The following is a 56,433-nucleotide window of genomic DNA, read 5'->3' as shown; positions in this document are numbered from 1 at the left end:
ACGCCATCAACGCGCTGGGTCCGGTCAACATGGCCGCGCTCGACGAGCTGGCCGCGGCGCGCGAGCGCAAGACCTTCCTCGATGCGCAGTCGGCCGACCTGAACGACGCCATCAATACGCTGGAAGACGCGATCGCCAAGATCGACCAGGAAACCCGCGCGCTGCTGCAGGGCACCTTCGATCAGGTCAACCATCATTTCGGCGAGCTGTTCCCGTCGCTGTTCGGCGGCGGCCAGGCGCGCCTGATCATGACCGGCGAGGAGATCCTCGACGCCGGCGTGCAGGTGATGGCGCAACCCCCGGGCAAGAAGAACTCGACCATCCACCTGCTGTCGGGCGGCGAGAAGGCGCTGACCGCGATCGCGCTGGTGTTTGCCATGTTCCAGCTCAACCCGGCACCGTTCTGCCTGCTGGACGAGGTGGACGCGCCGCTGGACGACGCCAACACCGAACGCTACGCCAATATGGTGGCGCGCATGTCGGACAAGACTCAATTCGTTTTCATCTCACATAACAAGATTGCCATGGAAATGGCTCATCAACTCATTGGCGTGACCATGCAGGAGCAGGGCGTTTCGCGTATCGTGGCCGTGGATATGGACGCGGCGGTTTCGATGGCGGAGGCAGCATGAAACTGAACATGGACCTGCAGACCGCGCTGATCGTCGCGGGCCTGGTTTTCGTGGTACTGGTGTTCGGCTACAACCAGTGGCAGATCCGCAAGGCGCGCCGCCCGCGCGAGCTCAGCCCTGAAGACGACCTGCCGCCGATGCGCGAGCCGGTGGTCGGCCAGAGCACCGCGCCGGAAACCGCCGCGCACCTGCACGAAGCCGCTGCCGAGCAGGCACCGCGGCGTGAGCCGACGCTATCCCCGGCGCCGGCCATGGCCGGTGCCGCGGTGGCGACGGACAACAACCACGCGGCTGCGGCCGCCGCGGCCGCCGCAAGCACCGCGGACGCCGACGAAGTCGTCGCCGAGGAAGTGTCCGTCGCGGCCGCCGCGAGGCATGCCGAGGCCGCCGAGGACGAGGCCGAAGCCGAGGCTACTCCGGCCCCGGTTCCCGCGCCGGCTCCGGCCCCGGTGGCCGCCGTGCCCGATGGCCAGCCCACGCCGGCCTTGATCGATCCGCTGATCGACTGCATCGTGCCCCTGCACCTGGAGCGCAAGGCCTCCGGTGACCGCATCCTGCCGCTGACCGGCCGGCTGCGCCGCGCCGGCACCAAGCAGGTCCATATCGAAGGCCTGCGCACCGAAGCCAATGCATGGGAGCCGGTCACCGCCGGCCACCAGTACGAAGACCTGCAGGTCGGCGTGCAGCTGGCCAACCGCGGCGGTCCGCTCAACGCGCTGGAGTTCTCGGAATTCATCACCGCGGTGGAGTCGCTGGCCGAGTCGCTCGATGCCTCGGCCGACCTGCCTGACATGAGCGAGACCGTCGCCAATGCGCGCGAGCTGGATGGCTTTGCCGCCGGCTGCGATGTGCAGCTCGGCGTCAACGTGATCTCGGATGGCGCGCCGTGGTCGGCGGCGTACGTGCAGAACGTGGCCACGCAGGACGGGCTGGTGCTGTCGCGCGATGGCACCCGCTTTATCCGCTACCAGGCCAACGCCGAGGGCGTGCAGCGTCCGCTGTTCACGCTGCAGTTCGGCGACACCAACTTCTTGCGCGACGACCTGACCGTCAAGGCCGGCCGCCAGATCACGCTGCTGCTCGACGTGCCGGTGGCCGACCAGGCCGCCAGGCCGTTCAAGACCGTGTGCGAGTACGGCCACACGCTGGCCCAGCGCATGGGCGCGCAACTGGTCGACGACAATATGCGGCCGCTGACCGAGGCCTCGTTCGTCGCGATCTTCAGCCAGCTTGACACGCTGTACAACAAGCTGGAGGCGCGCGGCATGCCGGCCGGGTCGTTGGTGGCGCTGCGCCTGTTCAGCATCTAGCCGGAGCCTGTCATGACCGCAACACACCGCGGCGCGCAGGCAGATGCCTCCGCGCCCGTCGGCGCCTTGCCGCCCGAAGCTGCCGCCAGGCGCGTGGCCTGGCTGCGCGACGAGCTGGACCGCCACAACTACCAGTACTACGTGCTGGACGCGCCTACCATTCCCGACGCCGAGTACGACTCGCTGTTCAGCGAACTGCAGGCGCTGGAGCTTGAGCATCCCGAACTGCAGACGCCGGACTCGCCCACCCAGCGCGTGGGCGGCGAGCCGTTGTCGGCCTTCGACTCGGTGCGCCACCGCGTGCCGATGCTGTCGCTCAACAACGGCTTCGCCGACGACGACGTGCTGAACTTCGACCGCCGCTGCGCGCAGGGCCTGGGCCGCAGCGCGCCCGCCGCCGGCGAGCAGGACCTGTTCAGTGCCGCCGACGCGGTCGAGTACGCCTGCGAGCTGAAGTTCGACGGCCTGGCCATGTCGCTGCGCTATGAGGATGGCCGCCTGGTGCAGGCCGCCACCCGCGGCGACGGCGAGACCGGCGAGGACGTCACCATCAACGTGCGCACCATCAAGGCAATCCCGCTGAAGCTGCGCGGCCAGGCGCCCGCGGTGCTGGAAGTGCGCGGCGAGGTCTTCATGTTCCGCCGCGACTTCGACAAGCTCAACCAGCGCCAGGCCGAGGCCGGCGAGAAGACCTTCGTCAACCCGCGCAACGCCGCCGCGGGTAGCCTGCGCCAGCTCGATCCGCGCATCACCGCCAAGCGGCCGCTGTCATTCTTCGCCTATGGCCTGGGCGAGCTGCAGGGCGTGGACCGTCCGCCCACCCACAGCGCCATGCTCGACGGCTTTGCCGCGTTGGGCCTGCCAGTGTGCAAGGACCGCGCGGTGGTGAAGGGCGCGCAGGGCCTGCTGGATTTCTACCGCGATATCGGCCAGCGCCGCGACGCGCTGCCGTATGACATCGACGGTGTGGTCTACAAGGTCAACGCACTGGCCGAGCAGGAGCGCCTGGGCTTTGTCTCGCGTGCGCCGCGCTTTGCGCTGGCGCACAAGTTCCCGGCGCAGGAAATGACCACCATCGTCGAAGACATCGAAGTGCAGGTCGGCCGCACCGGCGCGATCACGCCGGTGGCGCGGCTCAAGCCCGTCTTCGTCGGCGGCGTGACCGTGACCAATGCCACGCTGCACAACGAGGACGAGATCCGCCGCAAGGACGTGCATATCGGCGACACCGTGATCGTGCGCCGCGCCGGCGACGTGATCCCGGAAGTGGTCGGCGTGGTGACCGAGCGCCGCCCCGCCGACGCGCGCGCCTTCGTGATGCCGACCGCCTGCCCGGTGTGCGGCTCGCATATCGAGAAGCTCGAGGACGAAGCCATCGCGCGCTGCACCGGCGGCCTGATCTGCGCCGCGCAGCGCAAGCAGTCGCTGCTGCATTTCGCACAGCGGCGCGCCATGGATATTGAAGGCCTGGGCGACAAGCTGGTCGAGCAACTGGTCGACCAGGGCATCGTGCGCACGCCGGCGGACCTGTTCAAGCTGGGCGTGGCCAAGCTGGCCGCGCTGGAACGCATGGCCGACAAGTCGGCGGCCAACCTGGTGGCGGCGATCGAGACATCGCGCGAGACCACCATGAACCGCTTTATCTTCGCGCTGGGCATCCGCCATGTGGGCGAAGCCACCGCCAAGGACCTGGCCAGGCATTTCGGCAAGCTGGATGCGCTGATGGCAGCCGACGAAGCCGCGCTGCTGGAAGTGAACGACGTCGGCCCGGTGGTGGCGCAGTCGATCGCGCACTTCTTTGCCGAGCCGCACAACGTCGAGGTCATCGAACAACTGCGCGCCGCAGGCGTACACTGGACAGAAAGCGAGCCGGCGGCGAAGGCCCCGGCGCCGCTGTCGGGCAAGACTTTCGTGCTGACCGGCACGCTGCCCACCATGTCGCGCGAGGACGCCAAGGACCTGCTGGAAGCCGCTGGCGCCAAGGTAGCGGGTTCGGTATCGAAGAAGACCGACTATGTGGTTGCAGGCGCCGAGGCAGGCAGCAAGCTCGACAAGGCCGAGGCGCTGGGTGTGCCGGTGCTGGACGAGGCCGGCATGCTGGCGTTGCTGGCAGAGGCCGGCGCCGCGCCGGCACAGCAATAACCGGGGAAACAACTATGATCCGCGAGATTCTCAAGATGGGCGATCCGCGCCTGCTGCAGGTGGCGCGGCCGGTCGAACGCTTCAATACGCCGGAGCTGCGCACGCTGATCGAAGACATGTTCGACACCATGGACCACGCCAACGGCGCCGGCCTGGCCGCGCCGCAGATCGGCGTGGACCTGCAGGTGGTGATCTTTGGCTTCGACCGCAACCCGCGCTATCCGGACGCGCCTACCGTGCCCAAGACGGTGCTGATCAACCCGGGGCTGGAATTGCAGTCCGACGAGATGGAGGACGGCTGGGAAGGCTGCCTGTCAGTGCCCGGCCTGCGCGGCGTGGTGCCGCGCCACCTGCGGCTGAAGTACAGCGGCTACGACCTGATGGGCAACCGCATCGAACGCGTGGCCGAAGGCTTCCATGCGCGGGTGGTGCAGCATGAGTGCGACCACTTGCAGGGGATCCTGTATCCGATGCGGATCAAGGATTTCAGGCAGTTTGGGTTTACGGAGGTGTTATTTCCGGATTTGCCGCCGAATAGTGACGATTGACGAGCTGTGCGGCGCGGTATCGATACCGCGCAAGGCGCAAAAAAACCGGTCCTGGGGACCGGTTTTTTGTGTCGGCAAATTCCGGAATCAGAACTTCTCAAACTGCCCCAGGAACCGCCACTTGCCCGGCGGCAAATCCCCCAGCACCACGCGTCCCATGCGCACGCGCTTGAGGCCGACCACCTGCAGCCCGACCTGTTCGCACATGCGGCGGATCTGGCGCTTGCGGCCCTCGCGCAGCACGAAGCGCAACTGCTCCTCGTTCTGCCAGCTGACCTTGGCCGGCTTGAGCGGCACGCCATCCAGCGACAGCCCGTGGCGCAGCAGCTCGAGATCATCGGCCGGGAATTCCGCGCTGATATTGCGCTCGACCACGCCCTGCGGCGAGTGCCAGACCACACGCACCAGGTATTCCTTCTCGACGGTCGAATCCTCGCCGATCAGCGCGCGCGCGACGCGGCCGTCCTGCGTCAGCACCAGCAGGCCCGTTGAGTCGATATCAAGTCGGCCGGCGGGTGCCAGGCTCTTGCGTTGCCACGGGGCAAAGCGCTTGCGCGTGGGGTCGCCTTCCCACTGGTTCTCGGGGGCGAACAGCACCGCGGCCGGCTCGTAGCCGTCCTCGGCCTGGCCGGAGACGTAGCCTACCGGCTTGTTCAGCAGCACCGTGACACGCTCGCCTTGTTCGGAGCGCGCTTCCTGCATGATCTCGATCTCGGCGTCGGGGCGGATGCGGCTGCCCAGTTCGGTCACGGGCTTGCCGTCGACCAGCACCCAGCCGTGCGGGATCCATTCGTCGGCTTCGCGGCGCGAGCACAGGCCCAGTTCGGACATGCGCTTGGACAGGCGCACCAGGCCGTCGTCGTGGCTGGACTCGGCGCGGGCGGGCGCGGGCTTTTCCTGGCGCGCGGCCGGTGCCTGCTGGCGTGCCGGGCCGGCGGTGCGGATGCGGTCGGCGGCGTCGCTGAAGCGGCGCGCCGGCGCGGTGCCTTCGCGGCGGCGCTCGCCCGAGGGCGCGGGACGCGGGCGCTTGTCGTCGTCGCCATAGCGGCGCGGACGCGAGTCGGCGCCTTCGAAGCGGCGGGGGCGGTTCTCGTCATCGCCATAACGGCGCGGACGCGAGTCGGTGGCTTCGAAACGGCGGGGACGGTTCTCGTTATCGCCAACGCGGCGCGGACGCGAGTCGGTGCCTTCGAACCGGCGCGGACGGTTGTTGTCCTCGCCAGCACGGCGCGGCGGACGCGCTTCGCCGCCTTCGAAACGGCGCGGACGTGCCTCGCCGCGATCATCGCCTGTGCGGCGGGGGCGGTTGTCGTCGTCGCCGAAGCGGCGCGGCGGGCGCGCTTCGCCGCCTTCAAAACGGCGCGGACGTGCCTCGCCGCGATCGTCGCCCATGCGGCGGGGGCGGTTGTCGTCGTCGCCAAAACGGCGCGGCGGGCGCGCTTCGGCGCCTTCAAAGCTGCGCGGGCGTGCCTCGCCACGGTCATCGCCCGTGCGGCGCGGGCGATTGTCGTCGTCGCCAAAACGGCGCGGCGGGCGCGCTTCGCCGCCTTCGAAACGGCGCGGACGTGCCTCGCCCCGGTCGTCGCCATAACGGCGGGGACGGCTTTCGTCATCGCCGAAGCGGCGCGGACGCGCCTCGCCACCTTCCGGGCGGCGCGGGCGTGCCTGGCGTTCGCCGTCAGCGGGACGCGGCGCGCGGGGCTTGCGCGGTTGGGCTGCGCCGGCCTGCGGTTCGCCCTGGGCCGGACGGCCGCCGGTCTTGCCGCCGGCGCGCTCCTGGGCGCGCTTGATGCCTTCGGAGACGGCTTGCACGCGCTTGCGGTTCAGGTCGGACACGCGCACGGGGCGGGTGCCGGTCTTGCGCGCGGCCGTGCCGGTGTCGCTGGCGGCCTTGATACCTAGCGTCTTGCGCTTCGGCGAATTGCTGTCGGTCATATGTTGATGCTGCCCGCCCGCCTCAGATGGCGAGGGCGGCGAGCAAGTCCTGTTCAAGCTGAATCTGCAATCGGTTGTCGGCGGCCAGGCGGCTGCCGTCGACCAGGAACACGTCTTCGACGCGTTCGCCCAGGGTGTTGATGCGTGCCGTGTGGACGGATACGCGATGCCGTGCCAGTACGCGGGCGATGGCGTACAGCAGGCCGGTGCGGTCGTTGGCGGACAGCGACAGCAGGTAATACTGGCCGCGCTCGTCCGGGCGCAGGTCGACGCGCGGCTTGATCGGGAAGCTGCGCGACTGGCGCGACAGCCGTCCCTGCGCGGGTTCGGGCAGTGCGCCTTGCAGGCGCAGCCGCTCGCACAGTTCGTGCTCGACCAGCGCGATGATGTCGCGGTAGCTGCCGCCGTCGCCGGCCATGCCGGGGTCGGTGACCTGGAACGTGTCCAGCGCGTAGCCGTGGCGCGTGGTGTGGATCTTGGCGTCCTGGATCGAGAACGCCTTGCGCTCGAAGTAGCCGCAGATGCGCGCGAACAGGTCGGGCTGGTCCTTGACGTAGACCGCCACCTGCAGGCCTTCGCCGGCGGGGGAGACGCGTGCCTTGACCACCGGCGTGGGGCTGTCCACCTTGTTGTACAGGTGGCGCGTGAGCCAGGCGATATCGTGCGAATCGTGGCGCAGGAAGAAGGCCACGTCGAGCTGCGCCCACAGGGACTTGCCCAGCGCCGGGTCGAAGGCCTTCAGGCGCAGCTCGGAGATGGTGTCCTCCTTGCGCTGCGACCACAGCGAATGTGAGTCCACGCGCGCGCCGCCCAGCACGCGCAGCGTGATGTGGTACAGGTCTTCCAGCAGCTTGCCCTTCCACGCGTTCCATACCTTGGGGCTGGTGCCGCGGATGTCGGCCACGGTCAGCAGGTAGAGCGCGGTCAGGTAGCGTTCGCTGCCGACCACGCGGGCAAAGGCGTGGATCACGTCGGGATCGGTCAGGTCCTGCTTCTGCGCCACGTGGCTCATGGTCAGGTGGTGCTCGACCAGCCAGCAGATCAGGTCGGCGTCTTCGCGCGCAATGCCGTGCTGCTTGCAGAAGCGGCGCGCATCTACGGTGCCTAGCGTTGAGTGGTCGCCGCCGCGGCCCTTGGCGATGTCGTGGAACAGCGCTGCCACCCACAGCACCCACGGCTTGTCGAAGCTGGCCATCAGCTGGCTGCAGAACGGGAACTCGTGGGTGTGCTCGACGATGGCGAAGCGGCGCATGTTGCGCACCACCATCAGGATGTGCTGGTCCACGGTGTAGACGTGGAACAGGTCGTGCTGCATCTGGCCGACGATGCGCCGGAAGTTGATCAGGTAGCGGCCCAGCACGCTGGTCTGGTTCATCAGGCGCAGCGCGTGGGTGATGCCCTGCGGCTCCTGCATGATGGCCAGGAACAGGCGGCGGTTTTCCGGATCGTTGCGCCAGCCCGCGTTCATCACGGTGCGTGCGTTGTACAGCCCGCGCAGCGTGCGCGGCGACAGGCCTTTCACGCCGGGCGTGCGCTGGTATAGCAGGAAAGTTTCCAGGATCGCGTGCGGGTCGCGTTCATAGACGTCGTCGCTGGTGATCTCCAGCATGCCCTGGCGCTCGACAAAGCGCTCGTTGAGCACGCGCGTCACCTGAGACTCGCTCGGGAACAGCATCGCCTCGATGTTCAGCAGCAGCACGCTGTTGAGCTGCGTGACCGCCTTGGCCGCCCAGTAGTAGCGGCGCATCAGTTGTTCGCTGGCGCGCTTGTTGGTGGTCTGGCGATAGCCGAAGGACTCCGCCAGCGCGGTCTGCAGGTCGAATACCAGCACGTCCTGGCGCCGGCCAGCCACCAGGTGCAGGCGCGCGCGGATCGTCTTGAGCAGGCGCTCGTTGCGCGCCAGCTCCTGCGCTTCGCGCTGTGTCAGCAGGCCGCGCTCGAACAGTTCTTTCCAGCTGTCGCCCAGGCCCGCCGCCTTGGTCATCCACAGGATCACCTGCAGGTCGCGCAGGCCGCCCGGGCTTTCCTTGCAGTTGGGCTCGAGCGCGTAGGGCGTGTCCTGGTATTTGGCGTGGCGCTGGCGCATTTCCAGCAGCTTGGCCTGGAAGAACGCGGCCGGGTCCAGGTCGGCGAGGTAGCGCGTACGCATCGACTCGAACAGCTTGCGGCTGCCGGTCAACAGCCGCGCTTCCAGTAGCGAGGTCTGGATAGTGACGTCCTGGCGCGACTCGCGGATGCAATCGCCCACCGTGCGCACCGAAGAGCCGATCTCCAGCCCAAGGTCCCAGCACAGGCCGATAAAACGCTCCAGGCGCCCGGTGGTGTCCTGGTCGGGCTCGGCGGGCAGCAACAGCAGCACGTCGACGTCGGAGTATGGCAGCAGCTCGCCGCGGCCATAGCCGCCCACCGCCACCAGCGCTGCGCCGGCGGGCATTCCGAGGCCGCGCCAGGCTTCCACCAGCGCGGCGTCGACGGCGCGGCGCAGCCGCGTGATCAGCGTGCCGACATTGGCGCTGGCGTTGAAGTCGGCAAACAGCGCCTGCTTGTCGGCTTTGAGCTTGTCGCGCACGCGCGCGGCAAGCAGCAGTTCCGGCGTGGTGTCCATGGAGATGGCAGGCTCGAGGAGCGGGTTGGTGGGCACGGCTGGAAAAAGAAAGGCGCCCGGTCAGGCGCCCCTGGCTACAGTGCGGCCTCAGGCCGCGACGGAATCGGTGATAAAGGCCGGCGGGGCCGGGGTCCCGGCGGATACCGTCAGGACCTCGTAGCCGGTTTCCGTGACCAGCACGGTGTGCTCCCACTGCGCCGACAGGCTGCGGTCGCGGGTCTTGACCGTCCACTGGTCGGGCATGGTGCGGATATCGCGCTTGCCGGCGTTGATCATCGGCTCCACGGTGAAGATCATGCCGGCCTTGATCTCGGCGCCGGTGCCCGGGCGGCCGTAGTGCAGGATCTGCGGGTCTTCGTGGAAGTTCTTGCCGATGCCATGGCCGCAGTACTCGCGCACCACGCTGTAGCCGGCGGCTTCGGCGTGCACCTGGATGGCGTGGCCGATGTCGCCTAGGCGGGCGCCGTGGCGAACCTGCGCGATACCCTTCCACATGCATTCATAGGTCACTTGCGCCAGGCGCTTGGCCAGGATCGAGCCCTCGCCGGCGATGAACATGCGGCTGGTGTCGCCGTAGTAGCCTTCCTTGGTGATGACGGTGATGTCCAGGTTGATGGCATCGCCGCCCTTGAGCACCCGGTCGCCCGGGATGCCGTGGCAGATCACGTCGTTGACCGAGGTGCAGATCGCGCCGGGGAAGGGCGGGTAGCCGGGCGGGGCGTAGTTCAGTGGCGCCGGCACGGTGCCTTGCACGTCACGCATATAGGCGTGGCACAGGCGATCCAGCTCGCCGGTGGTAACGCCCGGCTGGACAAAGGGCGTGATGTAGTCGAGGACTTCGGAGGCAAGGCGGCAAGCCACGCGCATCTGGGCGATGTCTTCGGCGGTGTTCAGGTAAATGCTCATGCTGCGTCGCCAGAAAGTGATGGCGAGGCCACTGGCCGCGCCGGAATCGAAAGATCAATGTGGGATTATCGCACCATCGGGACCAGATCGCAGCCTGTGTGCGGCCGTCCTGGGCTGAGTCCACAGGCCGTCAGGGCACCGGGCGGCTTGAGCGGGCCGCACTTTTATTGCTACAATAGCGGGCTGACTTGGTTGCGGCGCAGCATTGCGCGCGCCAGGCTCGGAATTTTGCAGGATATTCCTGCCGTTGTTTGAAATCGCTGGCCCGCCTATCCGGGGTGTTCCTTTTCAGGAATGTCGGGGCGGGCTTCAGACCTAACCCTTTGGAGATTTACATGTCCGTTACCATGCGCGAAATGCTGGAAGCCGGTTGCCACTTCGGCCACCAGACCCGCTTCTGGAACCCGAAGATGGCCCCCTTCATCTTCGGCCATCGCAACAAGATCCACATCATCAACCTCGAAAAGACGTTGCCGATGTTCCAGGACGCAATGAAGTACGTGCGTCAGCTGGCAGCCAATCGCGGCACCGTCCTTTTCGTGGGCACCAAGCGCCAGTCGCGCGAAATCCTGGCTGAAGAAGCTGGCCGTGCCGGCATGCCCTACGTCGACGCCCGCTGGCTCGGCGGCATGCTGACCAACTTCAAGACGGTCAAGATCTCGATCAAGCGCCTGAAGGACATGGAAGCCGCCAAGGAAGCCGGCGCGCTGGAAACCATGAGCAAGAAGGAAGCGCTGATGTTCGAGCGCGAGATGCTGAAGCTGGAAAAGTCGATCGGCGGCATCAAGGACATGGGCGGCGTGCCGGACGCGATCTTCGTGGTCGACGTCGGCTACCACAAGATTGCCGTGACCGAAGCCAACAAGCTGGGCGTGCCGGTGATCGGCGTGGTTGACACCAACCACTCGCCGGAAGGCATCGACTACGTGATCCCGGGCAACGACGACTCGAGCAAGGCCGTGGCCCTGTACGTGCGCGGCGTGGCTGACGCGATCCTGGAAGGCCGTGCCAACGCCGTGCAGGAAGTGGTCGAGGCCGCGCGCGGCGGCGACGACGAATTCGTCGAAGTGCAGGAAGGCTGATTGCCCGCCGCCTGATTGCCGGAAAGGAACCCGCTAGCGCGCATCGTCACCGCACGACAGACAGGCAACGCTTGCGGCCCGTCACCACGGGCTGCGCGCAAGGCGAAAGCCGGGGTACGCCGGCAGCCGGGCAAGAAGGGCAATAAAAAAGGGGGCACATCTGGCGCCCCCTTTTTTTGAATTTGAATTGTTGTCATCCGCCGCAGGCAGTATCTGCCGCGGGTGTGCTGTAGACCCACCGACCGGGTGCCGCAGGCGACTGCCGGCAGCCGGCGTGAACCATTCAAGGAGTGACAAATGGCGGCAATTACCGCAAGCATGGTTGCAGAACTGCGCGCGAAGACCGACGCGCCGATGATGGAATGCAAGAAGGCCCTGACCGAGGCCGACGGCGACCTGGACAAGGCCGAAGAGCTGCTGCGCGTCAAGCTGGGCAACAAGGCCAGCAAGGCCGCGTCGCGCGTGACCGCTGAAGGCGTGGTCGCATCGTTCATCGACGGCACCACCGGCGTGCTGGTCGAACTGAACTGCGAGACCGATTTCGTCTCCAAGAATGACGACTTCCTGGCTTTCTCGGCCAAGGTTGCCGAACTGATCGCCAAGCAGAACCCGGCCGACGTGGCCGCCCTGTCGGCGCTGGAAATCGACGGCGTGAGCGTTGAAGCCACCCGCACGGCCCTGATCGGCAAGATCGGCGAGAACCTGACGGTCCGCCGCTTTGCCCGCTACGCCAACGGCGGCAAGCTGGTTTCGTACCTGCACGGCACCCGCATCGGCGTGATGGTCGAGTTCGATGGCGACGAAGCCGCCGCCAAGGACGTGGCCATGCACGTGGCCGCCATGAAGCCGGTGTCGCTGTCCGCCGAGCAGGTCCCCGCCGACCTGATCGCCAAGGAGCGCAGCATTGCCGAGCAGAAGGCTGCCGAGTCGGGCAAGCCGGCCGAAATCGTCGCCAAGATGGTCGAGGGTTCGGTGCAGAAGTACCTGAAGGAAGTCTCGCTGTTCAACCAGCCGTTCGTGAAGAACGACAAGCAGACGGTTGAGCAGATGCTGAAGGCCGCCAACACGACCGTCAAGGGCTTCACGCTCTATGTCGTGGGCGAAGGCATCGAGAAGAAGCAGGACGACTTCGCCGCTGAAGTGGCCGCCCAGGTGGCCGCTGCCCAGAAGGGCTGATGTCCGGGGCGCCGCGGATGGCCCAGCTGGGCCGGTCCGGGCGCCTATAATGCCGCAGGGGCGCCGCAAGGTGCCCCTCTGCATAAGTAGTGCCGCGCGGCCCATGTCGCGTTGCACTGCAGCAGTCAGTTTTCGTGGTGGTCCGTCCGTACTGGCCGGGGCACCCCGAAAACCGGCTTTCTTCCGCCGTCGGCGCGACGACCCGCGCCGACGGTGCCAAAAACAATACATCTCAAGATCGTCTCAACCGAGCGATTTGCTCCTGTCCGAGGGTGAACATGCCAGCCTACAAGCGCGTCCTTCTGAAACTGTCCGGTGAGGCCCTGATGGGTGACGATGCCTTCGGCATCAACCGCTCCACCATCGAGGCGATGGTGAACGACATTGCCGAGATCGTGAAGCTCGGCGTGCAGGTCGCGGTGGTCATCGGCGGCGGCAACATCTTCCGCGGCGTCGCCGGCGGTGCCGCCGGCATGGACCGCGCCACGGCTGACTACATGGGCATGCTGGCCACCATGATGAACGCCCTGGCGCTGCAGGACGCAATGCGCCACGCCAATATCGAAGGCCGCGTGCAATCCGCGCTGCGCATGGACCAGGTGGTTGAGCCCTATATCCGCCCGCGCGCAATCCGCCAGCTGGAAGAGGGCAAGGTGGTGATCTTCGCCGCCGGCACCGGCAACCCCTTCTTTACCACCGACACCGCGGCCGCGCTGCGCGGCGCGGAGATCGGGGCTGAAATCGTGCTGAAGGCCACCAAGGTCGATGGCGTGTATACCGCCGACCCGAAGAAGGACCCCAGCGCCACGCGCTACACCACCATCACCTTCGACGAGGCCATCTCCCGCAACCTGCAGGTGATGGACGCCACCGCCTTCGCGCTGTGCCGTGACCAGAAGCTGCCGATCAAGGTGTTCTCGATCGTCAAGCCGGGCGCGCTCAAGCGGGTGATCTTGGGCGAGGACGAGGGTACCCTGGTGCACGTGTGAATCCGGCGCCGGATGCCGCGCTGCAACGCTGGTGTCCGGCCGGGCTAAGAGTAGAATGATTCATTTCCGATCCCCGCCAGGGGATCATGGTTGGCTGATTTCCGGAGGTAAAAATGAGCGTCGCCGACACAAAGAAGAGCGTCGAGCAAAAAATGCAGAAGTCGATCGAAGCCTTCAAGGCCGATCTGGCGAAGATCCGCACCGGCCGTGCCCACACCGGCCTGCTCGACCACGTTCAGGTGGATTACTACGGCTCGATGGTGCCGATCAGCCAGGTCGCGGCGATCGGCCTGGCCGATGCGCGTACCATCACGGTGCAGCCCTGGGAAAAGAAGATGGTAGGCGCGGTCGAGAAGGCCATCCGCGACTGCGACCTGGGCCTGAACCCGGCCACCATGGGTGAAGTGATCCGCGTGCCGATGCCCGCACTGACCGAGGAGCGCCGCAAGGAGCTGACCAAGGTCGTCAAGGGCGAGGCCGAGGGCGCCAAGATTGCCGTGCGCAACCTGCGCCGCGATGCCAACGAGCAGTTCAAGAAGCTGGTCAAGGACAAGACCATCTCCGAGGACGACGAGCGCCGCGGCCAGGACGAAGTGCAGAAGCTGACCGACAAATTCGTGGCCGAGATCGACAAGATGGTCGCCGAGAAAGAGAAGGAGATCATGACGGTCTGACCCCGTCCCGGCATGGCCGGGGCAGTCAACGACCGTCTGCCATCATGCAGCACATCAGTTCAACGCTCGACGTACCCGATACTTCCTACGTCCCCCGCCACGTTGCCATCATCATGGACGGCAATGGCCGCTGGGCGACCCAGCGGCACCTGCCGCGCGTTGCCGGGCATACCCGGGGGCTGGACGCGGTGCGCGCGGTGGTGGAAGCCAGCGCCGCCCGCGGCGTGCAGTTCCTGACGCTGTTTGCCTTCAGTTCCGAGAACTGGCGGCGCCCGGCGGACGAGGTCTCGTTCCTGATGCGGCTGTTCATGATGGCCCTGCGGCGCGAGGTGGTGAAGATGCACGCCAACAACATCCGGTTGCGGGTGGTGGGCGACCTGGACCGCTTCAGCCCCCGCATCCAGCGGCTGATCAGCGATGCCGAGGCGCGCACGGCCGGCAACACCGGCCTGACCGTGACCATCGCCGCCAACTACGGCGGCCGCTGGGACCTGCTGCAGGCCATGCGCAAGATGCTGGCGCGCTCGCCCATGCTCGACCCGGCCTCGATCGACGAATCGGTGCTGGCGCCGCACCTGGCGATGGCCTATGCGCCGGAGCCGGATCTCTTCATCCGCACTGGCGGCGAACAGCGCATCAGCAACTTCCTGCTGTGGCAGCTGGCATATTCCGAGCTGTATTTCACCGACGTTTTCTGGCCGGATTTCGACGCCGCCGAACTGGACAAGGCCTTCGCCTCGTACCGCCAGCGCGAACGCCGTTTCGGCCGCACCAGCGCACAGCTGGTCGCCCAGGGACTATCGGGTACGGCCTGACCCTGGCAACTCCAACCTCTCACGGGACCGCAGCGCATGCTCCTCACCCGCGTCATCACCGCCCTGTGCCTGTTGCTGCTGATCCTGCCAATCCTGTTCCTGGCGCCGCCCGCGGCTCTGGCCGGGCTGGTGGCCTTGATCGTGCTGCTGGCCGGCTGGGAGTTCGGCCGCCTGATCGGGCTGGGCGGGCCGTGGCCCTACGTCTATGCGCTGGCGTGCCTGATCGTGGTCATTGCCTGGCATGACCTGCCGCTGCGCCACGCCACCACCTGGCTGCTAGAAGCCGCGGTGGTCTGCTGGGGCTTCGCGGTGGTGCTGCTGGCGCGCGGCGTGCGTACCGCGACGCCGTCGTTTACCGCCCTGGGCGCGGTGCTGGGGCTGGTGATGCTGCCCGCATTCGCCCATGCCACCATGATCCTGCGCGGCGCCGGCATCGGCGTGCTGCTGACCGCGGCCGTGCTGGTGTGGGCGGCCGATATCGGCGCATATTTCACCGGCAAGGCCATCGGCCGGCGCAAGCTGGCGCCTGGCATCAGCCCGGGCAAGTCCTGGGAAGGCGCTATCGGCGGCTGGCTGCTGGCGCTGGTGATCGGCCTGGCGCTCGCCGCCACCCATGCGTTTGCACCGACGTGGTTCTCCATGATGGGCGACCGTGGCGGCCTGGCCTACGTGGCCGTGCTGACCACGCTGCTGGTCGCGGCGAGCGTGGTCGGCGACCTGTTCGAATCGCTGCTCAAGCGCCAGGTCGGCAAGAAGGACAGCAGCCGGTTGCTGCCCGGCCATGGCGGCGTGCTGGACCGCATCGACGCCTTGCTGCCAGTGTTCCCGCTGGCGGCCCTGATGCTGATTTTTCTCTGAAGCCGTCTGCTATGCATCGCATTACCATCCTGGGCGCCACCGGCTCCATTGGCGAAAGCACGCTCGACGTCATCAGGCGCCATGCCGACCGCTATGCGGTGCATGCGCTGACCGCCCACCGGCAAGTGCGCAAGCTGGCTGACCAGTGCATCGAATTCCGCCCGGCCCACGCCGTGGTGGGGACCGCTGAGGCAGCGGGCGAACTGGCAACACTGCTGCGCGATGCCGGCGTGAAGACCGAGGTCAGCCACGGCGAAGCCGCGCTCGAATCCGTGGCCGCCGATGCGCAGACCGACGCGGTGATGGCCGCCATCGTCGGCGCCGCAGGCCTGCGCCCGACGCTGGCGGCGGCACGTGCCGGCAAGCGCGTGCTGCTGGCCAACAAGGAAGCGCTGGTGATGTCCGGGCGCATCTTCATGGATGCGGTGCGCGAGCACGGCGCCACGCTGCTGCCGATCGACAGCGAGCACAATGCCATCTTCCAGTGCCTGCCGGCCGACGATCCGCGCTATGGCCGGGGTGTCGCCAAGGTGCTGCTGACCGCGTCGGGCGGGCCGTTCCGCACGCGCGACCCGGCCACGCTGCACGATATTTCCCCCGACCAGGCCTGCGCCCATCCCAACTGGGTCATGGGCCGCAAGATCTCGGTCGACTCCGCCACCATGATGAACAAGGGCCTCGAGGTCATCGAGGCGCACTGGCTGTTCGGCGCCCCCGCCGAGCGCATCGAGGTACTGATCCATCCGCAGAGCATCGTGCATTCGATGGTGGCTTACACCGATGGTTCGGTGCTGGCGCAGCTGGGCAACCCGGACATGCGCACGCCGATTGCCTATGGCCTGGCCTATCCGGAACGGATCGATGCGGGCGTGAAGCCGCTCGATCTGACGGTGGCCGCAGGCCTGCACTTCGAGAAGCCGGACCTGGTGCGCTTCCCGTGCCTGGGCCTGGCCTTCGATGCACTGCGCGCTGGCGGTGTGGCGCCGGCGGCCCTCAATGCGGCCAACGAGGTGGCGGTCGAGGCATTCCTGGGCGGTAAAGTGCGCTTCACGGACATTGCCGGCATCGTGGCACAGGTGCTTGAGGCGGCACCTCAAGGGCCTGCCGACTCGCTCGAAGCGGTGCTGTCAGCCGACGCGCTGGCGCGCGAGGCGGCACGCGCTGGCGTGGCCGCCCTGGCTGCAAAGCGCTGATCCGGCGGGGCGGCTTTCCGCATCTGCGACAATAGCGGCTGCGGCGGCCCCGGGTTTCCTGGGGACCGGCGCGCCAGTCCAGCCATCGTTACCGACGTCCCGACGCCATGCAAACCGTACTCGCTTTCATCGTTGCCCTGTGCGTGCTGATCTATGTGCACGAAATGGGGCACTACCTCGCCGCGCGCGCCTGCGGCGTGAAGGTGCTGCGTTTCTCGATCGGCTTCGGGCGACCCTTGTTGCGCTGGATTTCGAAAAGCCGCGACCGGACTGAATGGACGGTGGCGGCGATCCCGCTGGGCGGCTACGTCAAGATGCTGGACGAGCGCGAGGTCGACCCCGAGCGCGATACGCCGATCGACCCGGCCGATCTGCCGCGGGCTTTCAACCGCCAGCCGGTCGGCAAGCGCTTCGTGATCGTGGCAGCTGGCCCGCTGGCCAATTTTGCGCTGGCAATCGTGCTGTATTTCGCGCTCTTTGCCGGCGGCATGCGCGAGCCCGTGCCGGTGGTGGCCGCGCCCGCGGCCGGCACCACGGCGGCGCAGGCCGGCGTGCGCGAAGGTGACCGGGTGCTGTCGCTGACCGCCAATGGCCATACCGAAGCGGTGCGCTCCTGGAATGACCTGCGCATGGCCGTATTCGCCGAGGGCTTTGGCGATGTGCGCGCCGTGCTGCGCGTGCGTGGCGCCGACGGGGCAGAGCGCGACGTGACGCTGCCGCGCCTGCCCAATACCGGCGGCAATCCCGAGCAGGATCCGCTGGCCACGCTGGGCCTGAACCTGAAAGGCGGGCCGGTGACGATTACCGAGGTGCTGCCGGACTCGGCCGCCGAGCGCGCCGGGCTGAAACGGGACGACCGCATCGTTGCCTGGCAGGGCAGCCCGCTCACGCAGGCCAGCGCACTGATCAAGGCGGTGCGCAGCCAGCCCGGCCAGACCGTGACACTGGGCATCGAGCGCGACGGCAAGCGCCTGGACGTGCCGGTGACGCTCGACACCGCCGTGGCGCGCGATGGCGCCAGGGATGCGAGCGGCGCCACCCCGGCGCCGGCGGGCAAGCTCGGCGCGGCGCTCAGCCAGGCGGTGCAGATGGAAACCGTGCGCTACCGGCCGGACCAGGCGCTGGCGCGCGCGGCCGGCCAGGTCTGGGACACCAGCGCGCTCTCGCTAAAGCTGCTGGGCAAGATGCTGGTGGGGCAGGCTTCGCTGCAGAACCTGAGCGGTCCGCTGACTGTGGCGGATTACGCGGGGCGTGCCGCAAACCTTGGCCTGCAGGCCTTTGTCAGCTTCCTCGCACTGGTCAGCGTAAGCCTTGGTGTACTCAATTTGTTACCCATTCCGGTTCTGGATGGGGGGCATTTGCTGTATTATTGCGTGGAATTTTTGACTGGCCGGCCCGTCCCAGACCACTGGCAGGCAATGCTGCAGAAGGTTGGCATCGCCTGCATCTTGCTCCTGACTTCGCTCGCTTTGTTCAATGACGTCAGCCGAATGTTTCTGGCGAACGGCTAGAAACGTGTGTCGGCAAGGGGGCGGTGGTGTCGTCGGGCACCGTCGCCAGGGACGCCATTTGCCAGGCGCAGTCCAATAAGGCATCGGAGCGCAATCCTGGATGGAATCAAAGAGGGGATCAACATTGATCAGACATAAGCGCATTTCGCTGGGCTTGCTGGCGAGTGCCGTTATTGCAGCCTGGAGCCCGGCGGGCTGGGCTGCCGATCCGTTCGTCGTCAGGGACATCCGCGTTGAGGGCCTGCAACGCGTCGAGCCGGGTACCGTGTTTGGCTACCTGCCGGTGCGCGTCGGTGAAACCTTCACCGATGACAAGGGCGCCGACGCCATCCGTGCCCTCTACAATACCGGCTTCTTCAAGGACGTGCAGATCCGCGCCGAGGAAGGCGTGCTGGTGGTCCAGGTCGAAGAGCGGCCGGCGATCTCGCAGCTCGAATTCGTCGGCATCAAGGAATTCGACAAGGACACGCTGCGCCGTTCGCTGCGTGCCGTTGGCGTGGCCGAAGCCCGTTACTACGACAAGGCACTGATCGACAAGGCCGAGCAGGAGCTCAAGCGCCAGTACGTCGCGCGCGGCTACTATGCGGCCGACGTGCAGACCACGATCACGCCGGTGGACCGCAACCGCGTCTCGGTCGTGTTCAACGTGGAAGAAGGCCCGGTCGCCAAGATCCGCCAGATCAATATCGTCGGCAACAAGGCTTTCAAGGAAGGCACGCTGCGCGACGAGATGCAGCTGTCCACGCCGAACTGGCTGTCCTGGTACACCAAGAACGACCTGTATTCGAAGCAGAAGCTGACCGCCGACCTGGAAGCGCTGCGCTCGTTCTACCTGAACCGCGGCTACCTGGAGTTCGCGATCGAGTCGACCCAGGTGTCGATCACGCCGGACAAGAAGGACATCTTCCTGACGCTGAACATCAAGGAAGGCGACCAGTACAAGGTGTCCGACGTGCGCCTGGCGGGCGAGCTGCTCGGCAAGCAGGAGGAAATGGAAAAACTGCTGCAGCTGAAGAAGGGCGATATTTTCTCGTCCGAGAAGCTGACGCAGAGCACCAAGGCCATCACCGACCTGCTGGGCACCTACGGCTACGCGTTCACCACCATCAACCCGCAACCGCAGATCGACAAGGAAAAGCGTGAAGTCGCGCTGACCCTGATGGTCGACCCCGGCCGCCGCGTCTACGTGCGCCGCGTCAACGTGGTGGGCAACAGCAAGACCCGCGACGAAGTGGTGCGCCGCGAGATGCGCCAGATGGAAAGCTCGTGGTTCGACAGCGAGAAGCTGACGCAGTCGCAAGCCCGTATCAACCGTACCGGCTACTTCACCGACACCAACATCACCACCGAAGACGTGCCGGGCGCGCCTGACCAGGTCGATGTGAACGTCAACGTGACGGAAAAGCCGACCGGCCAGATCAGCCTGGGTGTGGGCTTCTCGTCCACCGACAAGCTGGTGCTGCAGGCCGGCCTGCGCCAGGACAACGTGTTCGGCTCCGGCACCAGCCTGGGCCTGGACGTGAACACGGCCAAGTCGTTCCGTACCATCGCGCTGACGCAGTACGACCCGTATTTCACGGTGGACGGCATCAGCCGCTCGACCGACATTTACTACCGTACGTCGCGTCCGCTGTACTACACCGGCGACCAGGACTACAAGATCGTGTCCGCCGGCGGTGGCTTCAAGTTCGGCGTGCCGTTCTCGGAAGTCGATACGGTGTTCTTCGGCATCGGCTATGAACGGACCCAGGTTTATACCTCGGTCAACACGCCGGCCCAGTACACCGACTGGCTTAACAAGATCGGCAAGCAGAGCGGCGACGGCATCAACAACTTCCCGTTCACCATCGGCTGGGCGCGCGACCGTCGCGACAGCGCGCTGGTGCCGACCAAGGGCCCGTACACCCAGGCCAACCTGGAAGTCGGCCTGCCGGGCGGCGATACGCAGTACTACCGCGCCAGCGTGCAGCAGCAGTACTTCTATCCGATCTCGAAGTCCTTCACGCTGGCACTGAACGGCGAAGTCGCTTACGGCCACGGCTACGGCAACACGCCGTTCCCGGTGTTCAAGTACTTCTACGCCGGCGGTATCGGCTCGGTGCGCGGCTACCAGACCAGCACGCTGGGCCCGAAGGACCAGAACGGCAACCCTGTGGGCGGTGCCTCGAAGATGATCGGCAACGTCGAGTTCATCTTCCCGCTGCCGGGCTCGGGCGTGGACCGCACGCTGCGCCTGTTCACGTTCTTTGACTTCGGTAATGTCTACCAGGAAGGTCAGCCGCTGAGCTTCAGCGAGCTGAAGTACTCGACTGGCTTTGGCATGTCGTGGTTGTCGCCGATTGGTCCGCTGAAGATCAGCATGGGCTTCCCGCTCAATCGCGACACCAATGACAAGGTCCAGCGCTTCCAGTTCCAGATCGGCACGGCATTCTGATTCTGATAAAGGATCTGTTTTATATGACTACAACATCCAAACTGGTCAAATCCCTGGGCGCCGCCGCGCTCGCCACGGCTGCCATCTGCGCCGCGGTGCCGGCCTCGGCCCAGGAGGCGACGCGCATTGCCGCCGTGAACTCCGAACGCATCCTGCGTGACTCGCAGCCGGCCAAGGCTGCCCAGGTCAAGCTGGAGCAGGAATTCTCCAAGCGCGACCGCGAGCTGCAGGACATGGCCCAGAAGATCAAGGGCATGGCCGACAAGCTCGACAAGGACACGGCGGTACTGGCCGACTCCGACCGCCAGCGCCGCCAGCGCGAAGTGGCTGACATGGACCGCGAGTTCCAGCGCAAGCAGCGCGAGTTCCGCGAGGACCTGAACCAGCGCCGCAATGAAGAACTGGCACAGGTGCTGGAGCGCGCCAACCGCGTGATCCGCCAGCTGGCCGAGCAGCGCAAGTACGACCTGATCGTGCAGGAAGCGGTGTACGTGAATCCGCGCATCGACATCACCGACGACGTGATGAAGGCGCTGAACGCCGGCGCCCGCTAAGCCGCACCGGTTCTCACGTTCTTTCGTCTTTCGTTTTTTTAGGAAGTACCGCCATGCAGACACCCACACTGGGTCAGCTCGCCACCGAGAACGGCGCGCAGGTTGTGGGTGACCCCGACCTGGCGATCGTCGGCCTGGCTCCCCTGGACCAGGCCGGACCGGGCGAGCTCTCGTTCCTGTCCAATCCGCTCTACCTGCAGCAGGCGCTGGATTCGCAGGCCGGCGCCGTGATTGTCTCGGCAGCCGACCTCGAGCGCGTTCGCGCCGAGGGCAGGGCGGACGGCCGCAACTGGCTGGTGGCGCGCAATCCCTATGTCTGCTTTGCCCGCGTGGCGCAGCGTTTCGACAGCGCGGCCAATACCGATACCCGCACCGGCATTGATCCGCGCGCGACCGTGGCGCCTGATGCGGTGGTGCCGGCTTCGTGCTACATCGGCCCCAACGTGGTCATCGAGCGCGGCGCGCGCCTGGGCGAGCGCGTGCGCATCCTGGCCAACGGCTATGTCGGCGCGCAGGCAGAGATCCGCGACGATTCGCTGCTCTATGCCAATGTTACGGTCTACCACCATTGCGTGGTCGGCGCCCGCGCCATTCTGCACAGCGGCGTGGTGATCGGCGCGGACGGCTTCGGCTTTGCCCCGGACATCAGCGCAACCGGCGTGGAATACGTAAAGATCCCGCAAACGGGACGCGCGGTGCTGGGCAATGACGTGGAGGTCGGCGCCAATACGGCAATCGACCGCGGCGCCATGGCCGACACCGTGATCGAAGACGGCTGCAAGATCGACAACCAGGTCCAGATCGCGCATAACGTGCGTGTCGGAGCCCATACGGTCATTGCAGGCTGCGCCGCGGTATCGGGCAGCACGCACATCGGGCGCTTCTGCGTGATCGGCGGGGCGGCCAATTTTTCCGGCCACCTGAATATTGCCGACCGCACCACCGTGTCGGGCGGCACCTCGATCACCAAATCCATTACCAAGCCCGGGGGGCATTTCACCAGCGTCTTCCCGTTCCTGCCGCACGGCGAGTGGGAACGCAATGCAGCCATCGTGCGCGGCCTGACCAGGCTGCGCGAACGGGTGGTGGCGCTGGAACGCCGCCTGCGCGGCCAGGCCGCCGGGTCCCAACCCTCACAAGACTAAGAGAAATCATCATGACCGCAGCCGACATCGACATTCGCAAGATCCTCAAGCTGCTGCCGCATCGATATCCGATGCTGCTGGTCGACCGCGTGCTGGAGTTCGATCCGCAGAAGCGCATCAAGACGCTGAAGAACGTCACCATGAACGAGCCGTTCTTCCAGGGCCACTTCCCGGGCCATCCGGTGATGCCTGGCGTGATGATCCTGGAAGCGCTGGCGCAGTCGGCCGGCCTGCTGACCTTCGGCGCCGACATGGAACGCAAGGAAAACGCGCTGTACTACTTTGTCGGCATCGACGGGGCCCGCTTCAAACAGGTGGTGTACCCGGGTGACCAGCTGCACATGAACGTGACGGTCGAACGCTATATCCGCGGCATCTGGAAGTTCAAGGCATTCGCCACGGTGGACGACAAGGTCGCCTGCGAGGCAGAGCTGATGTGCACCGTGAAGCAGGCAGAGTGAGGCCGCCCGCGGCCGGCGGCACCGCCGCCGGCTGACTGCCGTGCCCCCATGCAACGGGGCAAGCGGCCCGGACGGGAACCTTTGCCCCGCGCATTGGCCCATCCTTCACCAGACACACCACAGGACAGGACGTATGACGCAAATCCACCCCACCGCGCTGGTCGACCCGAAAGCAGAGCTGGCATCCGACGTGACCGTCGGCCCATTCTCCATCGTCGGCCCCAACGTGCGGATCGGCAGCGGCACCCGGGTCGGCTCGCATACGACGGTCGAGGGTTACACCACGATCGGCGCGGGCAACACGATCGGCCCTTACGCATCGGTCGGCGGCGTGCCACAGGACATGAAGTACCGCAACGAGCCGACCCGGCTCGAGATCGGCGACCGCAACACCATTCGCGAATTCACCACGATCCACACCGGCACGGTACAGGACCGCGGCCTGACCAGCCTCGGCAACGACAACTGGATCATGGCCTACGTGCATATCGCGCATGACTGCACGGTCGGCAACCACACTGTGTTTTCCAGCAACGCGCAGATTGCCGGCCATGTGGAAGTGGGCGACTGGGCGATCCTGGGCGGCATGAGCGGCGTGCACCAGTACGTGCGCATCGGCGCCCATGCGATGCTGGGCGGCGCCTCGGCGCTGGTGCAGGACGTGCCGCCGTTCGTGATCGCCGCCAGCGACAAGAGTGGCAACAAGGCCACGCCGCACGGCGTCAATGTCGAGGGGCTGCGCCGCCGCGGCTTCGACGCGGGCCAGATCGCCGCGCTGCGCCAGGCCTACAAGCTGCTTTACAAGTCCGACCTCAGCTTCGACGAGGCGCGCAACGAGATCGCGGCCTTGCTGGGCCAGGCTGATGCAGGCACGGCGGCGCCGCTGCAAGCGTTTGTCGACTTCCTTGCCGCCACCCAGCGCGGCATCGTACGCTGAGACCGGGCCGCAATGGTCGACGCCGCAATTCGGGGTGGCTTGCCCACGGGCAACGGTAGCGCCGCGGACAAGCGCGGCACCATCGCCATGGTGGCCGGCGAGGCCTCGGGCGACCTGCTGGCATCGTTGATGATGGGCGGGCTGCAGTCCCGCCTGGGCGATACGGTCGAGTACGCCGGCATCGGCGGCAAGCGCATGATGGCGCAGGGCTTCAACTCGCGCTGGCCGATGGAAACACTGTCGGTCAACGGCTATGTCGAGGTCCTGGGCTCGCTGCGCGAGATCCTGGCCACGCGGCGCGCGGTGCGCGACTGGCTGCTGGCCAATCCGCCGCAGTGCTTTATCGGGGTTGACGCCCCGGACTTCAATTTCGGCCTGGAAGTGCCGCTGCGCCGTGCCGGCATCCCGGTGGTGCATTTTGTCAGCCCGTCGATCTGGGCCTGGCGCGGCGGGCGCATTCGCACCATCGCGCGCGCGGTGGACCACATCCTGTGCCTGTTCCCGTTCGAGCCGGAGATCTACGCCAAGGCCGGCATTCCCGCGACCTACGTGGGCCATCCGCTGGCCGATGTGATTCCGATGGTGCCTGACGTCGCCGGTGCGCGCGCCGAGCTCGGCCTGCCCGCCGGGCACCGGGTGGTGGCGGTGCTGCCGGGCAGCCGCCAGTCCGAGGTGCGCAACCTTGGCGCCACCTTCTTTGCGGCGATGGCGCAAATGCAGCGCATGGACCCGAACCTGGCGTTCGTGCTGCCGACGGCGAGCGCGCCGCTGCGCACCATTATCGAAGCGCTGCATGCGCAGTATCCCGAACTGCGCCTGACCATCGTCGACGGCAAGTCGCACCAGGCGATGGAAGCGGCCGACGTGGTGCTGCTGGCCAGCGGCACCGCTACGCTGGAAGCGGCGCTGTACAAGAAGCCCATGGTGATCTCCTACAAGGTGCCCTGGCTGACCGCGCAGATCATGAAGCGGCAGGGTTACCTGCCGTACGTGGGATTGCCTAATATCCTTTCAGGGCGCTTCGTCGTGCCGGAACTGCTGCAGGACGATGCCACGCCCGAGGCGCTGGCCCGCGAAACGCTGCTGCAGCTCAACGACGAGGGCAACACCGCCTTCCTCTACGAGCATTTCACCCGCATGCACGAGACGCTGAAGTGCAATACCGCGCAACTGGCCGCCGATGTGGTGGTGGACCTGATGCACAGCCGGGGGACCGTCTGATGGCGCGCCGCAATGCCGCTTCTCCCCAGATGGGCCTCGATCTCGCCCCAGCCGCTGCCGCCGTGCAGCGCCTGTGCGGCGTTGACGAAGCGGGCCGCGGCCCGCTGGCCGGCCCGGTCTATGCCGCCGCGGTGATACTGGACCCGAAGCGTCCGATTCGCGGGTTGGCCGATTCCAAGATCCTGACTGCCGCCAAGCGCGAGCAGCTCTACGAAAAGATCTGCGAACGCGCGCTGGGCTGGCATATCGCCTTTGCCACGGTCGAGGAAATCGATACGATCAACATCCTGCACGCCAGCATGCTGGCGATGCAGCGTGCCGTGCAGGGGCTGGCCGCCAGCGGCATCGTGCCGGACCTGGTGCAGGTCGACGGCAACCGCTGCCCGCAGGTGGCATTCCCGGTGGAAGCCATCGTCAAGGGCGATGCGCTGGTCAAGGCGATTTCGGCGGCGTCGATCCTGGCCAAGGTGGCGCGCGACCGCGAGCTGAAGGTGCTGCACGAGCGCTATCCGCAGTACGGCTTCGATTCGCACGTCGGCTATGGCACGCCGCAGCATCTGGCTGCGCTGGCTGAGTTCGGCGCCACGCCGCACCACCGCCGTTCGTTTGCGCCCGTGCGCGAGGCGCTGGAGCAGCGGCCCATGTTTACCGCGGTGGCCGAAGTTACCGAAGTTACCGAAGTCATCGAAGTCACCGGGGCCAGCGCCTCGGTATCGGTCACGGTCGCGCCCTGAAGGGCAACCGGCGTATCCCGACAATTCCCGCATCGTGAAGCACGTCACCTCGCGCGACAACGCGCTCTTCAAGCATCTGAAGGCCCTGGCCACTTCCACGCACCAGCGCCGCAAGGCAGGGCAGTCGCTGCTCGACGGCGTGCACCTGGCGCAGGCCTATGTGGCCGCGCGCGGCCAGCCCGTCACCTGCGTGGTGTCGGAACGGCACTACGACCACGCCGAGGTGGCGCCGGTGCTGGCGCTGATTGAGGCCGAGCGCGTGGTTGTGCTGGCCGATGCACTGTTCACGCAGATCAGCGGCGTGGTCAATGGCATCGACCTGATGCTGGTGATCGAGACGCCGGTCGGGCACCTGCCGGCGCGGATCGAACAAGACTGCATCATCCTGGACGGGGTGCAGGATGCCGGCAATGTCGGGTCAATCCTGCGTAGCGCCGCCGCCGCCGGCATCCAGCATGCCTTCCTTGCCACCGGCTGTGCCTTTGCCTGGTCGGTCAAGACGCTGCGTGCGGGCATGGGCGCCAACTTTCACCTGAATATCGTCGAGCACTGCACGCTTGAGTCGCTGGCGCCGCGCCTCGCGGTGCCGCTGCTGGCGACTTCGTCGCACGCGGATGCCGCGGTATTCGATACCGATCTGCGCGCGCCGGTGGCCTGGGTGGTCGGCAACGAGGGGGCGGGGGTCAGCGACGCCTGGATGGCGCACGTCACGCGCAAGGTGGGCATCCCGCAGCCGGGGGGGCTGGAATCACTGAATGTGGCGGCGGCGACCGCCATCTGCCTGTTCGAGGCAGTGCGCCAGCGGCGCGCCGCCTGAGGATGCGCAGGCAGGAGCAAGAAGAAAGCGGCCTGAGCGGCCGCTTTTCTTGCTTAGTAGTTGTCGCGATCGACCTTGATCTCTTGCAGGATCGTGGTCGCGATTTCCTCAATGGATTTGTGCGTCGATGAGAGCCATTTGATGCCTTCGCGCCGCATCATTGCCTCGGCCTCGTTGACCTCATAACGGCAGTTTTCCAGCGCTGCATACTTGCTGCCGGGGCGGCGCTCGTTGCGGATCTCGGTCAGGCGCTGCGGATCGATCGACAGGCCGAAGATCTTCGGCTTGAACGCATACAACGCCGATGGCAGCCGGCCGCGCTCGAAATCGTCGGGGATCAGCGGGTAATTGGCCGCCTTCAGCCCGTATTGCATGGCCAGGTAGAGGCTGGTAGGGGTCTTGCCGCTGCGCGACACGCCCACCAGGATCACATCGGCTTCTTCCAGGTTCTTGTGTGACTGGCCGTCATCATGCGCCAGCGAGAAGTTGATCGCCTCGATCCGGTTCTTGTAGGCCTCGGTGTCCGCATTCTGGTGGAAGCGGCCGATGGCGTGGGTGGACTTCAGGCCCAGTTCTTTCTCAAGCGGCTCGATGAAGGTCTGGAACATGTCCAGGATCATTGCCTTGGCGCGGCGCAGTGCCTTGTTCGCTTCCTGGTTGACCAGCGTGGTGAAAACAATGGGCGGCACGCCTTCGTTGTGGAATGCCTCATTGATCTTGCCGACGGCGATATGTGCTTTTTCCGGGGTATCGACGAAGGGCATGCGCACCTTGCGGAAACGCATTTCAAACTGGGCCAGGATGGAGTGGCTGAACGTCTCCGCCGTGATGCCGGTGCCATCCGAGACGATAAACACGGTGCGGACCGCAGGGCGCTCGCCGGCCTGGGTCGTGGCGGTGGCGGGGGCTTCAGGCTGCGTTCCAGGCTGGGGTGCGGACATTGCCGCCCCGGGCACTTCTGGCAAGGACATGGGGATTGCGCAATAAATAGATTCAATCTTCCGCAGAAAAGTGCGGCGCAGCACGGTAGAATAGCGGCGATCTTTTCGCTAAGCAATTCCGCAAGGTGCCCACCCGTGCAACAAACCGGGTCCGGAATTGTCGACAATGTGCGCTGCGCGATGAGAGCCGTAGCGCCTAGGTCCGCAGCGCCAGTTCGGGGTTGCTTAGCCAAGCGATCAGTCCGGGAACAGAACACCAAGAACATACCGGGCATGCGCGACAAGTTTCCTACTTTGTTTTGAGGCTCTCATGACTAACCAGGCAGATAACGGCGCCTATGTGCTGCCGTTCGAGCAGTTGCGCATGGCTGACGTGGAAATCGTCGGCGGCAAGAATTCGTCGCTGGGCGAGATGATCTCCCAGCTGGCGGAAGCCGGCGTCCGGGTTCCCGGCGGCTTTGCCACCACCGCGCTCGCCTTCCGCGACTTCCTTGCCCACAACAACCTGACCGAGCGCATTTCCCAGCGCCTGAAGACCCTGAACGTCGACGACGTCAAGGCCCTGGCAGAGGCCGGTGCCGAGATCCGCGGCTGGGTCGCCTCCGCGCCGTTCCAGCCGCGGCTGGAACAGGAAATCCGTGAATCCTACGCCCGCGTGGCCGAGCGCGAAGGCGCCGAGGCCTCGTTCGCGGTGCGCTCGTCGGCCACAGCCGAAGACCTGCCCGACGCCTCGTTCGCCGGCCAGCAAGAGTCCTACCTGAACGTCAGCGGCATCGACGACGTGCTCGACAAGATCAAGCACGTGTTCGCCTCGCTGTACAACGACCGTGCCATTTCCTACCGCGTGCACAAGGGCTTTGCCCATGACGTGGTGGCGCTGTCGGCCGGCATCCAGCGCATGGTGCGTTCGGACCTGGCCTCTTCGGGCGTGATGTTCACCATCGATACCGAATCCGGCTTCCCCGACGTGGTCTTCATCACCTCCAGCTACGGCCTGGGCGAAACGGTGGTGCAGGGCGCGGTCAACCCGGACGAGTTCTACGTCTTCAAGCCGACGCTGCAAGCCGGCCAGTACCCGATCATCCGCCGCTCGATCGGCTCCAAGCTGATCAAGATGGAATTCACCAAGCCGGGCGAAGCCGGCCGCGTGAAGACCGTCGACGTGCCGGGTGAGCTGCGCAACCGCTACTCGATCACCGACGAGGACGTGACCGAGCTGGCCAGGTACGCGATGATCATCGAGAAGCACTATGGCCGCCCGATGGACATCGAGTGGGGCAAGGACGGCAAGGACGGCAAGATCTACATCCTGCAGGCGCGCCCGGAAACGGTGAAGAGCCAGTCGGCCGGCAAGGCCGAGCAGCGCTTCAAGCTCAAGGGTACCGCTCCCGTGCTGACCAGCGGCCGCGCCATTGGCCAGAAGATCGGCACCGGCCCGGTGCGCGTGATCAACGACCCGTCCGAGATGGAACGCGTGCAGCCCGGCGACGTGCTGGTGGCCGATATGACCGACCCGAACTGGGAACCGGTGATGAAGCGCGCCTCGGCCATCGTCACCAACCGTGGCGGCCGTACCTGCCACGCTGCCATCATCGCGCGTGAACTGGGCGTGCCGGCCGTGGTCGGCTGCGGCGACGCCACCGACATGCTCAAGGACGGCACGCTGGTGACCGTGTCGTGCGCGGAAGGCGACGAAGGCCGCATCTACGACGGCCTGCTGGAAACCGAAGTGACCGAAGTCCAGCGCGGCGAGATGCCGGACATCGACGTCAAGGTGATGATGAACGTGGGCAACCCGCAGCTGGCGTTCGACTTCGCGCAGATCCCGAACCACGGCGTCGGCCTGGCCCGCCTGGAATTCATCATCAACAACAACATCGGCGTCCACCCGAAGGCCATCCTGGACTACCCGCAAGTCGATGCCGACCTGAAGAAGGCCGTGGAAAGCGTGGCCCGGGGCCATGCCAGCCCGCGCGCGTTCTATGTCGACAAGCTGGCCGAGGGCATCGCCACCATCGGCGCGGCGTTCTATCCTAAATCCGTGATCGTGCGCCTGTCGGACTTCAAGTCCAACGAGTACAAGAAGCTGATCGGCGGTTCGCGCTACGAGCCGGACGAGGAAAACCCGATGCTGGGCTTCCGCGGCGCGTCGCGCTACATCGCCGAGGACTTCGCCGAAGCGTTCGAGATGGAATGCAAGGCCATGAAGCGCGTGCGCGACGAGATGGGCCTGACCAACGTCGAGATCATGGTGCCGTTCGTGCGCACGCTGGGCCAGGCCGAGAAGGTCATCGAGCTGCTGGCCAAGCACGGCCTGAAGCGCGGTGAGAACGGCCTGCGCATCATCATGATGTGCGAAGTGCCGTCCAACGCGATCCTGGCCGAAGAGTTCCTGCAGTACTTCGACGGCTTCTCGATCGGCTCGAACGACCTGACCCAGCTGACGCTGGGCCTGGACCGCGACTCCGGCATGGAGCTGCTGGCCAAGGACTTCGACGAACGCGATCCGGCAGTGCGGTTCATGCTGTCGCGCGCCATCGAGGCGTGCATCCGCCTGAACAAGTATGTCGGCATCTGCGGTCAGGGTCCTTCGGATCATCCGGACTTTGCCGAGTGGCTGGCCAAGGAAGGCATCAAGTCGATCTCGCTGAATCCGGACTCGGTGGTCGAGACCTGGCAAAAGCTGGCTTCCTGAAGCATTTGACGTCACAATAACGATATTGCCGGCGCCTTCTGGCAGCCGGCAGGCACCGGCCCTGCGTCAGGTGTTGCTACTGCCCCGCAGACGCTGAAAGGCGCTGCGGGGTTTTTACTTTTCGGGATGTATCTGGACGAACGGGAGCTTGGATGGCGTACTACATCTGGTTCGTGGCAGCGGTCGCGCTGGTAATCATCGAGCTGAACACCGGCACCTTTTACCTGCTGATGGTAGCGGTGGGGCTGGCCGCCGGCGGAGTGGGAGCCCTGCTGGGGTTGTCGCCGGCCGCGCAGACGCTGGTGGCAGCACTGGTCGCGGCGGTGCTGATCGCCGGCCTGCGCCGCACCCGCTTTGGCAAGCTGCAGCGCGGCAATGCCGCCGCCGATCCCAACGTCAATATCGATATCGGCCAGGAGCTCGACGTGCCCGGCTGGGACGCCAACGGGCGCGCCCGCGTGCCGTACCGCGGCGCTGACTGGACGGTGGAGCTGGCGCCCGACTGTGCCGCCGCGCCAGGCCGCCACCGCATCGTCGCGGTGCGCGGCAGCACCCTGGTCGTGTCTCCCCGCTGAAGCCCTGTCTTATTGCGCAGCGCGGCAGTTGTTGCGCTGCGATCCGCCTGCCGCCGCCTGGCGGCTCCGTTGTGCTGTCTTCTGTCTGGAGGGTCGTTACATGCTCGCATTTCAGCTTGGTTTGTTGCCGCTGATCATCCTCATTGCCGTCATCGTGCTGATTGCCAAGGGCATCAAGATCGTGCCGCAGCAGCATGCCTGGGTGCTCGAGCGCCTTGGCCGCTACCATGCGACGCTGACGCCGGGGCTGTCGATCGTGGTGCCGTTCGTCGATCGCGTCGCCTACAAGCACGTGCTCAAGGAAATCCCGCTGGACGTGCCCAGCCAGGTCTGCATCACCAGGGACAACACGCAGCTGCAGGTCGATGGCGTGCTGTACTTCCAGGTCACGGACCCGATGAAGGCATCGTATGGGTCGAGCAATTTCGTGGTGGCGATCACGCAGCTGTCGCAGACGACGCTGCGCTCGGTGATCGGCAAGCTGGAGCTGGACAAGACCTTCGAGGAGCGCGAGTTCATCAACCACAGCGTGGTCAACGCGCTGGATGAGGCTGCCGCCAACTGGGGCGTCAAGGTGCTGCGCTACGAGATCAAGGACCTGACCCCGCCCAAGGAGATCCTGCACGCGATGCAGGCGCAGATCACCGCCGAGCGTGAAAAGCGCGCGCTGATCGCCGCGTCGGAGGGCAAGCGCCAGGAGCAGATCAACCTGGCCACTGGCGCGCGCGAGGCGGCGATCCAGAAGTCAGAGGGCGAGCGGCAGGCCGCCATCAACAGGGCGCAGGGCGAGGCGAGCGCGATCCTGGCGGTGGCCGAGGCCAATGCGCAGGCGATCCAGAAGATCGGCAATGCGATCCGCACCGAAGGCGGCATGGATGCGGTCAACCTGAAGGTGGCCGAGGAATACGTGGCCGCGTTCGGCAACCTGGCCAAGCAGGGCAATACGCTGATCGTGCCGGGCAATATGGGCGAGATGAGCAGCATGATCGCGTCCGCCCTGCAGATCGTGAAGGGGCAGCAGAAGGCTGCCTGAAGGGACTGACGGACGCGCCGCGGCAGCGTGGTGCCGGGGCTCAGTCCTTGGTGTCGCCCTTCATGATGCGGGCCTTCTCGCGCTGCCAGTCGCGCTGTTTCTCGGTCTCGCGCTTGTCGAACTGCTTCTTGCCCTTGGCCAGCCCGATCTCGCATTTGACGCGGCCGCGCGTGTAGTGCAGGTTCAGCGGGACCAGCGTGTAGCCGCGCTGCTCGACCTTGCCGATCAGCTTCTTGATCTCGTCAGCCTTGAGCAGCAGCTTGCGGGTTCGCACCGGGTCGGGATTGACGTGGGTGGAGGCGCTTTGCAGCGGGCTGATATGGGCGCCGATCAGGAACATCTCGGCGTCGCGCACCACCACGTAGCCCTCCTTGATCTGCACCCGCCCGGCGCGGATTGCCTTGACCTCCCAGCCTTCCAGCACGATCCCGGCCTCATAGCGCTCCTCGATGAAGTAATCGAAGAAGGCCTTTTTGTTATCTGCAATGGTCATGCGTGCGGGTGGGGTGCGGTAGGGTGGAATTCAGCCGTTTCGCTGCAGCGCCACATGGCAGGATGCCGCGGGGCGCGCGTGTCGGCTAAAATCCGAATTCTAGCAAACCAGCCCCGGCACAGGCGCATGCCTGCCGCGCATAGCGTGCGGCATGGCCGCAAGCCAGATTTTCCCATTCATGGCAGACGTCCATAAATCCGTACTGCTCGGCCACTCCGCCGCGCAGATGTATGACCTGGTCACGCGCGTGGAGGACTATCCCAAGTTCCTTCCATGGTGCGGTGGCGTGGAGGTGTTCGAGCAGACCGATACCATGCTCGACGCCAAGATCCATATCCACTTCAAAGGGATCCAGCAGTTCTTCCACACCCGCAATACGCAGGAACGCCCCACGCGCATTGACATGACCTTTGCCGACGGGCCGTTCAAGACCTTCAACGGCGCGTGGCGCTTTACGCCACTGCGCGAAGACGCCTGCAAGATCGAATTCCATCTGCACTATGAGTTTTCCAGCCTGCTGCTGGAAAAAATCATCGGCCCGGTCTTCAGCATGATTGCCAATACCTTTGTCGACGCCTTCGTCAAGCGGGCCGAGGTGGTCTATGGCGCCAACTGACACCGGCGCAGGGACGGTGCATATCACGGTCTGCTATGCGCGGCCCGATACCGTCTTCCTGAAGGAGATCGACGTGCCTGCCGGCACCACGATTGCCGCGGCCATCGTCGGCTCCGGGCTGCAGCAGGCCTGTCCGGAGGTTGACCCATCGACCATGCGGGTGGGCATCTTCGGCAAGCTCAAGACGCCGGAGACGGTGGTGCGCGAAGGCGACCGCGTGGAGGTTTACCGGCCTTTGACCGCCGATCCCAAGCAGGCGCGCCGCAAGCGGGTGCAGAAGCAGCGCGCGGGCGGCACGCGCGAAGGCCAGAAGTGGTTGCGCGGCAGCAGTTGAGCAGAGCTTGCCAGGCATGCAAACGGGGCCGATGCGCCCCGTTTTTCATTGCCTTCAGCTGCAGTTTTTCTCGAGGCTGGCGTTGGTCTTGAGCATCTCGGCCTGGCGCTGGTCGCTGTTCAGGTGCTGCAGCGAGCCGTCCGGACCCGCCACCGCGGCGCGCATGCCTTGCTGCAGGCCGTTGGCGTAGCTGCGCAGCTGGGCGCAGCGGGCCTCGCGCTCAGCCGCCTCGGTTTCCTTGCGGGCCTCTTCGGTGGCGGCTTTCAGGCTGGCCTCGCGGCGTTTCTGGAAGGCTTCTTCGGCCGTCGGCGCCGGGGCCGCGGCGGGCTTGGCCGAGGCTTTGGCCGGAGGCGGGGCAGCAGGGGCAGCAGTGGCGGGCGCCGTGGCATTGGCGGCGTCCACCGGCTGGAACTCGCCGGCAAAGCGGCCCGGGGCGCGCAACACCTTGGCTGCCGCCGCCGACGGCGGCACGTCGCTGTAGACCATGCGGCCGTTGGCGTCGCGCCATTGCCAGTAGGCAAGGGCCTGGACGGGAACGGCGAGAGTGGCGGCGGCAAGCAGGCACAGCGCGGACGATCGTTTCATGGCGAGGCGTCTTAAAGTGACTCGGAAGTAACGCTTGGAATCCTTCTGGGCCGCCGGCTGCGCGCATGGCGATGCCGCGGCAGGACAGCCGCGGCGATGGCTTGGCGCCCGCCTGGCATCAGGTCCGTAGCGCCGGTTTGACCCTGGTAAAGCTGTTGTTCGTGGTGCGTGTGACCCCCGCGCCATCGTTCGCTAGTCTACGCAGACTTGTCGGTGGCGTGCAAGCGCACCGACCAGGCCACGCCGACCATCAGCAACACGATGGCGGCGATTTCCAGCGGCCGCGGCCAGCGCTGGTCGAAGACAAAGCCGTAGGCCAGCGCGAACAGTGTCTCGAACACGATCATCTGGCCCGAGAGTGTCAGCGGCAGCCGCCGGCTGGCAATGTTCCAGAGGTTGTTGCCGATCAGCGACGCGCCCAGCGCCACCGCGGCGTTGACCATCCAGAACCACTGCCAGTCACGGCCGCTGTCGCCCGCGGTCAGCGTGTCGCCCGCCAGCAGCCAGCCGATCACGGCCAGCACCGCCGACACCGCGCCGGTCGACAACCCGTACAACGCCGACCATTCATTGCCGCTGTAGTGCGGGTTGCGCTGCAGGTAGCGTGCGTTATCGACCGCGTAGAGCGTCCAGCAGACCAGCGCGCCGGCCGCGCAGCAGACCCCGGCCAGTTTCTGCCAGACCGGCCGGACTGCCGCGCCGGCTGCCGCCGCGTGGGCGCTCTGGCCGCCGCCGAACAGGTCGATATTGATGCAGGCGATGCCGGCGGCCACCACCAGCAGCGGCCACATCAGCCGCGACAGCGGCACGGCGCCGTGGTCGCGCCGGCCCATGATGGTGACGGAGATCGGCAGGATGCCAATGATCAGGGAGGTGGGGCCCACCCCGGCGAGCTGCACGCCGAAGGCCAGCAGCACGTAGTAGAGCAGGTTGCCGGTGAAGGCCTGGCGCAGCAGCGCCACGCAGTCCGCCCGGGTCAGCTTGCGGGCGATGCGCGTCATCAGCGGCAGCGCGGCCATGAAGGCGACCAGCCCGTAGGCCAGGTAGCGGCCGATGGCCAGCTCCCACGGCGAGAACACGGGCAGCAGCTTGGGGGCGATAAAGACCATGCCCCAGAAGGCGCCTGCCAGCAGCCCGCACAATACGCCGATTCCCATACTTCGCTTCGCCCGAACAAAAGGACAACGAGCATAGCAGACGACATGGAGGAATCCCTTTTGCAGTGCATCAGCAAAGCGCGCATTCCTGTATAATTCGGTTTTGCGCCTAGAGGATTTGCTATGCGTCTTGTCCAGAAAGCACTCACATTCGATGACGTGCTGCTCGTCCCGGCCTATTCGGCCGTCCTTCCCCGGGATGTCTCCCTCCGCACCAGCCTGACCCGCTCCATTGAACTGAACATCCCGCTGGTATCCGCGGCGATGGACACAGTGACGGAAGCGCGTCTGGCGATTTCCATGGCGCAGGCCGGCGGTATCGGCATCGTCCACAAGAACCTGAAGCCCGCCGACCAGGCCCGCGAAGTTGCGCGCGTGAAGCGCTATGAGTCGGGCGTATTGCGTGATCCGATCACCATTTCGCCGGACATGAAGGTCCGCGATGTGATCGCGCTGTCGCAGCATCACGGCATTTCCGGCTTCCCGGTGCTGGAAGGCAAGGCCGTGGTCGGCATCATCACCAACCGCGACCTGCGCTTCGAGGAAGAGCTCGACGCCCCGGTGCGCGCCAAGATGACGCCGCGTGAAAAGCTGGTGACCGTGGCCGAAGGCGCGCCGCTGGAAGAAGCCAAGCGCCTGATGAACCGCCACCGCCTTGAGCGCGTGCTGGTGGTCAACCAGGCTTTCGAGCTGCGCGGCCTGATCACGGTGAAGGATATCCAGAAGGCAGTGGACAATCCGCTGGCCAGCAAGGATGACCACGGCCAGCTGCGCGTAGGCGCCGCGGTCGGCGTGGGCCCGGACAACGACGAGCGCGTCGAACTGCTGGTCAAGGCCGGCGTCGATGTGGTTGTGGTGGATACAGCACACGGTCATAGCCAGGGCGTGCTGGACCGCGTCCGCTGGGTCAAGCAGAACTTCCCGCAGGTGCAGGTGGTTGGCGGCAATATCGCCACCGGCGATGCCGCGCGTGCGCTGGTCGAGCATGGCGCCGACGGCGTCAAGGTCGGCATCGGCCCGGGCTCGATCTGCACCACGCGTATCGTTGCCGGCGTGGGCGTGCCCCAGATCACGGCGGTTTCCAACGTGGCCGAAGCCCTCAAGGGCACCGGCGTGCCGCTGATCGCTGACGGCGGCGTGCGCTACTCTGGCGATGTGGCCAAGGCCCTGGCGGCAGGCGCCCACACCGTGATGATGGGCGGCATGTTCTCGGGCACCGAGGAAGCGCCAGGCGAAACCTTCCTGTTCCAGGGCCGTTCGTTCAAGAGCTACCGCGGCATGGGCTCGGTGGGTGCGATGAAGGATGGCGCGGCAGACCGCTACTTCCAGGAAGACAACACCGCCAACGTCGACAAGCTGGTGCCCGAAGGGATTGAAGGGCGCGTGCCGTACAAGGGCTCGGTGATGGCGATCATCCACCAGCTGACCGGTGGCGTACGGTCCTCGATGGGCTATTGCGGCAGCAAGTCGATTGCGGACTGGCACGAGAGCGCCCAGTTCGTCCAGATCACGGCAGCCGGCATGCGTGAATCGCACGTGCACGACGTGCAGATCACCAAGGAAGCGCCGAACTACCATATCGACTGACGCGCAGCGGCTGCGCCCGTCGCCTCGCGGCGGTGCGCGGCCGCAAGATCGTCGGGGCGAGGGCGCATTGCCGCGGGCGGCGCCTTCGCCTGACCGGAATGCCATCCGGCCCGGCCGCTCGCCACGCCGGTGTTGCCTGAACGTGGGCCACACCAGCCGGCCGCAACATTGGCCGGGCCCATGACGAGGAGCGCCAATGAAGGTATTGCTGCGAGCCGTGCTGTTTTTTGATGCCCTGGTGGATTTGCTGCTGGGCATCCTGCTGTTGATGTCCCCGTTCACCACGCTGTACGCTGCGCTGCAGTTGCCGCAGCCGCAACCGGCCCTGTTCGGGCAGTTGCTGGGCGTGGCGCTGGTCGGCCTGGCTGCGCTGCTGTGGCAGGCAGCGTTCAACGGACAACTGACGGTACCGGTGGCGCGCACGGCCGGCTATGTGAACCTGGCCAGCGCAGTGCTGATCATTGCCTGGATGGTGTTCATGGAACTGCCGCTGGTCGGCGCGGGCAAGATCTGGCTGCCGGTGATGGCAGTGGTGCTGGCGTTTTTCGCGCTGGTGCAGATTCCCGCTTCCAGGCGCGTGCGCAACCGCGAAAGGCAACTGAAGGCCGAGCGCGCACTGCAGGAACAGGAACACAAGAAGGAAGTCCGCAAGGAACCCGGCGTCGCCCCCGCGGCGCGCCAAACGAATACCCCAGAATACCGGCGCGAGCCGGTCATCACGCCGCCGCCGGGCTATGGTCCCGGCACGGAAGTCGTGACCGAGCCCATCCCGGAAGACACGCCATCGGCCCATCATGCACGACAAAATCCTCATTCTTGATTTCGGCTCGCAGGTCACGCAGCTGATCGCCCGCCGCGTCCGCGAGGCGCACGTCTATTGCGAGATCCACCCGAACGACGTCTCCGACGACTTCGTACGCGAGTTCGCCCCCAAGGCCATCATCCTGTCGGGCAGCCACGCCAGCACCTATGAAGACCACCAGCTGCGCGCGCCGCAGGCCGTGTGGGACCTGGGCGTGCCGGTGCTGGGCATCTGCTACGGCATGCAGACCATGGCCGTGCAGCTGGGCGGCAAGGTCGAGTGGAGCGACCACCGCGAATTCGGCTACGCCGAGGTGCGCGCCCATGGCCACACCAACCTGCTCAAGGACATCGAGGATTTCCGCACGCCGGAAGGCCATGGCATGCTCAAGGTCTGGATGAGCCACGGCGACAAGGTTGCCGGCCTGCCGCCGGGCTTCAAGCTGATGGCCTCCACACCAAGCTGCCCGATCGCCGGCATGGCCGACGAGGCGCGGGGCTACTACGCGGTGCAGTTCCACCCCGAGGTCACGCATACCGCCAAGGGCCGCCAGATGCTGGAGCGCTTCGTGCTCGGCATCGCTGGCTGCAAGCCTGACTGGGTCATGCACGACCATATCGAGGAAGCAGTCGCCAAGATCCGCGAACAGGTCGGCGATGAAGAAGTCATCCTGGGCCTGTCCGGCGGCGTCGACTCGTCGGTGGCCGCGGCGCTGATCCACCGCGCCATCGGCGATCAGCTCACCTGCGTGTTCGTCGACCACGGCCTGCTGCGCCTGGACGAAGGCAAGATGGTGATGGACATGTTCGCCGGCCGCCTGCACGCCAAGGTCGTGCATATCGACGCCTCCGATCAGTTCCTCGGCCACCTGGCCGGCGTGACCGATCCCGAGCAGAAGCGCAAGATCATCGGCCGCGAGTTCGTCGAAGTGTTCCAGGCCGAGGCCAGGAAGCTGTCCAACGCCAAGTGGCTGGCGCAGGGCACGATCTATCCGGACGTGGTGGAGTCGGGCGGCACCAAGACCAAGAAGGCCACCACCATCAAGAGCCACCACAACGTCGGCGGCCTGCCGGAAACGCTGGGCCTGAAGCTGCTGGAGCCGCTGCGCGACCTGTTCAAGGACGAAGTGCGCGAGCTGGGCGTAGCCCTGGGCCTGCCGCCGGAAATGGTCTACCGCCACCCGTTCCCGGGCCCGGGCCTGGGCGTGCGCATTTTGGGCGAGGTCAAGCGCGACTACGCCGACCTGCTGCGCCGCGCCGATGCGATCTTCATCGAAGAACTGCGCAAGACCATCGCCACCGAACAGGACGCCGCCGCGGGCCTGTGCGAGCCGGACCAGGCCGGCAAGAGCTGGTACGACCTGACCAGCCAGGCCTTCGCCGTGTTCCTGCCGGTCAAGTCCGTGGGCGTGATGGGCGACGGCCGCACCTACGACTACGTCGTCGCGCTGCGCGCCGTGCAGACCACCGACTTCATGACCGCGCACTGGGCGCACCTGCCGTATGCGCTGCTGGGGCGTTGCTCGAACCGGATCATTAACGAAGTACGTGGCCTCAACCGGGTTGTGTATGACGTGTCGGGCAAACCGCCGGCGACGATTGAGTGGGAGTGAAACTGGGTCCTTCGGGGACTATCGAAATTGCGCAATCTCAAGCCTAAGTCCAAAGATTAATAAGGGCTTCTGACCACGATGGAATGTATGTGACGGTATCGCCCACCGGTACCGTCACCTTCCGCTGCCGTGAGACGCTGACCATCGGCCGCTACGGCCGGCATCTCGCTGGCCCTGGCCCGCGAAAAGCTGATCGACGCCAAGAAGGCCATTGCCTAGGGCAAGTCCCCTGCACTTGAGAAGCAGCGCGAGAAGCGCCGGCTGACCGCCGCCAAGACCTTTGGCGACGTGACCGAGAAATGGCTGGCCGGCGCCCGGATGAAGGGGCGCAACCCCGTGACCTAGCGAAGCTGCCCATTCGGTAGCAGACGGACCTAGCCGTGCTCTTCCAGGCGAGCGGGCATCATTGCTGCAGCTTGGCGCCGCTGTTCACGGAGCGGCTGTTCGTGATCGCGCGGCGCGACATGCCGGGGCTGCCCACTGAGAAAACGGTGAAGCTGGCGCGCTGGCGCGAGTCGGACGTGCTGAAGCGCTTCCGGGAGGAACGTGTCGGCGGGCGCGACCGCTCATCGCCTACCGAAGCGCGGATCTCGCCTTGGAGTGGCCGATTGGAGGTATGATTGAATGCAATATTGCATATCTCATTCAGACCTAGTCATATCGTGGCCACCGCAGAACTACAAGGCATCGACATTCCCGCCCAGATCGCCCAGGAAATCCGCAAGCTCATCAACCGCGGACAGTTGCCGCCCGGGCTGCAGCTACGGCAATCCGACCTGGCCGACCGCTTCGGCATCAGCCGCGTCCCCGTGCGCGAGGCGCTGAAGCTGCTGGCGGCCGAAAGCATCATCGAGCACGATCCGAACCGGGGCTTCTTCGTCGCGCCATTGTCGACCGACGAGGCCCGCCAGCTTTACCTGATGCGGCAACTGCTGGAAGCGGAACTGCTTTCCACGATCGAGTGGCCCACGCCCGCGCAACTCAAGCAGCTCAAGGCGATGCTGACCGAACTCGACGAACTGCTCGCGGCCGGAAACCGCTCGGAATGGATCGAGCACCATCGCGCATTCCACGACGCGGTGTTCGAGCTGTCGCCGAACAAGGTGCTCAAGCGCGAGGCGCTGCGGCTGATGCGGCTCACCGACCGCTACCGTGCGCTGGCCGCCGACATCACGCTGCGCGACCAGCACCTGAAGGCCAACATCGAGCAGAAGCTCGTGAAGGCGTTGAGTACCAAGAACCGGGAAATGTTGCTGGATGCCTACGCCGAAGGCCGCAAGATGGTGGCCGAGGGGCTGATGCAGATTCTCGCGGCGCGCGGCGTATGAAGCGGGGCGTGCTCCAGCGCCCCGCGTACTGCCGTCAGAAGCGGTGCATCATGCCGACTGCCGCGACGGACTGGATCTTCCCGCTGGCAAGGATGTTGCCGATCTCCGCGGCATAGGCGCCGTTGGTGTGCTGGTAGACCCCCACCAGATAGACCGCGGTCCGCTTGGAGAAGGTGTACGTCAACTGGAGCGCGCCCTGGTGGATGATCACGTTCTTCAGTTGCTCGTTGCCGTTCTCGTAGGTATAGGCGCCGCCGAGAATCAGGTCCGGCGTCAGTGCATAGCCGATGCCGCCGGCAAGCGCGTAGATCCTCGCTCCGGTGAATGTGTTGCGCGCCTGGCTGTACATGCCCGAGAAATCGAAGCGCGACACCTTGGTGCGGGCGCCGGCAAGGAAGTTGGCGATGCCGCTCTGCCCGCCATTGACCGCGCCGTAGTTCTGCTCGGTATAGACCACGGCGGCGCGCGTTTCTCCGTGGTGATAGCCGATCGCCGCGCTCTTGCCTGACCCGTTCCGGAAGTCTCCCGCGACTTCGCCGAAGCTGTACATCAGCCCGGCCGAAAAGCCGCCGATCTCGTCGGTCGTCAGCTTGACTGCGTTCGACATCCGCTTGCCGCCCACGCGGTCCCAGTTGATGGCCGACATGCCCACCGGCGCGCCGGCGGCATTGGTGTACGGCGCGTATGGCGCACCGGCGGCAAGGCCGGCGCCGATCTGCGCGGGGCCCTTGAGGCCAAGCAGGTCCGCGCCGAAGCTGCCGGTGCGGAAGTTCAGCATGCCGCCCGCGATGCCGGTGGCGGGGTCGATGGCGCCGATCAGGAAGTAGTCGAATGCGAAGTCGTTCTGCTGCCCGAGGCGCAAGCCGCCAATCCCGACCTTGCGCATGCCGACCCAGGCCGAGTTCTCGAACAATGCACCGCGCGACTGCGGATCGAGCGCCCCGGTGCTGAGGGAAATCATCGAGTCCAGGCTGAACGATGCCTGCAGGCCACCGCCGAGGTCCTCGATGCCGCGCAGGTAGAACTTCGACGGGTAGATGGCGGAATCCTGCATGCGGACGTTCGAATGGCCGCCGTTGTCGCGATAGACCGCGACACCCTCGTCCAGCAGGCCGCCGATGGTGACGCTGCCCTGCGCGTGCGTCACTGTGGTGGCAGCCGTCATTGCGATGCAGAATGACAGATGGCGAAGTGCCATTGGCAGCTTTCTTCTCCGAAGAGCCAATTCGTGTCTCCGTTGTTGGAATTTATTGTTGTGGTGCTCGCCCGGCAGGGATGCGGGCGGGATTTTGTCGGCCGGCGGGTTTGCGATCGTCCGCCTCAGCCGGCAGGTTCCGGGTCCCATGTCGGAATCCAGAGCAGTTCCCGCGCCGCGGCAGCGTCGGTCGACGAAAACTCGCCGTAGCTGCCGTGCGCGTACAGCAGCGGCCGGGCGCGGTCGGCGCGCGGCATTGCGGTGTCGATGGCGCCGAAGAGGATGCCGTGCGTGCCGACATCCACGGCACTGGCCACGCGGCAATCGAAGCTGACCAGGGCGTTCCGGAGTACCGGCGCGCCGGTGCTGGCGCGTCCCCATACGCCGTCGGCGAACTTCTCCTCCGCCGGCATGGGACTGGCGAAGCGGTCGGCCAGCCGACGGCTTTCCAGCGCCAGCACGTTCACCGCGAAGATGCCCGACGCCTGGATGGCGTGGAACGACGCGCTGTTGCGGTTGACGCAGGCGAGCAGCGTGGGCGGATCGGCCGAGACTGAGCAGACGGCCGTGGCCGTCAGCCCCGCCCGGGAGCCGTCCGCCGACAGCGTGGTAATCAGGCAGACGTGTCCGGCGAGGCAGCGCATCGCTGCCTTGAACTGGTTGGCGTCGATGCTCATGGCGAGTTCTCCGTCCCGAGGCTATGCGACCGTGGTGGCGGCAGCGAGATGGCGGGCGAAGTGCAGCACGGTGCGACCGTGCGCCTGCATCGCGGCGAGCGGCTGGTAGCTGGCACGCTCCCAGCAGTTGAAGCCGTGGCTCGCGCCGGGATAGACGAAGAACTTCGCCGTGTCCCGGTCGGCGAAGGCTGCCCTGACGCGCTCGACCGCCGCGAGCGGGATCATGGGATCCGTCTCGCCATAGTGGAACAGCATCGGGCAACGCACGGCCGCCGCCTTCTGCAACTGGTCCTGGATGCCGCCGCCGTAGTAGCACGCGGCGGCCTCCACCAGTCCCGCAGCGGCCGCCAGATAGGCCAGCCGGCCGCCGATGCAGAAGCCGAGCGCGCCCACGCCGCCCGTCACCTCGGGACGCTCGCGCAGCGTGCGCACGGTGCCTTCCAGGTCGACCCCGATCTCGGCCATGTCGGCGCGCATGAGCATGTCTCGCGCGCGTGCGGCTTCGTCGCCCACATAGCCGAACGATTCGCGCGGCGCCTGCCGCCAGAACACGTCGGGCGCGAGCACGACAAAGCCGAGTTGCGCGTACTGCTCGGCCACAGCCCGGATATGGCGGTTGACGCCGAAGATTTCCTGGAAGAGGACAATCCCGGGGCCCGCTCCCGCAGGCGGCAGCGCGAGATAGCCCTGGTACGCGCGGCCATCGGCTGCCGGGATGTCGATCCAGCTCGTGCGGATCGTCGTGTCTTCGTCGATGCGTTCGTTCATGTCGTCTCTCTCTCCCCGCTCAGTTCCAGCCGAAAATGTCGAGCGTGGTCTCGCCCGCACGGAGGCGGCGGCACTGGTCGGCCTCGTTTGCCTCTCGCGCGAGGCCTGCGTCCACCACCTTGCCAGCGCGGTCGCGCGGAATGCAGACTACGCCGTCGCTGTCACCGACGATCAGGTCGCCGGCATGCACGGTGACGTCGCCGAACACGGTCGGTGCATTGATCCAGCCGCGCGCGCCGAAGTCCTTGCCGGTGCCGCGAATGCACAGGCCGCGGGCGAACACCGGGAAGCCGATCTCCTCCAGCAGCACGCCGTCGCGCACGCAGCCGTCGATCACCAGGCCGGCGAGGCCGCGCACCTGGCTGGCGGTGGACATGACTTCGCCCCAGTAGCCGTGTTCGAAGGCGTCGCTGACCGACACCACCAGCACGTCGCCCGGCTGCGCGGCGTAGATGGCGCGGTGCAGCCACAGGTTGTCGCCGCCCGGCGCGTGCACCGTGACGGCTGGGCCGCACAGCCGGAAGCCGGGTGCGACCGGCTTGATTGCGGACGGAAGGGCGCCGATCTTGCCGGCGGCTTCGTGCAACGTGGCCGTGGGAATGCCACGGGCGGCGTTGACGATTTCCGGTGGGGTACGCACGACGTTCAGTTGTGTGGTGTCGCGCGGGTCGATGCGGTCGATGGGCCGGCTCATGCTTTCGCTCCTTCGGCGCGCGTCTGCAGTTGGTGGTAGCGGTGCTGGGCGCGGGCCTCGTCCAGGCGCATGCCGCTGGCGACTGCCTTGCGAATGGCGTTCTCGGCGGCTTCGATTTCTTCGGCGGCGGCGAGGATGCGCTCTTCGTGACCACGCGGAATCGATACCAGCCCGTCTGCGTCGCCACGCAGGATGTCGCCTGGCGCGACACGCACGTCGCCGATGTTCACCGGCACGTTGGTAGCCTCCACCTGCACGCGGTCCTTGCCGGTACGCATCCAGTTGTCGCGCGAGAACACTGGATAGCCGAGCGACAGGCACAGGTGCACGTCGCGATTAATGCCATCGATTACGGTGCCGGCAATGCCGCGGCGATGCGCAATCTCGGTCATGATGTCGCCCCAGACCGTGGCATCGGTACGCCCCCCGTTGTCAAGCACGATGACGTGGCCGGGCGGCACGTCATCGATGAAGTCCCCGACCGTGCCCGGCGGGCTCGCGGCCGGGCCGTAGAGAATGGTGAAGGCGCGGCCGGCCATGCGGAAGCCGGCATCGCGCGGCTTGATGGCGCGGCACTGGCCGACGATGCCGAGGCGGTCCATCGCGTCGCTGAGCGTGGCGGTGTCGAGCCTGCCGGCGCGGGCGACGTTGCGGTCTTCGATCTGTTCTGACATGACTTAATCCTTCAGCATGAATTCGTAGTTGCCGCCCATGACCTGGCTCATCGGCGTGCCGGCCAGAACGGCTTTGGCCATGCGAGCTTCGCGGGCGACGATGGCTTCCGCGGCCTCCAGCACGCGGTCGATGTTCGCCGCGGCGATGAAGATGACAGCGCTGCGGTCGGCGAGAACGTAGTCGCCTGCATCGACATCCACGTCCCACACGCGGATCGGCACGTTGGTGCCTTTCTCGACGATACGGCCGCGCGCGGTGCGCGCGGTGAGGGAAGAGGCGAACACGGGAAAGTTCATCGCGCACGCTTCGTCGATGTCGCGCACGGGACCATCGGCCACCACCCCCGCGATACCCTTCACCTTCGCGCCGAGCGACAGCATGCCGCCCCAGCTTCCCGCCTCGACGCCGGTGCGCTGCTCGACGACGATCACGTCGTCCGCGCCGCCGGCCTCGATGGCGGTGGTGCCCAAGTGGCGGGGCTCGCCCGGTGGCGGCGCGCCCGTGCCGAGCTTCACGGTAATCACGCGGCCGGCGATGCGGCCGTCACCGGCTTCCTGACGCACGCCGCTCACAACGCCCGGCAGGCCGAGCTTGTCGAGCGTGTCGGACACTGCGCAACAATCCAGCCGGCGCAGGCGGCGCACATATTCCTGGGGAGTGCTCATCGGATGGTTTCCTTGTGGTTGTCGGGCCGCCAGCAGGCGAACCCCATGGCATTGCCCGTCCCAGCTTCGCTGCGGTAGCAAGGCACGTAGTCGATCACTTCCATGCCGAAGCCAAGCTCGTCCATCGCGCCGGCCACGGGAATCCAGTTCTTGACCTCGGAGGTCCCGGCCTGGAAGATCGCCTCGCCCAGTCCCTCCACGGGCGAGAAGTCATGCGCGCGCATGCTGTCAAGGATCAACTGGTCGACGCTCTCGTCGATGACGAAGTGGGTCAGGCCGCCCGAGGCGATGATCGCCACGCGCGCGTCGCTGTCCCACGACCGGATGGCGCGCGCCAGCGAACGTCCGAACGCATGGCAGCGGCCGGCGGTCGGCTGGTTGGGCGGATAGAACGTGTTGATCAGCACCGGCACGGTGGGAATCACCTGGTCCTTCATCAATTGCCGGAACACGAAGCCGAAGGCGTGCGGCGTCTCGGTAGCGGAAAGATGCTTCAGTGCCGTGATGTCGAAGCCGTCGGCCACGGTGCGTTCGATCAGGTGGCGGCCCAGCGCCGGCACGCCGGAATAGGTCGCTTGCGGCGGCATGTAGCCGGGCATGGCGTGGGCCACGCCGGGCGGCAGCCGCGACAGCTTCTCGTCGCTGATCATGTTGTTGACGATGGTCTCGCCCCACATCACGCTGAACGCGGGCACGAGCATGTCGTCGAAGATTTCCATCTGGTCGTTGCCGACGATCACTGCCACATCGGGGCGGGCTTCGGCCAGCACCTGCGACATGCGTTCGATGGCCTGCATGCAGCGGGCGTGCCGGGCTTCCCACACTTCCGGCCTGATCTGCGCGGCCAGGTTTTCCGACGCGCGATGCTGCACCAGCTCGTCGAACGTCCACGTCCGGCCCTGGTAGTGATGCAGGCTGCGGCGGTCGTCGGGCAGGCGCGAGCCCCATGTGTGCGGCGGCGTGACCAGCATGGGACCATGCGAGGTGCCCATGCCGAGTACGATTTCTGCCATGGTTTGGTCTCCTCCGGGCGTCGTCGCGCGTTTAGCGGTACGCCGCCAGGTCAAGGTTGAACAGCTTCTGCGCGTTGCCGAAGAAGATCTGGTTCTTCTCTTCCGGCGACAACCAGTCGAAGCCCTGGATGAACGGCTTGATGTCGTCGAAGGTGCGGCCGGTAGCCGGATTGGTCTGCGAGCCCACGCCGGGGCACTCGGCGCCGAACAGGCAGCGGTCCGCGCCGACGGTCTTGATCAGCAGGCGCAGCGATTCCTCCGAATACAGCACGGTGTCGTAGTAGAGATTGCGCATTCCGGCGAGGAAGTCGCGGCCCGCGCGCGCGGCGCCGGACTGGAAGCGGCCGATCTGGTAGGGGATCGAGCCGCCGCCGTGCGACACCAGGATCTTCAGCGACGGGAAGTCCTTGAACACGTCGGAGTTCACCAGGCCGAACACCGCGATGGTCTCTTCATTAATGAAGTGGACCGTGTACGGCGAGCGCGCGGAGTGCGAGCCGGTGGCGTGGATGTGCGCGGGGATGTCGAGCTCGCACAGCTTCTCGTACAGCGGATACCAGTAGCGGTCGCCCAGCGGTGGCGCTTCGGAGCCGTTGTTCTCGAACGGGTCCGGATTGAGCAGCACGCCGCGGAAGCCCAGTTCCTTCACGCAGCGTTCCAGTTCCGGCAGTACCACTTCGATGGAATCGCCGGCCACCTGCGGCAGGCCACCCACGCCGATGAAGCGCTTGGGCAGCAGCTTCACCGTGCGGGCGATGATGTTGTTGGTCTCCTCGGTGAACCAGTGCACCAGCTTGCCCGGCTTCGCGCTGTGCATCATCTGGAACGGACGCGGCGACAGCAGTTGGACGGTGGTGCCCACGTGGTCGAGCAGGTCGATGTGCCCGGCCGGACCCATCTCCTTGCGGTTGGCGTAGTGCAGGATCTCCTCGTCCGTCACCTCGGGCATCTTGCGCCCGTGCTCGCCGCGGTGCGACAGGATGTGCGCCTTGTAGACCCAGAGTTCGGCGGGCGGGCTGACGTGGCCGTGGCAGTCAATGATCATGGGATGTCTCCGGTTGGGATGAAATGACTTACAGATCGAGGACCAGCCGCTCGCCCTTGCAGCCCGAGCAGCAGATCATCATGGTGTTGTTGGCCGCCTTCTCCGGTTCGGAGAGGATGGCGTCGCGGTGGTCGGGAATACCGGACAGCACGCGCGTCTCGCAGGCGCCGCACACGCCCTCCTCGCAGGAGTGCGCCACTTCCACGCCGGCATCCTTGAGCACCTGCAGGATGGTCTTGCCGCCCGGTACCTGCAGCGACTTGCCGCTGCGCTTCAGTTCGACCGTGTAGCCGCCGTCCAGCGCGGCTTCCTGCTTCGCGGTGAAGTACTCGACGTGGACCTGCGCCGGCGGCAGGTGGGCCGTGGCCGCCTCGAAGGCCGCGAGCATCGGGCCCGGGCCGCAGCAATAGAAGTGCGCGTTGGCCGGCTGTGCCTTCACTACCTCGGCGATGTCGAGCACGCCGCCCGCTTCCGCGTCGATGTGCAGGTGCAGGTTCTCGTAGCTGCGCAGTTCCTCGAGGAAGGCGACGTCGACGCGGTCGCGGCACGAGTACACCAGCGTCATCGAGCGGCCCAGCGCCTTCAGGCGCCTTGCCATGCACAGGATCGGCGTGATGCCGATGCCGCCGCCGACCAGCACCGAATGCTCGGCCTCCTCGTTCAGCGGGAAATTGTTGCGCGGCGGCTCGACCTGGATCACCACGCCTGGGCGCAACTGCTCGTGCATGAAGCTGGAACCGCCGCGGCTTTTCGGGTCGCGCTTCACCCCTACCTGGTAGCGCCGCGGCTCGCGGCCGCCTTCGAGCAGCGAGTACTGGCGCACCAGGCCATTGGGCAGGTGCAGGCCGATATGGGATCCCGGCTCGCACGGCGGCAGCGCGGCGCCCGCCGGGGAGGCGAAGGCGTAGAGCAGCGTGTCGCGGGCGAGGAATTGAATCGACTCCAGGCGCAACTCAAGGAGGGCGCCCGTGGACGGGGGCAGGTCGTTCATGTGTGTCTCCAGTGGCGACGTTCAGTGATGCGGCGAGGCCTTTGCCTGCCTTGCGCCTGGCGTCCGAAGCGCGCGGGGTGGTCCGTGCCGCTCGCTTCGTCGTTGACGCGAAATTCTTTTTTGCATATTATTTCGACTAACAAGAAAAAAGTCAAAGACTCTCGATGCACGGACTTTCCCGGGCATTGGCCCGAAGGGTCACATCACTGGCGGAAACAGGCGGCGGCATCGTGCAGCGCAGCAGCACCGTCCGCGTCACATGGAAATGGAGAACAAATTGATCGCAGTCCTCTCTTGCAACGGCGGCACGGTCACGCACGGCAGCGGCCCCGCCACCCAGCTCTTCGTCGCCACCTTGCATGGCATGCATGTATTCGAGCGGACAGGGCAGGGCGCGCCTTGGCAGCGGACCCGCTCGGCGTTGGAAGACCGTCACGTGAGCGCGCTGCTGTATGAGCCGCAGTCGGGGCTGCTGTTTGCCGGCGCGCACGGCAAGGGCGGCATGTCGGTCAGCCGCGACCTCGGTGTCACCTGGGAGCCGCGCGGCAACGGCCTGAAGAGCGAGCACGTCTACACGCTGGCGGCACAGCAGCGCGACGGTCGCGTGGTGCTCTATCTCGGCACCGAGCCTTCAGCCCTGTATCGCAGCGACGACCTCGGCGAGAACTGGATGGAAGTCTCGGCCATGCTGTCCGTGCCGGACCAGGACAAGTGGACGTTCCCGCCGCCGCCGCACGTGGCACACGTCAAGAACGTGGCCTTTCATCCGGCGCAACCGGGCACGCTGTACGTATGCATCGAGCAGGGCGCGCTGCTGAAGACGACGGACGACGGTGCCACCTGGACCGAGCCGCGCAGCTATGAGTCCGCGCAGGACAAGTTCTATCACGACAACCACCGCGTGCTGATCCGTCCGTCGAACCCCGCACAGCTTTTCATGTGCGGCGGCGAAGGCCTGCACTACAGCGCCGACGCCGGCGAGACCTGGACCCACCTGATGACGCGCGCGGACCGCATCGGCTATCCCGATGCCATGTTCATCGACCCGCGCGACGAGAACGTGCTGTACCTCGGCGGCCCCGGCAACGCCCCGCGCGAGTGGGGCGCCAAGCGCAGCGCCGATGCCACCGTGCTGCGCAGCCGCGATGGCGGCGCAACGTGGGAAGAAATCCGCAGCGGCCTGCCGGCAGAAATCATCGGCAACATCGAAGGCATGGGCTTGTATCACTGGGCCGACCAGGTGATGCTGCTGGCCGGCACCGCGACCGGCGAGACCTACGCCAGCGAAGACGGCGGCGAGCACTGGTACACGGTTGCCGACGACCTGCCCCCCATCTCGAAGGGCGGCCACTACCGCTGGTTCCTGCAGGTGGACGAGCGCGAGAAAGTGGAGGACCGCATGCGCACAGGCACCTGACCGCCGCCCCCCCGGCCAACCCATCCAGAAACGACAAGCCTTGCCTCGCCGCGGCGTCACCGGCGCGCGGCGCGGCGGCGTACGTCCTCACACAGGAGACAAGACATGAGCACCTCCCCCCTGGCAACTTCCCCCGGCAGCGTGCCTGCGCTGGCCAGCCACGACGCCGCCATTGCCGCGGCGCGCGCGCTGCACGACAAGATCCGCGCTCGCGCCGACCGCACCGAAAGCGAGCGCATCGTTTCCACCGAGACCATCCACGAGCTGATGGACGCCGGCCTGTTCGGCGTCGTCACGCCGCGCATGTTCGGCGGCTCGGAGCTGGGCTTCGCCACGCTGGTCGACGTGACCGCCGAGATCGCCTCCGCGTGCGGCTCGACCGGCTGGGTCTACGGCGTGCTGGCCGGCCATAGCTGGATGCTGAACCTGTTCCCGCTGCAGGCGCAGCGCGAAGTGATGAGCGCCGACCGCGTGCTGACCGCCACCGTGTTCCGGCTCGGCGGCACCGTCACCGAAGTGGAGGGCGGCTACCGGCTGGTCAATGGCGACGGCCGCTTCTGCTCCGGCATCGACCATGTGCAGTGGGTCATCGTCGGCAATGCGGTGCAGCGCGAGGGCCAGCCGCCCGAGCCGCGCTTCTTCGTGGTGCCCCGCGAGGATATCGAGATCGTCGACGACTGGTTCACGGCCGGCATGCGCGGCACCGGCAGCCGCTCGATCCGCATCGCCGATACGTTCATCCCGGCGCATCGGTCGGTGTCGGTGAAGGACATGATGTCGGGCATGGCCGACGAAACCGGCTCGGTGCGCGCGCCGATCTACCGGATGCCGTTCCAGAACGTGACGCCGTTCTCGCTGGTCGGCGCCCCGCTGGGCATGGCGCGCGCCGCGGTGCGCTCTTTCTCGGAAGGCCTGGCGGCGCGCCTGGCCACGTTCAGCAGCGAGCAGGCGGCCGAGCAGTCGGCCACGTTTGCGCGAGTGGCGGAATCGGTCGCTGAGATCGACGCCGCGCTGGCCGTAGTGCGCGAGGATGCGCGCCGCGTGGACAGCGCGGAAGATCCCCGCGCGTTGAGCGACCTCGACTGGGCCCGCATTCCGCGCGACTGGGCCTATGCCGCGCAGAAGGCGCGCTACGCGGTGAACGCGCTGTTCGAAGCCGCCGGCGGCTCCGGCATCTACAACAGTTCCGAACTGCAGCGGATCTGGCGCGACGTGAATTCCGCCGCCCAGCACTTCGCCTTCACCTGGGACAGCGCCATGACCAGCTACGGCCGCGCGGTCATCGGCCTGCAGCCCTCGAAGTTCGGCCCGAAGGGTCGGTAAGCGGCACGCACAGAGGAGAGTCCCATGCATGCCGACGAACTGACTTCCATCGACGACTATTCGGCCGCCACGCTGTCGTCGATCTGCGAGCGGATGGCGGTTTCCCGCGAGGTGGAACACATGATCTACCGGGAATCCGAACTGGACGAGGTCTGGCGCCTGCTCGACGCCGACGTCGCCAATGCCGCGCGCGACCGCCGCAGCGCGCAGCAGTTGCAGCGCCTGGAGGCCATGCGCTCCCTGGTGATCGAAGCTCACGACCTGGTCGGCAACGACGGAGACACCGTTGCCGCCCGGGAACGCCTCGGCCGTGCCATCGCGCTTCTGGACTGAACCCACCGAAGCCGGCGCACGGCGCCATTTCCCCACAAAGACGATACACAGATTCAAGGATAGGAGGACCTATGCTCACCCGTGAAGACAACAATGTGCTGACCCAGGTTGGCCGCGGCACCCCGATGGGCGAACTGATCCGGCGCTTCTGGATTCCCGCGCTGCTGGCGTCCGAGATTGCCGAGCCCGGCGGCAAGCCGGTGCGCGTTCGCCTGCTCGGCGAAGATCTCGTGGCGTTCCGCGACACCGATGGCAAGGTCGGCCTGCTCGACGAGCAATGCCCGCACCGCCGCGCGTCGCTGGCGCTGGGCGACAACTCCGACGGCGGCCTGCGCTGCCTCTACCACGGCTGGAAGTTCGCCACCGACGGCACCTGCCTCGATACGCCCACCGAGCCGTCCGGCTCCGCCTTCTGCTCGCGCATCCGGGCGCAGGCCTATCCCACCCGCGAGATCGGCGGCGTGATCTGGACCTACATGGGCCCCGCCGCCGAGCTGCCACAATTCCCGGAGTTCGAGTGGCTGTCGTATCCCGCCGTCAACGCCGTGCCGTTCAAGGTGCTGGAGGACTGCAACTACGCGCAGGCGGTCGAAGGCACCATCGACTCGGCGCACGCCGGCGTGCTGCACCGCGAGCAGCCGTGGAGCGCGCCCGCGAAGTACGACCATGAGCGCGACCTGCAACCGAAGATCGAAGTCGAATACACCAAGTACGGCCTGCGCTACGCCGGCGTGCGCAACTTCCGCGAGGAAGGCAAGCTACATGCGCGCGTGACCGAGGTGGTGCTGCCGTTCTTCACGCTAATCCCGCCCGACGGCTTCGGCGTGCGCAAGAACCGCCGCATGGCCAACGCCTTCGTCCCGCGCGACGATGAATCGACGTGGCACATCCAGTGGTTCTTCGACGACAGCCAGCCGGTGGATGTGGCCTACCGGATCGAGGAAGGCGGCCACTGGGTCGACGAGAATTTCCGCAAGCTGCTGAACGTCGACAACTGGTACCAGCAGGACCGTGAGTGGATGAAGACCGGATCGATGTCGGGCATCAAGGGCATCCTGACGCAGGACCACGCGGTCAGCGAAACCCAGGGCCGGATTCTGGACCGCACCAAGGAGCACCTCGGCACCTCCGACGTGGCCGTGGTGGCATGGCGCCGCCAGATGATCCGCACCGCGCGCGCGCTGGCCGAGCGGGGCGAGGCGCCGAGCGTGCTGATCGCGCCGATCCCGTTCCCGCAGATCCGCGCGGCCACGGTGATCTTCAGCAACGAGCGCACGTGGAAGCAGGAAGTCCCGCTCAATCCCGACGTGGCCCTGACGGCCTGACGCGGCGATGCTGATCGACAGCCACGCGCATGTCTCGCCGGTCTGGTACGAGCCGGTGGAGACGCTGCTCGGCCAGATGGCGCGCCATGGCGTGGCGCGCGCGGTGCTGACGCAGATGATCGGGCAGGTGGACAACCGCTACCAGGCGGACTGCGTGCGGGCACACCCGGGCCGCTTTGCCAGCGTGGTCTGGATCGACCCGGCCGCGCCGGACGCTCCACAGGTGCTTGCCAGGCTGGCGGACGAAGGGGCAGCCGGCGTGCGCCTGCGCCCCGGCGCCCGCTCGCCCGGCGACGATCCGCTCGCGATCTGGAAGGCGGCGCAAGCTTGCGGCCTGCCGGTCAGCTGCGTCGGCAATGCCGAGGCGTTCTGCGCGCCGGCCTTTGCCGAGCTGCTGCAGGCCGTGCCGGGACTGACCGTGGTACTCGAGCACCTTGGCGATACCAGCAAGCCGATGGAGAGCGAAGCGGACGGCGAACTGCGCTACACCGTGCTGCGGCTGTGCCGCTTCGACAACGTGATTCTCAAGGTGCCGGGTCTTGGCGAACTGGTGCCGCGCGCGTCCACCGCGCTGCGCGACGGCTCCACGTTCGGCGGCGCTGCCGCGGCGTTGCTCGAAGCCGCCATTGCCGCGTTCGGCGCCCCGCGCCTGATGTGGGGCAGCGACTTCCCGGTAGTGAGCAGCCGCGAGGGGTATGGCAACGCACTGGGGCTCGTGCGCGAATGCCTGCTCGACCATCCCGCCCCGGTGCGCGAGACCATCCTGGGCGGCACCGCGCGCCGCGTGTTCTGGAAGGAGACCTGACATGACAAGGAAAGTACTGGCGGCCGTCAAGACCGATGTCGAGACGACCGAGTTGAGGGAGTTCGACTACCCGCAGGTGCAGCCGGACTCCGGCATCCTCAAGGTGGAAGCGAGCGGAGTCGGTGGCAGCGATCCCGAGACCTACCGCAAGCCTGGCCATGCGCCCGTCATCATGGGGCACGAGAACGTCGGCACCATCGTCGAGCTTGGCCCCATCGCGCAGCAACGCTGGGGCGTGAAGGCCGGCGACCGCGTGGCGCTGCACGAATACCTGCCGTGCTGGCACTGCGAATGGTGCATGAAGGGCGACTTCCGGCTGTGCATGGAGGTCGATTTCTTCAATGTGAAGGACCGGCTTAACACGCCGCGTTTCGGCATGTCGACGTGCGCGAAGCCACCGCACCTGTGGGGTGGCTACGCGCAGTACATGCACCTGCCGCTGAACACCGTGATGCACGTGATCCCGTCCGACATGCCCGCCGTGCATGCGACGCTCGCGGTGCCGTTCGGCAACGGCGTGCAGTGGGCCTGCAATGACGGAGGCGCCGGTCCCGGCAAGACGGTGCTGGTGTTCGGCCCCGGGCAGCAGGGACTGGGCTGCGTACTCGCGGCGAAGGCTGCGGGCTCGCTGACCGTGATCCTGGCCGGCATGACGCGCGACCGCGCCAGGCTCGACCTGTCGCTGCGGCTCGGCGCCGATCACGCCATCGACGTGCAGAACCAGGATCTCCACGCGGAGGTCATGCGCCTGACGAAGGGGCGCGGCGTCGACGTGGTGGTCGACACCACCGGCGATCCGACCGGCGAGGTGGCGCAACTGGCCGTGGGGCTGGCGGCGAAGGGCGCATACCTGAGCCTCAACGGCCTGGAGCAGAGTGTGCCGATCGGGGAGATCAAGAAGCGCTACCTGACCGTGCGCGCCCCGCGCGGACGCAGCTACGCGGCGGTGGAACTGGCGTTGCGCTACATCGGCTCCGGCAGGTATCCGCTCGACGAAGTGTGTTCGCACACCTTCGGGCTCGCGCACACCCACGAGGCGATCCTGGCCACTGCGGGCAAGGGCGTGGAGGGCGCCATCCACGTAACGGTGGACCCATGGAAATGAAACGGTCCCGCGCACTTACAGGCGCGGGGCAGAACCAACAGCATACAGAGGAGACATAGCCGATGATCGACAGTCATGCACACCTGATTTCCGCCGATGCGGAACGCTATCCGACGTCGCCACTGAGCGGCGAGCTGGAGCCCGGCGCGCTGGACAATCCCGTGACAGCGGAGCGCCTGCTAGCGCTGATGGACGAGCAGGGCATCGAGCGCGCGCTGGCCGTCCAACGGGCGCATATCTACGGTTTCAACAACGCCTATGTGTGCGACGCCGCCGCGCGCTACCCGGAACGCCTGCGCGCGCTCGGCATGGTGGACGCGCTCGACCCGGAGATCCGCCGGCAGGTGCGGCACTGGGTCGGCGAGCGCGGCGCGGCCGGCATCCGCCTGACCGAGCCGTTCAAGGGCGCGGACCCGTCCTGGTTCGCTTCGCCTGAGGCGATGGCAGCTTGGGAGACCGTGTCGGAGTTGGGCGGATCGGTGCGACTGCACTTCTATCGCTGGAACCGCGAGGCTGCCCTGAAGGCGCTCAAGCCGGTACTGGCGCGGTTCCCGCAGACCACCGTGGTGCTGGATCACTTCTCCAATATCGCCGGCGAAAGCGGGGCACCGGACCACGGCGTCGATGCGCCTCTGCTGGAGATGGTGGAGCATCCCAACGTCTACCTGCTGTACTCGATGATCAACCTGGGCAAACTCGCCGCCGCCCAGATGCCGGCGGCGCCGATGGTCGAGCGCGTGGTGCGCGAGTTCGGCGCGGATCGCGTGATGTGGGGGTCCGACGTCGCGCAGTCGAAGGGCAGCTACGCGCAGATGGTCGCGCTGGCGAAGGCGTCGGTGTCGCTACTGTCTGAAACCGACCAGCGCAAGGTGCTGCACGACACCGCGCGCGCGGTGTACTGGGGAGCGCGCTGAGATGGGCCGGCGCGAGGTGTTCGATCCTCCCGCGGGCCTGGCGCCTCGCGCCACCGATACCGACATGCCGTCGCGGCTCGCGGCCGATATCCGCGAACTGATCAACGAAGGGAAGCTGTCGCCCGGACAGCAGTTGCGGCAGCAGGACCTGGCCCGGCGCTTCGGCATCAGTCGCGTGCCGGTGCGGGAAACGCTGAGTCTGCTGGTGGCCGAGGCCGCGGTCTGCCACGACCCCAATCGCGGCTTCCACGTTGCGCCGCTGTCGAGTAGCGAGGCGCGGCAACTCTATCGCATCCGCCACCTGTTCGAGACGCAATTGCTGTCATCGGTGCGATGGCCCGACGCCGCCGAACTGGCGGATCTGCGCGCGCGGCTCGCGATGCTCGACCACCATCTGACGGAGGGCGCGCGCGCCGCGTGGGTTCGCGCACACCGCGAGTTCCATGGTGCCATCTTCGCCTTGTCGCCCGACGCGGTGCTCAGGCGCGAAGTGATGCGACTGATGCGGCAGACGGATCGCTATCGGGCGATGGCCGCGCCGGATATTGCCGGCTATCGCTTCCCGGCCGACCCGGAACATCACCTCGTCGAGACGCTCGCCGCGCAAGACCGCGCGGCGCTACTGGAAGCCTACCGACGCGACCGCAACGCGGTGGAGGAGCGCCTGCAGGCCTCGCTGACCGCGCGTGGCCTCTGAAGTCACATCTCTGCGCTGGATGTCATCCGTTCGCCGCCGCGCGGACGGGGACGGCGCTCGTCCGCGTTTTGGCGTGGCGTGGGAGGAGCGGGGTTTACCCCGTAATGCCCAATAAAAGATGGTTCGTCAGGAAAAAGTGTGGGTTGACGAAGGCTCAGGAAGATTGCCAAGTGCATGATATAGCGCGATTTCCGTCGCCCTGAAGGTTCGGAATCCGTACGATTTTCTCATGGTGACTTTGGCCTTGTTGTTCAGGCCCTCGACGACGCCGCTGGAGAACTGCTTGCGGGCACGGAAGTAGTTGAGGATCAGCTCACGGTGGGCACGCACGGTGCGGGCGAACTTCTTCATCGG

Annotated in this window: 55 protein-coding genes and 1 pseudogene (1 of these 56 only partly in view); 39 read left to right on the top strand and 17 right to left on the bottom strand. The window is 66.5% G+C overall.

Annotation, left to right across the window (positions count from 1 at the left end; genetic code table 11):
* The 4 genes in view from smc to def are tightly spaced (at most 14 nt apart) and all read left to right on the top strand, a layout consistent with a single transcriptional unit that may run on beyond the window.
* Positions 1-632 carry the 3' end of a chromosome segregation protein SMC gene (smc, locus tag A3A5_RS0107215; protein ID WP_018309936.1) on the top strand. The gene continues 2,884 nt to the left of window position 1, outside the view, so the window shows 632 of its 3,516 coding nt (coding positions 2,885-3,516); its start codon lies off the left edge, out of view; it ends in the stop codon at positions 630-632.
* On the top strand, positions 629-1,942 hold the full coding sequence (locus tag A3A5_RS0107210; protein ID WP_018309935.1) for a cell division protein ZipA C-terminal FtsZ-binding domain-containing protein: 1,314 nt from the start codon (positions 629-631) through the stop codon (positions 1,940-1,942). The genes smc and A3A5_RS0107210 overlap by 4 nt, the downstream gene beginning before the upstream one ends.
* A 12-nt stretch (positions 1,943-1,954) precedes the next feature.
* The gene (ligA, locus tag A3A5_RS0107205; protein ID WP_018309934.1) at positions 1,955-4,084 is read left to right on the top strand and encodes an NAD-dependent DNA ligase LigA; all 2,130 of its coding nucleotides are present in this window, start codon (positions 1,955-1,957) and stop codon (positions 4,082-4,084) included.
* 14 nt (positions 4,085-4,098) lie between these two features.
* Positions 4,099-4,632: a peptide deformylase gene (gene def / locus A3A5_RS0107200; RefSeq protein WP_018309933.1), complete on the top strand. Its 534-nt coding sequence runs from the start codon at positions 4,099-4,101 to the stop codon at positions 4,630-4,632.
* An 87-nt stretch (positions 4,633-4,719) separates the two neighbouring features.
* Here def and A3A5_RS0107195 read toward each other — a convergent pair whose 3' ends face one another.
* The 3 genes from A3A5_RS0107195 to map form a co-directional block, all read right to left on the bottom strand.
* Positions 4,720-6,567, bottom strand: coding sequence for a pseudouridine synthase (locus tag A3A5_RS0107195; protein ID WP_018309932.1), 1,848 nt, complete (start codon positions 6,565-6,567; stop codon positions 4,720-4,722).
* Between the two features lie 22 nt (positions 6,568-6,589).
* On the bottom strand, positions 6,590-9,172 hold the full coding sequence (locus A3A5_RS0107190) for a [protein-PII] uridylyltransferase (RefSeq protein ID WP_018309931.1): 2,583 nt from the start codon (positions 9,170-9,172) through the stop codon (positions 6,590-6,592).
* Between the two features lie 87 nt (positions 9,173-9,259).
* Positions 9,260-10,078 (bottom strand): type I methionyl aminopeptidase, encoded by an 819-nt coding sequence (gene map / locus A3A5_RS0107185; RefSeq protein WP_018309930.1) that lies wholly within the window; start codon positions 10,076-10,078, stop codon positions 9,260-9,262.
* Positions 10,079-10,413: 335 nt separating this feature from the next.
* Here map and rpsB point away from each other — a divergent pair, with 335 nt between their 5' ends.
* From rpsB to A3A5_RS0107105, 16 genes are all read left to right on the top strand, one after another.
* A complete protein-coding gene (gene rpsB, locus A3A5_RS0107180; RefSeq protein WP_018309929.1) occupies positions 10,414-11,160 on the top strand; it encodes a 30S ribosomal protein S2 in 747 nt (248 codons plus the stop codon).
* Between the two features lie 297 nt (positions 11,161-11,457).
* A complete protein-coding gene (tsf, locus tag A3A5_RS0107175) occupies positions 11,458-12,336 on the top strand; it encodes a translation elongation factor Ts (protein WP_018309928.1) in 879 nt (292 codons plus the stop codon).
* Positions 12,337-12,614: 278 nt separating this feature from the next.
* Entirely contained in the window at positions 12,615-13,325 is a 711-nt protein-coding gene (gene pyrH, locus A3A5_RS0107170; protein WP_026200542.1) for a UMP kinase, read from the top strand.
* Positions 13,326-13,438: 113 nt separating this feature from the next.
* Positions 13,439-13,999, top strand: coding sequence for a ribosome recycling factor (gene frr, locus A3A5_RS0107165; RefSeq protein WP_018309926.1), 561 nt, complete (start codon positions 13,439-13,441; stop codon positions 13,997-13,999).
* A gap of 44 nt (positions 14,000-14,043) precedes the next feature.
* Positions 14,044-14,814, top strand: a complete 771-nt coding sequence (gene uppS / locus A3A5_RS0107160; protein ID WP_018309925.1) for a polyprenyl diphosphate synthase — start codon at positions 14,044-14,046, stop codon at positions 14,812-14,814.
* A 36-nt stretch (positions 14,815-14,850) separates the two neighbouring features.
* Positions 14,851-15,672 carry a phosphatidate cytidylyltransferase gene (locus tag A3A5_RS0107155; protein ID WP_018309924.1) on the top strand — a complete coding sequence of 274 codons (822 nt, stop codon included), beginning with the start codon at positions 14,851-14,853 and terminating at the stop codon, positions 15,670-15,672.
* 11 nt (positions 15,673-15,683) lie between these two features.
* A complete protein-coding gene (gene ispC / locus A3A5_RS0107150) occupies positions 15,684-16,865 on the top strand; it encodes a 1-deoxy-D-xylulose-5-phosphate reductoisomerase (protein WP_018309923.1) in 1,182 nt (393 codons plus the stop codon).
* A 107-nt stretch (positions 16,866-16,972) separates the two neighbouring features.
* Complete coding sequence (gene rseP, locus A3A5_RS0107145; protein WP_018309922.1) at positions 16,973-18,376, top strand: RIP metalloprotease RseP; 1,404 nt, start codon at positions 16,973-16,975, stop codon at positions 18,374-18,376.
* A gap of 100 nt (positions 18,377-18,476) precedes the next feature.
* The gene (gene bamA, locus A3A5_RS0107140) at positions 18,477-20,810 is read left to right on the top strand and encodes an outer membrane protein assembly factor BamA (RefSeq protein WP_198293111.1); all 2,334 of its coding nucleotides are present in this window, start codon (positions 18,477-18,479) and stop codon (positions 20,808-20,810) included.
* A 23-nt stretch (positions 20,811-20,833) separates the two neighbouring features.
* Positions 20,834-21,364 carry an OmpH family outer membrane protein gene (locus tag A3A5_RS0107135; RefSeq protein ID WP_018309920.1) on the top strand — a complete coding sequence of 177 codons (531 nt, stop codon included), beginning with the start codon at positions 20,834-20,836 and terminating at the stop codon, positions 21,362-21,364.
* 53 nt (positions 21,365-21,417) lie between these two features.
* Positions 21,418-22,509: a UDP-3-O-(3-hydroxymyristoyl)glucosamine N-acyltransferase gene (gene lpxD, locus A3A5_RS0107130; protein WP_018309919.1), complete on the top strand. Its 1,092-nt coding sequence runs from the start codon at positions 21,418-21,420 to the stop codon at positions 22,507-22,509.
* Between the two features lie 11 nt (positions 22,510-22,520).
* Positions 22,521-22,970, top strand: a complete 450-nt coding sequence (fabZ, locus tag A3A5_RS0107125) for a 3-hydroxyacyl-ACP dehydratase FabZ (protein WP_018309918.1) — start codon at positions 22,521-22,523, stop codon at positions 22,968-22,970.
* Positions 22,971-23,103: 133 nt separating this feature from the next.
* Positions 23,104-23,907 carry an acyl-ACP--UDP-N-acetylglucosamine O-acyltransferase gene (lpxA, locus tag A3A5_RS0107120; protein ID WP_018309917.1) on the top strand — a complete coding sequence of 268 codons (804 nt, stop codon included), beginning with the start codon at positions 23,104-23,106 and terminating at the stop codon, positions 23,905-23,907.
* Positions 23,908-23,919: 12 nt separating this feature from the next.
* A complete protein-coding gene (gene lpxB / locus A3A5_RS0107115; protein ID WP_018309916.1) occupies positions 23,920-25,128 on the top strand; it encodes a lipid-A-disaccharide synthase in 1,209 nt (402 codons plus the stop codon).
* Positions 25,128-25,862, top strand: a complete 735-nt coding sequence (rnhB, locus tag A3A5_RS0107110; RefSeq protein WP_018309915.1) for a ribonuclease HII — start codon at positions 25,128-25,130, stop codon at positions 25,860-25,862. The genes lpxB and rnhB overlap by 1 nt, the downstream gene beginning before the upstream one ends.
* 34 nt (positions 25,863-25,896) lie before the next feature.
* A complete protein-coding gene (locus tag A3A5_RS0107105) occupies positions 25,897-26,679 on the top strand; it encodes an RNA methyltransferase (protein ID WP_018309914.1) in 783 nt (260 codons plus the stop codon).
* A gap of 53 nt (positions 26,680-26,732) precedes the next feature.
* Here A3A5_RS0107105 and A3A5_RS0107100 read toward each other — a convergent pair whose 3' ends face one another.
* Entirely contained in the window at positions 26,733-27,536 is an 804-nt protein-coding gene (locus A3A5_RS0107100) for a pyruvate, water dikinase regulatory protein (RefSeq protein WP_010809585.1), read from the bottom strand.
* A gap of 394 nt (positions 27,537-27,930) precedes the next feature.
* Here A3A5_RS0107100 and ppsA point away from each other — a divergent pair, with 394 nt between their 5' ends.
* The 3 genes from ppsA (at position 27,931) to A3A5_RS0107085 (ending at position 31,923) form a co-directional block, all read left to right on the top strand.
* Positions 27,931-30,315, top strand: coding sequence for a phosphoenolpyruvate synthase (gene ppsA, locus A3A5_RS0107095; protein WP_018309912.1), 2,385 nt, complete (start codon positions 27,931-27,933; stop codon positions 30,313-30,315).
* A 152-nt stretch (positions 30,316-30,467) separates the two neighbouring features.
* A complete protein-coding gene (locus A3A5_RS0107090) occupies positions 30,468-30,890 on the top strand; it encodes an NfeD family protein (RefSeq protein ID WP_018309911.1) in 423 nt (140 codons plus the stop codon).
* Between the two features lie 100 nt (positions 30,891-30,990).
* Complete coding sequence (locus A3A5_RS0107085; RefSeq protein WP_018309910.1) at positions 30,991-31,923, top strand: SPFH domain-containing protein; 933 nt, start codon at positions 30,991-30,993, stop codon at positions 31,921-31,923.
* A gap of 40 nt (positions 31,924-31,963) precedes the next feature.
* On the opposite strand, the gene smpB is transcribed toward A3A5_RS0107085, so the two are convergent.
* Entirely contained in the window at positions 31,964-32,416 is a 453-nt protein-coding gene (gene smpB / locus A3A5_RS0107080; protein ID WP_018309909.1) for an SsrA-binding protein SmpB, read from the bottom strand.
* 178 nt (positions 32,417-32,594) lie between these two features.
* Here smpB and A3A5_RS0107075 point away from each other — a divergent pair, with 178 nt between their 5' ends.
* Positions 32,595-33,032, top strand: a complete 438-nt coding sequence (locus A3A5_RS0107075; RefSeq protein WP_026200541.1) for a type II toxin-antitoxin system RatA family toxin — start codon at positions 32,595-32,597, stop codon at positions 33,030-33,032.
* A complete protein-coding gene (locus tag A3A5_RS0107070; RefSeq protein ID WP_026200540.1) occupies positions 33,019-33,366 on the top strand; it encodes an RnfH family protein in 348 nt (115 codons plus the stop codon). The genes A3A5_RS0107075 and A3A5_RS0107070 overlap by 14 nt, the downstream gene beginning before the upstream one ends.
* 54 nt (positions 33,367-33,420) lie before the next feature.
* Here the strand turns inward: A3A5_RS0107070 and A3A5_RS0107065 are convergent, their stop codons facing one another.
* Together A3A5_RS0107065 and A3A5_RS0107060 are read right to left on the bottom strand one after the other, a co-directional pair.
* The gene (locus A3A5_RS0107065) at positions 33,421-33,951 is read right to left on the bottom strand and encodes a DUF4124 domain-containing protein (protein WP_018309906.1); all 531 of its coding nucleotides are present in this window, start codon (positions 33,949-33,951) and stop codon (positions 33,421-33,423) included.
* Positions 33,952-34,148: 197 nt separating this feature from the next.
* On the bottom strand, positions 34,149-35,108 hold the full coding sequence (locus A3A5_RS0107060; protein WP_026200539.1) for a DMT family transporter: 960 nt from the start codon (positions 35,106-35,108) through the stop codon (positions 34,149-34,151).
* Positions 35,109-35,231: 123 nt separating this feature from the next.
* On the opposite strand from A3A5_RS0107060, the gene guaB reads away from it, so the two are divergent.
* The 6 genes and pseudogenes from guaB (at position 35,232) to A3A5_RS0107035 (ending at position 40,437) form a co-directional block, all read left to right on the top strand.
* Positions 35,232-36,695, top strand: coding sequence for an IMP dehydrogenase (guaB, locus tag A3A5_RS0107055; RefSeq protein WP_018309904.1), 1,464 nt, complete (start codon positions 35,232-35,234; stop codon positions 36,693-36,695).
* A 196-nt stretch (positions 36,696-36,891) separates the two neighbouring features.
* Positions 36,892-37,515, top strand: coding sequence for a membrane protein (locus tag A3A5_RS0107050; RefSeq protein ID WP_018309903.1), 624 nt, complete (start codon positions 36,892-36,894; stop codon positions 37,513-37,515).
* On the top strand, positions 37,490-39,109 hold the full coding sequence (guaA, locus tag A3A5_RS0107045) for a glutamine-hydrolyzing GMP synthase (RefSeq protein WP_018309902.1): 1,620 nt from the start codon (positions 37,490-37,492) through the stop codon (positions 39,107-39,109). Before A3A5_RS0107050 ends, guaA begins: the two co-directional genes overlap by 26 nt.
* A 27-nt stretch (positions 39,110-39,136) precedes the next feature.
* Positions 39,137-39,430 (top strand): annotated as a pseudogene (locus tag A3A5_RS44475) (Arm DNA-binding domain-containing protein); the annotation flags it as partial.
* A 59-nt stretch (positions 39,431-39,489) separates the two neighbouring features.
* Positions 39,490-39,729 (top strand): hypothetical protein, encoded by a 240-nt coding sequence (locus A3A5_RS43970; RefSeq protein WP_198293110.1) that lies wholly within the window; start codon positions 39,490-39,492, stop codon positions 39,727-39,729.
* A gap of 42 nt (positions 39,730-39,771) precedes the next feature.
* Positions 39,772-40,437: a GntR family transcriptional regulator gene (locus A3A5_RS0107035; protein ID WP_018309900.1), complete on the top strand. Its 666-nt coding sequence runs from the start codon at positions 39,772-39,774 to the stop codon at positions 40,435-40,437.
* A gap of 34 nt (positions 40,438-40,471) precedes the next feature.
* Here the strand turns inward: A3A5_RS0107035 and A3A5_RS0107030 are convergent, their stop codons facing one another.
* The 9 genes from A3A5_RS0107030 to A3A5_RS0106990 form a co-directional block, all read right to left on the bottom strand.
* Positions 40,472-41,635: a porin gene (locus tag A3A5_RS0107030; RefSeq protein ID WP_018309899.1), complete on the bottom strand. Its 1,164-nt coding sequence runs from the start codon at positions 41,633-41,635 to the stop codon at positions 40,472-40,474.
* A gap of 122 nt (positions 41,636-41,757) precedes the next feature.
* Positions 41,758-42,309, bottom strand: coding sequence for a flavin reductase family protein (locus A3A5_RS0107025; protein WP_018309898.1), 552 nt, complete (start codon positions 42,307-42,309; stop codon positions 41,758-41,760).
* 21 nt (positions 42,310-42,330) lie between these two features.
* Positions 42,331-43,077 carry a dienelactone hydrolase family protein gene (locus A3A5_RS0107020; protein ID WP_018309897.1) on the bottom strand — a complete coding sequence of 249 codons (747 nt, stop codon included), beginning with the start codon at positions 43,075-43,077 and terminating at the stop codon, positions 42,331-42,333.
* Between the two features lie 19 nt (positions 43,078-43,096).
* Positions 43,097-43,771: a 4-carboxy-4-hydroxy-2-oxoadipate aldolase/oxaloacetate decarboxylase gene (locus A3A5_RS0107015; RefSeq protein ID WP_018309896.1), complete on the bottom strand. Its 675-nt coding sequence runs from the start codon at positions 43,769-43,771 to the stop codon at positions 43,097-43,099.
* Positions 43,768-44,445: an RraA family protein gene (locus A3A5_RS0107010; protein ID WP_018309895.1), complete on the bottom strand. Its 678-nt coding sequence runs from the start codon at positions 44,443-44,445 to the stop codon at positions 43,768-43,770. The genes A3A5_RS0107015 and A3A5_RS0107010 overlap by 4 nt, the downstream gene beginning before the upstream one ends.
* Before the next feature lie 3 nt (positions 44,446-44,448).
* Entirely contained in the window at positions 44,449-45,111 is a 663-nt protein-coding gene (locus A3A5_RS0107005) for an RraA family protein (protein WP_018309894.1), read from the bottom strand.
* Entirely contained in the window at positions 45,108-46,124 is a 1,017-nt protein-coding gene (locus tag A3A5_RS0107000) for a protocatechuate 3,4-dioxygenase (RefSeq protein WP_018309893.1), read from the bottom strand. The genes A3A5_RS0107005 and A3A5_RS0107000 overlap by 4 nt, the downstream gene beginning before the upstream one ends.
* A 31-nt stretch (positions 46,125-46,155) precedes the next feature.
* On the bottom strand, positions 46,156-47,169 hold the full coding sequence (locus A3A5_RS0106995) for an amidohydrolase family protein (protein ID WP_018309892.1): 1,014 nt from the start codon (positions 47,167-47,169) through the stop codon (positions 46,156-46,158).
* A 28-nt stretch (positions 47,170-47,197) separates the two neighbouring features.
* A complete protein-coding gene (locus A3A5_RS0106990; protein WP_018309891.1) occupies positions 47,198-48,160 on the bottom strand; it encodes a PDR/VanB family oxidoreductase in 963 nt (320 codons plus the stop codon).
* A 277-nt stretch (positions 48,161-48,437) separates the two neighbouring features.
* Here A3A5_RS0106990 and A3A5_RS0106985 point away from each other — a divergent pair, with 277 nt between their 5' ends.
* The 8 genes from A3A5_RS0106985 (at position 48,438) to A3A5_RS0106950 (ending at position 56,079) form a co-directional block, all read left to right on the top strand.
* A complete protein-coding gene (locus tag A3A5_RS0106985; RefSeq protein ID WP_026200537.1) occupies positions 48,438-49,577 on the top strand; it encodes a sialidase family protein in 1,140 nt (379 codons plus the stop codon).
* Between the two features lie 105 nt (positions 49,578-49,682).
* A complete protein-coding gene (locus tag A3A5_RS0106980; protein ID WP_018309889.1) occupies positions 49,683-50,900 on the top strand; it encodes an acyl-CoA dehydrogenase family protein in 1,218 nt (405 codons plus the stop codon).
* 24 nt (positions 50,901-50,924) lie between these two features.
* The gene (locus A3A5_RS0106975) at positions 50,925-51,233 is read left to right on the top strand and encodes a hypothetical protein (protein ID WP_018309888.1); all 309 of its coding nucleotides are present in this window, start codon (positions 50,925-50,927) and stop codon (positions 51,231-51,233) included.
* 71 nt (positions 51,234-51,304) lie between these two features.
* Entirely contained in the window at positions 51,305-52,558 is a 1,254-nt protein-coding gene (locus tag A3A5_RS0106970) for a Rieske 2Fe-2S domain-containing protein (protein ID WP_018309887.1), read from the top strand.
* A gap of 7 nt (positions 52,559-52,565) precedes the next feature.
* On the top strand, positions 52,566-53,363 hold the full coding sequence (locus A3A5_RS0106965; protein ID WP_018309886.1) for an amidohydrolase: 798 nt from the start codon (positions 52,566-52,568) through the stop codon (positions 53,361-53,363).
* Position 53,364: 1 nt separating this feature from the next.
* Positions 53,365-54,468, top strand: coding sequence for a zinc-binding dehydrogenase (locus A3A5_RS0106960; RefSeq protein ID WP_018309885.1), 1,104 nt, complete (start codon positions 53,365-53,367; stop codon positions 54,466-54,468).
* Between the two features lie 62 nt (positions 54,469-54,530).
* Positions 54,531-55,382 carry an amidohydrolase gene (locus A3A5_RS0106955; protein ID WP_018309884.1) on the top strand — a complete coding sequence of 284 codons (852 nt, stop codon included), beginning with the start codon at positions 54,531-54,533 and terminating at the stop codon, positions 55,380-55,382.
* 1 nt (position 55,383) lies between these two features.
* A complete protein-coding gene (locus tag A3A5_RS0106950) occupies positions 55,384-56,079 on the top strand; it encodes a GntR family transcriptional regulator (protein ID WP_018309883.1) in 696 nt (231 codons plus the stop codon).
* A 126-nt stretch (positions 56,080-56,205) separates the two neighbouring features.
* Here A3A5_RS0106950 and A3A5_RS37830 read toward each other — a convergent pair.
* On the bottom strand, positions 56,206-56,433 hold a 228-nt coding region (locus A3A5_RS37830), incomplete at its 5' end, for a transposase (protein ID WP_035811955.1).

The sequence above is a fragment of the Cupriavidus sp. UYPR2.512 genome (assembly GCF_000379565.1).
In the GTDB taxonomy this organism is placed as follows: Bacteria; Pseudomonadota; Gammaproteobacteria; order Burkholderiales; family Burkholderiaceae; genus Cupriavidus.
This window is presented reverse-complemented; position numbering and strand designations above follow the sequence as displayed.

Coding starts and splice junctions, on each gene's coding strand:
- A3A5_RS0107210 (WP_018309935.1), top strand. CDS start 629: ATGAAACTGAACATGGACCTGCAGACCGCGCTGATCGTCGCGGGCCTG.
- ligA (WP_018309934.1), top strand. CDS start 1,955: ATGACCGCAACACACCGCGGCGCGCAGGCAGATGCCTCCGCGCCCGTC.
- def (WP_018309933.1), top strand. CDS start 4,099: ATGATCCGCGAGATTCTCAAGATGGGCGATCCGCGCCTGCTGCAGGTG.
- A3A5_RS0107195 (WP_018309932.1), bottom strand. CDS start 6,567: ATGACCGACAGCAATTCGCCGAAGCGCAAGACGCTAGGTATCAAGGCC.
- A3A5_RS0107190 (WP_018309931.1), bottom strand. CDS start 9,172: ATGGACACCACGCCGGAACTGCTGCTTGCCGCGCGCGTGCGCGACAAG.
- map (WP_018309930.1), bottom strand. CDS start 10,078: ATGAGCATTTACCTGAACACCGCCGAAGACATCGCCCAGATGCGCGTG.
- rpsB (WP_018309929.1), top strand. CDS start 10,414: ATGTCCGTTACCATGCGCGAAATGCTGGAAGCCGGTTGCCACTTCGGC.
- tsf (WP_018309928.1), top strand. CDS start 11,458: ATGGCGGCAATTACCGCAAGCATGGTTGCAGAACTGCGCGCGAAGACC.
- pyrH (WP_026200542.1), top strand. CDS start 12,615: ATGCCAGCCTACAAGCGCGTCCTTCTGAAACTGTCCGGTGAGGCCCTG.
- frr (WP_018309926.1), top strand. CDS start 13,439: ATGAGCGTCGCCGACACAAAGAAGAGCGTCGAGCAAAAAATGCAGAAG.
- uppS (WP_018309925.1), top strand. CDS start 14,044: ATGCAGCACATCAGTTCAACGCTCGACGTACCCGATACTTCCTACGTC.
- A3A5_RS0107155 (WP_018309924.1), top strand. CDS start 14,851: ATGCTCCTCACCCGCGTCATCACCGCCCTGTGCCTGTTGCTGCTGATC.
- ispC (WP_018309923.1), top strand. CDS start 15,684: ATGCATCGCATTACCATCCTGGGCGCCACCGGCTCCATTGGCGAAAGC.
- rseP (WP_018309922.1), top strand. CDS start 16,973: ATGCAAACCGTACTCGCTTTCATCGTTGCCCTGTGCGTGCTGATCTAT.
- bamA (WP_198293111.1), top strand. CDS start 18,477: ATGGAATCAAAGAGGGGATCAACATTGATCAGACATAAGCGCATTTCG.
- A3A5_RS0107135 (WP_018309920.1), top strand. CDS start 20,834: ATGACTACAACATCCAAACTGGTCAAATCCCTGGGCGCCGCCGCGCTC.
- lpxD (WP_018309919.1), top strand. CDS start 21,418: ATGCAGACACCCACACTGGGTCAGCTCGCCACCGAGAACGGCGCGCAG.
- fabZ (WP_018309918.1), top strand. CDS start 22,521: ATGACCGCAGCCGACATCGACATTCGCAAGATCCTCAAGCTGCTGCCG.
- lpxA (WP_018309917.1), top strand. CDS start 23,104: ATGACGCAAATCCACCCCACCGCGCTGGTCGACCCGAAAGCAGAGCTG.
- lpxB (WP_018309916.1), top strand. CDS start 23,920: ATGGTCGACGCCGCAATTCGGGGTGGCTTGCCCACGGGCAACGGTAGC.
- rnhB (WP_018309915.1), top strand. CDS start 25,128: ATGGCGCGCCGCAATGCCGCTTCTCCCCAGATGGGCCTCGATCTCGCC.
- ppsA (WP_018309912.1), top strand. CDS start 27,931: ATGACTAACCAGGCAGATAACGGCGCCTATGTGCTGCCGTTCGAGCAG.
- A3A5_RS0107090 (WP_018309911.1), top strand. CDS start 30,468: ATGGCGTACTACATCTGGTTCGTGGCAGCGGTCGCGCTGGTAATCATC.
- A3A5_RS0107085 (WP_018309910.1), top strand. CDS start 30,991: ATGCTCGCATTTCAGCTTGGTTTGTTGCCGCTGATCATCCTCATTGCC.
- smpB (WP_018309909.1), bottom strand. CDS start 32,416: ATGACCATTGCAGATAACAAAAAGGCCTTCTTCGATTACTTCATCGAG.
- A3A5_RS0107075 (WP_026200541.1), top strand. CDS start 32,595: ATGGCAGACGTCCATAAATCCGTACTGCTCGGCCACTCCGCCGCGCAG.
- A3A5_RS0107070 (WP_026200540.1), top strand. CDS start 33,019: ATGGCGCCAACTGACACCGGCGCAGGGACGGTGCATATCACGGTCTGC.
- A3A5_RS0107065 (WP_018309906.1), bottom strand. CDS start 33,951: ATGAAACGATCGTCCGCGCTGTGCCTGCTTGCCGCCGCCACTCTCGCC.
- A3A5_RS0107060 (WP_026200539.1), bottom strand. CDS start 35,108: ATGGGAATCGGCGTATTGTGCGGGCTGCTGGCAGGCGCCTTCTGGGGC.
- guaB (WP_018309904.1), top strand. CDS start 35,232: ATGCGTCTTGTCCAGAAAGCACTCACATTCGATGACGTGCTGCTCGTC.
- A3A5_RS0107050 (WP_018309903.1), top strand. CDS start 36,892: ATGAAGGTATTGCTGCGAGCCGTGCTGTTTTTTGATGCCCTGGTGGAT.
- guaA (WP_018309902.1), top strand. CDS start 37,490: ATGCACGACAAAATCCTCATTCTTGATTTCGGCTCGCAGGTCACGCAG.
- A3A5_RS0107030 (WP_018309899.1), bottom strand. CDS start 41,635: ATGGCACTTCGCCATCTGTCATTCTGCATCGCAATGACGGCTGCCACC.
- A3A5_RS0107025 (WP_018309898.1), bottom strand. CDS start 42,309: ATGAGCATCGACGCCAACCAGTTCAAGGCAGCGATGCGCTGCCTCGCC.
- A3A5_RS0107020 (WP_018309897.1), bottom strand. CDS start 43,077: ATGAACGAACGCATCGACGAAGACACGACGATCCGCACGAGCTGGATC.
- A3A5_RS0107015 (WP_018309896.1), bottom strand. CDS start 43,771: ATGAGCCGGCCCATCGACCGCATCGACCCGCGCGACACCACACAACTG.
- A3A5_RS0107010 (WP_018309895.1), bottom strand. CDS start 44,445: ATGTCAGAACAGATCGAAGACCGCAACGTCGCCCGCGCCGGCAGGCTC.
- A3A5_RS0107005 (WP_018309894.1), bottom strand. CDS start 45,111: ATGAGCACTCCCCAGGAATATGTGCGCCGCCTGCGCCGGCTGGATTGT.
- A3A5_RS0107000 (WP_018309893.1), bottom strand. CDS start 46,124: ATGGCAGAAATCGTACTCGGCATGGGCACCTCGCATGGTCCCATGCTG.
- A3A5_RS0106995 (WP_018309892.1), bottom strand. CDS start 47,169: ATGATCATTGACTGCCACGGCCACGTCAGCCCGCCCGCCGAACTCTGG.
- A3A5_RS0106990 (WP_018309891.1), bottom strand. CDS start 48,160: ATGAACGACCTGCCCCCGTCCACGGGCGCCCTCCTTGAGTTGCGCCTG.
- A3A5_RS0106980 (WP_018309889.1), top strand. CDS start 49,683: ATGAGCACCTCCCCCCTGGCAACTTCCCCCGGCAGCGTGCCTGCGCTG.
- A3A5_RS0106975 (WP_018309888.1), top strand. CDS start 50,925: ATGCATGCCGACGAACTGACTTCCATCGACGACTATTCGGCCGCCACG.
- A3A5_RS0106970 (WP_018309887.1), top strand. CDS start 51,305: ATGCTCACCCGTGAAGACAACAATGTGCTGACCCAGGTTGGCCGCGGC.
- A3A5_RS0106965 (WP_018309886.1), top strand. CDS start 52,566: ATGCTGATCGACAGCCACGCGCATGTCTCGCCGGTCTGGTACGAGCCG.
- A3A5_RS0106960 (WP_018309885.1), top strand. CDS start 53,365: ATGACAAGGAAAGTACTGGCGGCCGTCAAGACCGATGTCGAGACGACC.
- A3A5_RS0106955 (WP_018309884.1), top strand. CDS start 54,531: ATGATCGACAGTCATGCACACCTGATTTCCGCCGATGCGGAACGCTAT.
- A3A5_RS0106950 (WP_018309883.1), top strand. CDS start 55,384: ATGGGCCGGCGCGAGGTGTTCGATCCTCCCGCGGGCCTGGCGCCTCGC.